Genomic DNA, 55,121 nt, shown 5'->3' with positions numbered 1-55,121 from the left:
ATCCCCGATGCCGGTACCGGCGTCGGCGTCGCGTTCGGTATCGGGGCACTGATCTCCTACGCGATTCACGTCGTCTGGAAGATGGCTCGATTCGACCCCGAGTGGATGACCCAGGAGGTGACCGAGAAGGTCGAGGAGACGCTCACGGAGGAGATGACCGAGGAAGTGACCGAGGAGGTGACCGAGAGCGTCGAACAGACCGTCGCCGAGGAGGTCACCGAGAAGGTGGAACGGACGGTCACCGAGGAAGTCACCGAGAACGTCGAACGGACCATCTCGGAGGAGGTGGACGACATCATCGAGCAACTGGAGCAGGTGAACGAGCGCGTCGACCGGCGGCCGCGGTCCGATCAGATCGACGCGATGACGAGGGACGACGCCGAGACGACGGAGGAGGAATGAACGCGCCCCGACCGAGACCCGCCGACCGGCCGACTGCCCCGCCCGACCGATGATCGGACCCCTCCTCCTCGTCGGGTTCGCGGTGGCGCTGTTCGTCGGCTTCAACATCGGCGGCTCGAACACCGGGCCGGCGTTCGGCCCGGCGGTCGGCGCGGGCGTCATCTCGAAACTGTTCGCGGGCGCGCTCATGGCCGTCTTCTTCTCGGTCGGCGCGTGGACCATCGGCCGCCGCGTGGTGAACACGCTCGGGCGAGAACTGGTGACCGACCCCGGCGTCTTCACCGTCGAGAGCAGCATCGTCGTCCTCTTTTTCATCGGCGGCGCGCTGTTCGTCGGCAACTACGTCGGCGTCCCGGCCTCCACGTCGATGACGGCCGTCGGCGCCATCGCCGGCCTGGGCGTCGCGGCGGGCGAACTCGACTGGGCCGTCATGGGCGAAATCGCCGTCTGGTGGATCGTCGCCCCCCTCGTCGGCTTCTGGGTCTCGGGCGTCGTCGGCCGCTACTTCTACCCGACGATCAACCGCTGGGTCGCGGTCGAGCAGAGCGACGGCCCGCTCTTGACCCTGGATCGCTCCGGATCGCTCCCGCTCCCGCAGTCGGGGCCGAACACAACCCGCCGGGAGGTGGCGGGAACGACCGTCGTCGTCAGCATCGGCTGTCTGATGGCCTTCTCCTCGGGCACCTCGAACATCGCCAACGCCATCGCGCCGCTGTACGGCGCCGGGATCGATCTGAACCTCCTGATCGTCCTCGGCTGTGCCGCCGTCACCGTCGGCGCCCTCACCATCGCCCGCCGGACGCTCGACACCCTCGGCAACGACATCACCGACCTCCCACTCACCGCGGCCATCGTCGTCGCCGTCATCTCCTCGGGCATCGTCATCGGGCTGTCGGCAATCGGCATCCCCGCCTCCTTCGTCATCATCGCCACCATGTCCATCGTCGGCCTGGGGTGGGGGCGGGCCACCCGCTCCATCACCGTCTCCGAGGGTGTGCGCGGCGAGAAGCGGCCGAACGTCTCCGTCGGCGCGCTCACCACGGAGGACCCGGGCGAGGAGGCGCCGGGCATCGGCGAGGAGGAACCCGAGGACACGCCCAGCGCCGCCGAACTGTTCAACCCCGAGACGACGGGCCGGGTCGTCCTCATGCAGAACGTGGTGCCCATCCTCTCGACGGTCGGCGCGTACGCGACGTTCCGCCTCCTGTTCGCGGTCTGGTGGTGACGAAGCGGCAGTCTTTACGCGATGGCGTCCCGAACGTCGGCCGATGAGCGCACAGGAGATCAGTCGCCGGCGGGCGTGGCTGATGGCCGCGCGACCGCAGACCCTCCCGGCGACCGCCGCACCGGTCGCCGTCGGCACCGGCCTCGCGGTCGGACGGGGCGTCGAACACCTCCTCGCCGCGGCCGCGGCGCTGCTCGGTGCCGCCCTCATTCAGATCGGCACCAACTTCGCCAACGACTACTACGACGCCGTCAGGGGCGCCGACACCGAGGACCGCGAGGGCTTCACCCGCGTCACGCAGTCGGGACTCATCCCCCCCGAGTCCGTCAAGCGCGCCACCTACCTCACCTTCGGGGCCGCCGTCCTCGTGGGCACGACGCTCGTCTACGTGGGCGGCCTCCCCATCCTGATCGTCGGCCTCCTGTCGGTCGCCGCCGGCTACGCCTACACCGGCGGCCCCTATCCGCTCGGCTACCACGGCCTCGGCGACCTCTTCGTGTTCGTCTTCTTCGGCGTCGTCGCCGTCACGGGAACGTACTACGTGCAGGCCGCCGCCGTCCTCGCCGGACCGTTCCCGCTCACTATCCCACCCGGGACGCTCCCGCCCGTCGCCGTCGTCGCCAGCCTCCCCGTCGCCGCGCTGTCGACGAACATCCTCGTCGTCAACAACGTCCGCGACATGGAGACCGACGCCCGGACGGGAAAGCGCACCCTCGCCGTCCGCCTGGGCTACCGCTGGAGTCGCGTCCAGTACGTCGCCCTCCTCGCGCTGGCGTATCTCGTCCCGCCAGCGCTGTGGCTCGCCGGCCCCGCCTCGCTCGCCGTCTGCCTCCCCCTCCTGACGCTGCCGCTCGCCGTCGCCGTCGCCCGCACCGTCTGCACCCGAACCGCGGGCGAGGCGCTGAACCCGGCGCTGGAGCGCACCGGCAAACTGCTCGCGGCCCACGCCCTCCTGTTCGGCGTCGGCCTCGCCGTCGGCCTATGAGGCGCCGCGAGTTCTCGCTCGACCTCGCGTCGCCGCTGTCGACCGCCCGGGGCCGTATCGAGCGACGCGAGGGCGTCCTCGTGGGGCTCGACGCCGACGGCGTCCGGGGGGTCGGCGAGGCCACGCCACTCCCGGGGTGGACCGAGTCGCTCGACGACTGCCGGGCGGCGCTCGACGCGGTTTCGGCGACGGAACACGGCGCCTTCGACGCCTTAGGCGACCCCGCGGACCCGCTGGCCGACGCCCCGCCGGCCGTCACCGACCCCCTCGGCGACGCCCCGGCGGCCCGCCACGCCGTCGAGGGGGCCCTCCTCGACGCGGCGGGTCGCCGGCGCGGGCGGTCGCTCGCCGCGCTCCTCGCCGACGACCCGGCGTCGACGGTGCCGGTGAACGCGACGCTCGGCGACGCGTCGGCCGAGGAGACGGTCGCGGCGGCCATCGACGCCGTCGACGCGGGCTTCTCGTGTCTCAAGGTGAAAGTCGGGGTCGGCGGCCTCGACCGGGACGTGACCCGCCTCCGGGCCGTTCGGGCGGCCGTCGGCCCCGAGGTGACGCTCCGGGCGGACGCCAACGGCGCGTGGGACCGCGAGACGGCGCGGGAGGCGGTCGCGGCGCTCGCGACGCTGGATCTGGCCTACCTCGAACAGCCGCTCCCGGCCGACGACCTGTCGGGGCACGCCGCCCTCCGGGGCCGCGGCGTCGACGTCGCGCTCGACGAGACGCTCGCCGCGACGTCGTTGGCGGCGGCCCTCGACGCCGGCGCCGCGGACGTCCTGATCCTGAAGCCGATGGCGCTCGGCGGCCCCGGTCGGACGTACCGGGGGGCGATGGCGGCGCGAGAGGCGAACGTCGACCCCGTGGTGACGACGACGATAGACGCCGCGCCGGCCCGGACGGCCGCGGTCCACGTCGCGGCCGCGATTCCCGACGTGCGGCCCTGCGGACTGGCGACGGGCGGGGCGCTCGAAGCCGACCTCGCGGCCGATCCGGCGCCGGTCGAGCGCGGGTCGGTCGACGTCCCGGACGGGCCGGGCGTCGCCGGTGCGGCCTTCGACGACCTGGTCTGAGCACCGCCGAAGCTATACGAATCGGCGCCGAACGGGAGATATGACGACGGGCCGCATGCTGTACGTGCTCGGACTGTTCGCCGTTCTCGTGTTCTCGCTCGGCATCGCCGTGGTCTGGGCACTGTCCTACGGGCCGCTGTGAGCGTCGCCGCCCGTGTCGTCGTCGGCGCCGTGTGAGACGCCCTCGCGGCGGTCGGCCCGCATCCGCCGGACGGCCGCCGCCGCGTTGCTCGCGTCGTAGCCGAAGTAGACGGCGTCGGCGTACGTCTCGGCCACCTCGGTGGCGTTCACGAGGGCGTCGACGTCCACGTCGACGGCGTAGAGTTCGACGGCGAGGTCGGGGTCGAGCTCCGAGAGCCGGCTCTCGAACCCCTTGACGATGGTCTCCAGCCAGTAGGTCGTCCCGTACGCGGTGTCGTAGACGGGGACGACGAACCGGTCGACCAGCGCCGCCAGCGCCTCGACGTCGACGCCGCTCCGGGCGCGCAGGTGGCCGGGGTAGGGATCGGGATACAGGGTGAGTAAGAGGTCGCCCGGCACCCGGTCGCGCACCGCGGCGACGAAGTCGGTGACGACGGACGCCCGCCAGTCCTCGCGGTCGTCGACGTCGCTCTCGGCGAAGCGGCGGTCGCACCGGTCACAGCGACAGTAGCCGTCGCGGGGGAAGCCGACGTCGTCGAGGCGGAGGTCCGGATTGGCGTCGACGCAGTCGTCGACGATTTCGAGCAACCCCTCGCGGTACTCCGCGTGAGTCGGACAGACGTACGACCAGTCGAAGTAGGGTCGCTCGCGGGTCGCGGGGCGCCCCTCGGCGTCGACGGCGGCCATCGAGGGGTCGTCGCCGACGGCGGCGTTGTCGCCGAAGGCCGAGACCATGTTGACTCCGGTCGAGAGCGGCGCGGCCGCCCGCCCGGTCACGTCCTTCACCTCGTAGCAGCCGACGTCGAACGCCGACCACTCCAGTTCCTCGGCGTTTCGCGTGACGACGCCGTACATACCCGTCGGTGGGGGGCACGGCGGGTAAGTCGTTCGCTCCCCGGCAGCGGGGAGCGAGAAGGGAGCTACTCCTCGACGTCGACTTCGACCGGTTCCTTGTCACCGGAGAGCAGGACGTAGCCGATTGCGATCAGTGCGAGCACCAGGATGAACTTCGTCTTCCCTGACATGGGCGTCCGTTGGGCCACCGGTCACAAAGCGGTTTCGCCCGACCCGCGGGCGTCGATGTGTTCGGCGACGTCCCCCTCGCGGACGATGGTGCCGCAGTACGCACAGCGGACGCCGTCCTCGAGGACGTCGAACTCGGTTTGGACGGGCTCGTCGCCGTTCGTGATGCAGTTGTGGTTCGGGCAGACGAGGATGCCGGTCACCGACTCGGTGCGCTCGACACGGTTCTTCTCGATCACCTCGTAGTCGCGGATGATGTTGATCGTCGCCTCCGGGGCGATCAGGGAGAGCACGTCCACCTCCGATTGGCTGAGTTCGCGGCCCTCGACTTTCACCACGTCCTTCAGCCCGAGCTTGTCGCTGGGGACGTTCATGCCGACGCTGACGCTCTCGCCGCCGCTGCCGTCGATGCCGAGGATGGCCAGGACGTTCAGCGCCTGGCCGGCGGTGACGTGGTCGATGACGGTACCGTTGCGGATCTTGCTGACGCGGAGTTCTTTCTCGCTCATCGGTCGCCTCCGAGCAGGGAGTCGAGCAGGGCCATCCGAACGGGGACGCCGTTGTGGGCCTGGTCGAAGTACTTCGCGCGCGCCGTCTCGTCTACCTCCGGGGCGATCTCGTCGACGCGCGGCAGCGGGTGCATCACCGTCAGGTCGTCGCGGGCGTCCGCGAGCACCTCGTTGTCGATGCGGTACTCGCCGGCGACCTCGCGGTACTCCCGTTCCTCGGGGAACCGCTCGCGCTGGATGCGGGTGACGTAGAGCACGTCGAGTTCGGGGAGCACCTCCGTCAGATCCGTGTGTTCGCGCACCTGCGCGCCCGCCTCGTGCAGGTCGTAGCGGACGTTCCGCGGCAGGCGCAGGCTCTCCGGGCTGACGAAGTGCTGGCGCACGTCGAAGTTGGTCAGCGCGTGGGCGAGCGAGTGGACCGTCCGCCCGTACTTCAGGTCGCCCATGATGCCGACGGTGATGTCGTCGAGCCCCGCGTTCTCGCGGATGGTGTAGAGGTCAAGGAGCGTCTGGCTGGGGTGCTGTCCGGCGCCGTCGCCCGCGTTGACGAGGGGCACCTCGACGAACTCCGAGGCGAGTTTCGCCGACCCCTCGCTCGGGTGTCTGAGGACGAGGGCGTCGGCGTACCCCTCGATGACCCGCACGGTGTCCGCGAGGCTCTCGCCTTTCTTGACCGACGACGACTCCACCGATCCCATGTCGATGGTCTCGCCACCGAGGCGCTTCATCGCCGTCTCGAAGCTCATCTTCGTCCGGGTGCTGGGCTCGAAAAAGCAGAGCGCGAGCACGCGCCCGTCGTGCCGGCCGCGGACGAACTCGGGGTCGGCGTCGATGGCCGCCGCGTGGTCGAGCACCGCCTCGATGTCGTCCCGTGAGAGGTGGGCCGCACTGATGAGGTGGTCCTGTAACATTACGTGTGTGAGCCACCCGCGGCGTCTTCAATCCCCCGGAGCTACGGCCAGTTGCCGCCGTCGTCGAACGCGTCCGCCACCCGGTCGATGGCGACGACGTACGCGGCCCGCCGGAAGTTCGGAGCGTCCGTCGATTCGTAGGTGTCGACCAGGCGGTCGAACGCCTCGGTGATGACCCGTTCGAGTTCGTCGTTCACACGCTCCTCGGTCCACGAGAACCGCTGTCGGTTCTGCACCCACTCGAAGTAGGAGACGGTGACGCCGCCCGCGTTCGCGAGGATGTCGGGGAAGACGTAGACGTCGCGGTCGGTGAGCACGTCGTCCGCGTCGGGGGTCAGCGGCCCGTTGGCCGCCTCGACGACCACGTCCGCCCGCACGTCGCGGGCGACGTCGGCGTCGACGGCGTTCTCCAGCGCCGCCGGAACGAGCAGATCCACGTCGGCCGTGAGCAGTTCCTCGTTCGTCAGTTCCTCGGCCGCGTCGGGGTAGCCGACGACCGATCCCGTCTCCCGCTTGTGGTCCTTGACCGCCTCGGTGTCGAGGCCGTCGGCGTCGTAGATGCCGCCCTGCGAGTCGCTGACGGCCACCACCGTCGCCCCCACCTCGTCGAGGAGGCGGGCGGCGACCGACCCGGCGTTGCCGTAGCCCTGGACCGCGACCGTCGCGCCCTCGATGCCGCCGCCGAGGTAGTCGAACGCCTCGCGGGCGGTGAGCATCGTCGACCGGCCGGTCGCCTCGATACGCCCCGCGCTCCCGCCGGAGGACGGCGCCTTCCCGGTCACGACGCCGGGCTCGGTGGTCCGCTCCAGCGTCTCGTAGGTGTCCTTGATCCAGTTCATCTCCCGCTGACCCGTGTTCACGTCGGGGGCGGGGATGTCGCGGTCCTCGCCGATGAAGGGGTGGAGTTCCACCGCGAAGGCGCGGGTGATCCGTTCGAGTTCGCTCTCGGAGTACTCCCGCGGGTCGAACGCGATGCCACCCTTCGCGCCGCCGTAGGGGATGTCGACCACGGCACACTTGTAGACCATCCACCCCGAGAGGGCCGTCACCTCGTCCTGCGTGACGTTCGGGTGGTATCTGATGCCGCCCTTGTAGGGGCCGCGGTCGCCGTTGAACTGGACCCGGTAGGCGTGGAACTGCTCGACCGAGCCGTCGTCCATGTCGACCGAGAGCGTCGTCTCCAGCACGCGCTCCGGACGCTTGAGCCGCTCGATCACGTCGTCGTCCGCGTCGAGATAGGCCGCGGCGTCGTCGATCTGCTCCTGGAGGCTCTCGAACGGATTGATTTCCGCCATCTGACCCGCCGGTTCGCCCTCCTGCAATACAGTCCTTTCGACCGACGGGCCGCGGTCACCCGTCCTCGTTCGCCCGGTCGAGGATGCGCTCGGCCCGCGCGAGCAACGGTGCGTCGATCATCTCGCCGTCCACCTCGAAGACGCCCCGGTCGTCGGCGTCGGCCGCCTCCCGTGCCGAGAGGACCCGCTTCGCCCACGCCACCGCCTCCTCGTCCGGCGCGAACGCCTCGGCGACGACCGGCACCTGATCGGGGTGGACGGCCAACTTCCCGTCGTAGCCGAGCGTCGCGGCGAACTCCGCGGCGGAGCGGAGGCCGTCCAGGTCGTCGAGGTCCGTGTAGACCGTGTCGATGGCGTCGACGCCCGCCGCGCGCGCCGCCACGACGACGTGTTCGCGGGCGTAGAGCACCTCGGTCCCCTCCTCGGTTCGGGTCGCCCCGAGGTCGGCCGCGAGGTCCTCCGCCCCGAAACAGAGCGCGTCGACGGGGTCGAGCGCCGCCACCTCGCGCGCGTCGAGGACGCCCGTCGCCGTCTCGACGATGGCGAGGACGGGGATCGACAGGCCCCGCGCTTCGAGGGCGTCGGCGAGGGCGCGCACGCTCTCGACGCCGGCCTTCGGGGCCATCACGGCGTCGGGACCGCCGGCCTCCCCCATCAGGGCGTCGAGATCCGTCGCCGCGGCGTCCGGGTCGGCGGCGACGCGAACCGCCACCTCGACGTCCGGGTGGTCGAACGCCGGGTCCGCGAGCAGGTCTGCCACGGCCGCTCGCGCCTCGTCCTTCCGGGCGGGCGCGACGGCGTCCTCGAGGTCGAACACGACCGTGTCGGCACCGGTTGCGGGCGCCTTCCGACACAGTTCCGGGCGGTCGCCCGGCGAGAACAGGAGGGTTCGGCGAGCCATACGGTGGCGTCGACGTCCGGAGGCATGAATCCTCGGCCCTGTCAGCCGAGGACGACGACCCCGACGGTGAACAGGTTGACGAGGGTCGCGAGGGTCCAGGGGAGCGCCAGTCCGGCGGGGACCAGCCCCCGGTAGTCGGCGGGCATCACGACCCACCCCGCGAGGCCGACGCCGACCGCGCCGCCCTTCAGGGCCGCGAGCGCCGGGAGCACGCCCACCTCGGCGATGAGGGACGCGGCGACGGGGTTGAGTTCGGTCAGCCCGAGGCGGATGCCGACGAGGGTGAGCGCGCCGTCGAGAAGCAGTGCGGCGACCGTGAGAGCCCAGAGCCACCCCGCGTAGGCCGTGGGCCGGGCGGCGAGGCGGGCGAGGGAGGACCCGCCGACCGACGGCCCGACCGTCTCGGAGGAGCGCGCGGCCTCCGTCCGGTTGGTTGACATACCTCATCCGTGGAGGACCACCCCCGTGAGTATACGCGGCATACGCGGCGTAAATGACCGATTACCGCGAGGGATCGCTCGCCGAGTCAGTCGAGCGTCGACTCCAGCCGGTCGATCAGGGGGGCGTTGCCGAGGTGGACCGGCGTCCGGTCGTGGAGGCCGTCGGGGGCGACGTCGAGCAGCGACCGCTCGCCGTCGGAACTCCGGCCGCCGGCCGATTCGATCACGTATCCCACGGGGTTGCCCTCGAACTGGAGTCGGAGTTTGCCGGCCGGCGCCGACTCCAGTGCGGGGTAGGCGAAGACGCCGCCGTAGGTGAGCACCTGGTTCACGTCGCCGATCATCGCCCCGCCGTAGCGGAGTTTGAGTTCGGATTCGATCCCCTCGACGTAGGCCGCGAAGTCGTCGGGCCAGTCGGGGACGCGCCCGCCGAAGCCGTACACGGTCGGGTCGTCGGGCAGCGTCACGTCCTCGCGCAGCGCCGTCGCTTCCCCGTCCTCGATCAGGTACTCCGTCGTCGAACCCTCGTGAGCGAAGGCCATGGTAGTGATCGGCCCGTAGAGGACGTAGCCCGCGGCGACCAAGTCCCGGCCTCGAGCGGGGAGCGGTGCGTCGTAGACGCCGACGATGGTCCCCATGACGTTGTTCGGCTTGAGGTTCGAGGAGCCGTCGAGGGGGTCGACCGCGACGGAGAGACCGCTCCCCGTATCGATCACGGCTTCCCGCTCCTCGCTCGCATACTCCCCGACGCCGTCGAGGCCGCCGAGGCGCTCTTCGAGCAGTTCGTCGGCGTACTCGTCGGCCGCCAGCCGGCGGTCGCCGGTGGGGTTCTCGGCGTCCGACTTCTCGCGGCGGCCGGGCAGCCCCGCCCGGATCTCGGGGGCCGCCGCGGCCACCGCCTCGCGGACCGCGGCGACGGTGTCGGAGCGGTCCATCAGTCGCTGGCTTCGATCCCGCCGGTGGCGGCGAGGGCCTCGTCGACGGACGCGTCGTCGAAGATGACGGCTTCGAGTCCATCGAGGATCGCCTCGGGGTTCTGCCGCTGGAAGACGTTGCGCCCGACGGCCAGCCCGTTCGCGCCGGCGTCCATCGCCTCGCGGACCGTCGAGAGGAACGCCTCGTCGCTGGTCTTCGACCCGCCGCTCATGACGACCTTCATGTCGCCCGCGCTCCGGACGGCCCAGTTCATCGCGTCGGCCGAGCCGGGATACTTCACCTTCGCGATGTCGGCGCCGAGTTCGAGGCCGAGTCGGGCGGCGTAGGCGATGGTGTCCGGGCTCGTGTCGTCCTTCAGTCCCTGCCCGCGGGGGTAGGACCACATCACGACGCCCATGTCGTGTTCGCGGGCCGCCTCCTGGGCGTCGCGGAACTCCTCGAACATCTCGACCTCGTGGTTCGAACCGCCGTAGACGGTGAAGCCGATGGCGTCCGCGCCGAGGTCGGCCGCGTAGTCGACCGACCAGTTGACCGACGAGTCGGGCTCCCCCATCCAGAGGTTGCTCGTACCGTTGAGCTTCGCCAGCAGCGTCACGTCGTCCTCGTAGGAGGGGTAGTACGCCTCGGCGACGCCCTTCTGGACGGCGACGGCCGTCACGGCGTCGTGGGTCGCCACGTCGAACACCGTCGCGGGGTCGGTCGTCTCCGGCACCGGCTCGAAGTCGACCGGGCCGTGTTCGAGTCCGTGGTCGTACGCGAGGATCAGTGCCTTGCCGTCGCGGGTGATCGCGGAGTCAGCACCGGGGATCATGTATAGGACATTCCGACGAATTCACACATAAAGCGTGTGGTCGGGCGCGAGGAGCGCGGGCAGTCGGCTCGCGGACGCCTCAGCGGACGGTTATCTGGCCGATCATCCCCGAGGCGGCGTGAGGCACACAGACGTAGGTGTAGTCGCCCGGCTCCTCGAACAGGTGTTTGTAGCTGTCCCCGGCCTCTCGGAGTGCGACGTGGTTCACGTCGTCGCCCGAGTGGTCGTAGCTCGCGAACGGCTCCGCCCCCGCCGGGATCGACACGTCCGGGTGGGCCTCGGGGTGGCCGGAGACGTTGTGACCGCCGCTGTCGAACACCCACTCGACCACGTCGTCCACCGAGATGGCCATGTTCGCCGGCTCGAACTGGAGACTGCCGCCGGGACCGACGGTGATCGTCGCGTCCGCTTCGACGAGTTCAACCATGGCCTCGTCGAGTTCCTCGCTCGAAATGCCCGGCGCCGTGGTCGTGGGCGTCGCCGTCGGCTCTGGCGTCGCCGTCGGCTCCGGCGTCGCCGTGTCGTCCGCCGGCACCCCCGCCGCGTTCGCCCGGTCGCCACCGAGTTCGGTCGTCGCCAGCCACCCGCCGGCGCCGACGACGCCCGCGCCGAGGACGCCCAGCGCCCGACGGCGAGTCACGAGTCCGTCGTCGCCGTCGTCGGCATCACGCTCCGTCGCCGTCGACCCGTCGGCCGACGATTCACGGCCGCCGGCCGCGGCCGACGCGGCGCTGGCGAAGGGGTCGTTGGACGGCGCGGCGGCCGCACCCGCAGCGCTCCCACCCGCGCCGGCGACGATCCGCTCGAACAGCCGGTCCAGCGCCTTCCGGAACGGGAGGACGCCCTCGTAGCGGTCGGCCTTCCGTTTCGCCAGCGCTGGCATGACCACCTCGTCGACCGCCGGCGGCAGACTCGAGGCGACAGCCGACGGCGGCTCCGGCGTGTCCTGCAGGACGCGCCGCATCACCGCCGCCGCGGAGCCCGTGAACGGCGGCTCGCCCGTCAGGAGCGCGTAGGTCACCGCCCCGAGTTGGTAGACGTCGGTCAGATCGTCGGCGCTCCCGAACGTCTCCGAATCGAACTGTTCGGGCGCGGCGTAGGTGGGGGACAGCCCCTCCACGCTGTTGGAGTGTCGGAGCAGGAGTTTGGCGAGTCCCCAGTCGCTCACCTTCGGGTAGTCCCAGGTTCCCGGTCCCGTCTCCCGGAGGAGGAGGTTGGTCGGTTTGAGGTCGAGGTGGGCGACGCCGTGACGGTGGCCGTGCCGGACCCCCTCGGCGACGCGGCCGGCGAGCCACAGCGCCTCGGGCAGGTCGATATCCCCCAGTCGCCCCGCGAGCGTCCCGCCGTCCATGAACTCGAGGGCCAGCCACGGGAGCGGCTCCGTCCCCCAGCCGTACACCGTCACGACGTTGTCGTGGTCGTCGAGACGGTCCCAGGTTTCGGCCTCGTTCGCGAACTTCTCGATGGCCCGCTCCTGAATCGTCCCCTCGAAGCGCGGTTGCTTGACGGCGACCGTTTCACCACCCTCGACGGTCGCCCGGTAGACGTCCGCGTCCCCACCGGTGCCGATGCGCTCCCCCAGTTCCAGCGCCGCGAAGTCGAACTCGGACACCGGAAGCGGCGGCACCGCCGCCGGAATCCGGTCGTGGTCGTCCGGTCCCATGGTTCGGTCCTACTGTCACGCGTGTATCACCACCTCATAAATGGTGGGATCGGGGCGTCGGCCGCCGGCACTGCCCCGTTCGCTAGCCTTACAACCTTGCCGTGCCCACGACCTCCCAATGCGAGAACTCAGCGACATCGACACCGTCGGGGTCGTCGGCGCCGGGACGATGGGCAGCGGCATCGCACAGGTCGCCGCCACCGCCGGGTACGACGTGGTGATGCGCGACATCGAGGACGACCTGGTCGCGGACGGCTTCGACCGCATCGACGACAGCCTCTCCCGGTTCGTCGAGAAGGACGAACTGACACGGGAGGAGGCCGACGCCGCCGTTTCCCGCATCTCCGGAACGACCGACCTCGACGACCTCGCGGCCTGCGACTACGTCGTCGAGGCCGCCGTCGAGAACATGGAGATCAAGCAGGACGTCTTCGCTGACCTCGATGCCGCCGTCGACGACGACGTGGTGCTCGCGACCAACACCTCCACGCTCTCCATCACGACCATCGCGTCGGCGACCGACCGGCCGGAACTCGTCGTCGGCCTCCACTTCATGAACCCGGCACCGATCATGGAGGGTCTGGAACTCGTCGTCGGCGAGAAGACCAGCGACGCGACCGTCGACCTCTCGCACGCCCTCGCCGAGGACTTCGGCAAGACGACCTGGGAGTCCGACGACAAGCCCGGCTTCGTCGTCAACCGCGTGCTGATGCCGTGGATCAACGAGGGCATCCGCGCCTACGACGAGGGCGTCGCCTCGAAGGCCGACATGGACTCGGGACTGAAACTCGGGACGAACGTCCCGATGGGGCCGCTCGAACTCGCGGATCACATCGGCCTCGACGTCTGTCTCGACGCCAGCCAGACGCTCCACGAGGAACTCGGCGACCGCTACAAGCCGCCCTACCTCCTCAAGCGGAAGGTCGACGCCGGCGACCTCGGCCGGAAGACGGGCCAGGGCTTCTACGAGTACGACTGATCGCCGCCACCGGTCGCCGGTCGTGACGACGGCCCCGCGACCCGGACAGTGGCCCTTTTCACCTCGGCCGCCCTGAGCGTCACCGATGGAAGTCGCCATCCTCACCGTGGGTGACGAGGTGCTCGCGGGCGACACCGAGAACACGAACGCGACGTGGCTCGCGGGTCGGCTGACCGACGCCGGCGCGACGGTCACCCGCATCCTGACCGTCCCGGACGACCGCGAACTGATCGACGAGACGGTCCGCGAGTGGTCGGCGGCGTTCGACGCCGTCGTCGTCACCGGCGGCCTCGGCGGAACCCACGACGACGTGACGGCCGACGCCATCGCGGACGCCTTCGACCGCGACCTGGTCGTCCACCCGGCCGTCCGCGAGGACGTGGTCGAGACCGTCGCCGCCTACCGCGACGAGAACCCCGACCTGGTCGAGGCCCACGACCTCGACATCGACGTCGACGCCTGGGCCGCGCTCCCGGAGGGGAGTCGCCCGCTCGTCAACCCCGAGGGGCTGTGTCCCGGCTGCGTCCTCGCGAACGTCTACGCGTTCCCGGGCGTCCCCGCGGAGGTGCGCGCGCTCTTCGACCTCGTGGCGGGGGAGTTCGGCGGCGACGCCGTCTCGGCCACGCTGTACACCCCACAGCCCGAGGGATCGATGGTCGAGGCGCTCGCCGGCGTCCGCGAGCGGTTCGACGTGACGGTCGGGAGCTACCCGAACACCGGCGGCCGGAACCGCCTGAAGATCACGGGCACCGACGGCGAGGCCGTCGCCGAGGCGGCCGCGTGGCTCCGCGAGCGGATCGACGTCGTCGAGCGGTGAGAATCACGACTGATTCTGCGGGCCGTGCGTTTAACCCCCGTCCGCTCCACCCTCCGCCAGATGATCGAGGCCGACTCCCTCCGGAAGACCTACGGCGACTTCCCCGCCGTGGTCGGCAGTACCTTCGACGTGGATCGGGGCGAAATCTTCGGCATCGTCGGCCCGAACGGCGCGGGCAAGACGACGACGCTGAAGATGCTCGCCGGCCTCGTCGAACCCTCGGCCGGATCGGCCACCGTCGCCGGATTCGACGCCGCCGATCCCGAGATGCGTCGCTCCCTCGGCTTCCTCCCCGAGGAGTCACCGCTCTACGAGGACATGACCGCCCGCTCGTATCTCGACTTCTTCGCCGACCTCTACGGGGTGCCGAGCGGGACGGCGACCGAGCGGATCGAGGGGACGCTCGACCGCCTCGAACTCGACCACCGCGACCGGCGACTCGGCGACGTGTCCAAGGGGATGAAACGCAAGGTGGCCATCGCCCGGTCGCTGGTGAACGACCCCGACGTGCTGATCTACGACGAACCCGCGAGCGGCCTCGACCCGCTGACGACCAACTACGTCCTGGAGTTCGTCCGGGAACTCCGCGACGCGGGCAAGACCGTCCTCTTCAGCGCCCACAACCTCTATCACGTCGAGAGCGTCTGTGACCGGGTCGCGATCATGAACCGCGGCGAAATCGTCGCCCGCGGGACCGTCCCGGAGATACGCGAGGAGTACGGCACCACCGAGTACCGCGTGTTCACCTCCGTCTCCCTCCCCGAGACGGATCCGGCCGGCGACCGCCACGCCGTCACCGTCGCGGACATGGACGCCGTCGAGGGCGTGCGCGAGGCGGCGGCCGCGGCCGGCGGCGAGGTGGTCGACATCCGCACCGACGAACCGAGCCTCGAGGAGATATTCCTGGATCTGGCGGCCGAGTCGGACGACGGCCCGCGGGAGGCGCAGTGACGGCGCCGTCGCCGTCGGCACGCCTCGGTCGTCTCGGCGAACGGCTCCGGGACTGGATCCGGGCGGTCGCCCGCATCGCCCGCTGGGAGGTGAGCCGGAGCGTCGGCGTGATCGACCGCCGAACCGCCGCGCTCGGCCTCGTGGCGCTCCTGTTCGCGGGCGCCGTCGGCGGCGCGGCCGTCGCCACGGGCGGCGTCGCCCTCGACCGGGACGTCTACCGGGTCGGCGTCGCCCCCGACAGCCCCTACCACGAGGTGGTGCGGGAGAGCCCGGCACTCGCGGCGCGGCCCCCCGACCTCGGCTCGCTCGGCCGCGGCGTCGAGGTGGTCGTCCGCGACGGCCGGTTCTACGTCGCCGACTCCCGCAAGGCCGAGGCCGCGCTGTCGACGTTCCGGAGCGCCGTCCGCCGGCACAACCTCGACAGCATGCGCGACGAGGCGAACGTCTCGGCGGCGTTCCCCGTCGTCGTCACGCTCCAGTACGCGGATCGGAGCGGCGTGGGCGGTGCCGCGGCCGTCGAGGGCGGCGGGAGCGCCGCCGCCGGTGGGAGTACCGACGCCGGTGGGAGTACCGACGCCGGTGACGGGGCCGGCGGCGGGACCGACGACGGTCGTGGCCGTGACGCGGGTGGCGACGCCGGCGGCACTCCCGCCGACGCCGGCGGGTCGGACACGGCAGCGGACACCGCGGCCGACGGCCTCACCGACGCCGACGGCTCGCTCGGCGTCCCGTTGCTCGGGGGGAGTAGCCTCCTCGGCGGCACCTCCGGGTCGCCGGCCGACATCTCGCCGCCCTTCCCCTTCGGTGCGCTCGTCCTCGCGTTCGTCTTCTTCGTCCCCATGAACTTCGTCATCCAGCCCTACGGGAGCAGCGTCCTCAACGAGCGGATCAACCGCCGGGGCGAACTCCTGCTCGTCGCGCCCGTCACGCCGTCGGCCATCGTCGCCGGCAAGACCCTGCCCTACCTGACCGTGCTCGTCGGCCTGACGGCGCTGGTCGCCCTCGTCATCGGCGGCGGGGTGACGAGCGTCGCCGCCGTCGCCCCCATCGCCGCGCTCTACCTCGCGGCGACGTTCGTCGGCGGCATGTTCGCCCGCTCGTTCAAGGAACTCACCTTCGTCACCGTCACCATCTCCGTCTTTCTCACCTCCTACGCGTTCGTCCCCGCAATCTTCACGAACGTGACCCCCATCGCGCTCATCTCGCCGCTGACGCTCGTCGTCCGTGACCTGCAGGGGACGGGCGTCACCCTCGCCCAGTACGCCTTCTCGACCGGCCCCTTCTACGTCGGGTCGGCCGTCCTCTTCCTCCTCGGCGTCGGCGTCTACCGCGAGGAGGACATGTTCACCCAGCGGTCCGTCCCGCTGAAGTTCCTCGACGCGCTCGACAGCCGGATCGCGGGGAGACGGTCGATGGCCGTCCTGAGCGCGCTCTCGATTCCCTTCGTCTTCATCGCGGAACTCCTCGCCATCGCCGTCCTCTTCGTCCTCCCCGTGGACGTGTCGATTCCCCTCCTCCTGCTCGTCGTCGCCGCCGTCGAGGAGGTGGCCAAGAGCGTCCACGTCTACGCGGGGTTCCGAAACGAGTTCGCCGACCGGCGGACCCTCCGTACCGCCCTCGTCCTCGGGTCGCTCTCGGGGCTCGGCTTCTTCCTCGGCGAGAAGCTGACCGCCGTCGTCCAGTTCGTCGGCCTGCCGGACCTCGCGCTCGGACGGGCGGCCTTCACCCCCGTCGGCGTCGAGTCGGGCGTCGCCCTCGGCCTTCTCCTTGCCCCCCTCGTCCTCCACGCGACGACGACGAGCATCGCGGCGCTGGGGGCGAGTCGCTCCCGCGAGTGGTATCTCGCGACGCTCGTGCCGGCGACGCTGCTACACGCGGCCTACAACCTCGCGGTGGTGAGCGCCCTTGGCTGATCCGCGAGTCACCATCGCGAAGCGGGAGCTCGCGACGCTCCGCTCCGAGAAGACCATCGTCCTCGCCTTGCTCATCCAACTGTTCATCGCCGCGTTCTCGTCCTTTCTCGTCGTCGGGCTGGTCTCGCTGTACGATCCGGGGAGCGTGGAGGGGTTCGACACCGAGGTGGCAGTCACCGGCGACGCGAGCGACGACCTGCTCCGGGTGGTCGACGAACAGCCGTCGATCACGGGGCGAGCCTACGCCTCACAGACGACGGCACGGGCCGCGTTCGAGCGCGGGGAGGTGGACGCCGTCCTCCTCGCGGACCGCCGGGCCGGCCGGGTGTTCGTCTCGGCGACGGTGCCCGACGGCAACGTGCGGACGACGATCATCGTCGTCCAGTTGCGGGACGCGCTGTCGCGGTTCGAGCGGGTCGAGCGGTCGGCCCGGTCGTCGTTCCTCTCGTCGACGCCGCTCGACCTCCCGCCACGGAGCGACGCCTCGCCGTACTACGGGTTCAGTTACACCGTGTTGCTGCCGCTGCTTTGCTTTCTCCCCGTCTTCATCAGCGGCTCGATGACCGTCGACTCGCTGACCGAGGAGGTGGAGCGCGGGACGCTCGAACTCCTCCGGGTCGCCCCCGTCTCGACCGTCGACATCGTCGACGGCAAGGTGTGGGCCGCCGCCGGCCTCGCTCCCGCGCAGGCGGCGCTCTGGATCGCGCTCCTCCACCTCAACGGGACGACCGTCCGCCACCCCGTGGCCGTCCTGGTCGTCGTCGCGGCGCTCTCCCTCCTGGTCGTGACGCTCGGCGCGACCATCGCCCTGCTCTCCCCGGATCGGCGGGCGGCGCAGTTCCTCTACTCCGTGGGCGTCCTCGTCGCCTTCGGCGGGTCGACGCTCCTGCCGGCCAACCCCGTCAACGCCGTGGCCCGCCTCGCCGTCGACAGCGTCGGCCCGGGCACCCCGGTTCTCGTCGCCGGATACGTCGCCATCGGCGTCGGCGCCTACCTCCTCCTCCGGCGCGCGGTGCCGCGGATCGGGGTCGTCGAGTGAGCGCGACCCCGAAACACACTCAAGGCCCGCGCGAAAGGCACAGGCATGGGTCTTGGAAGTACGGCGAAGAAGCTCCAGCAGATCGCCGACATGGCCGAGGACGTCTACGCGCGTCTGAATCAGCTCAAAGAACAGGTGCGGGAGACGCGGGAGACGGTCGACGAGACGAAAGATCGGGTCGACGACCTCGACCGGGAACTGGCCGAACAGCGGGCCATCCTCGACGCCCTCGCCGACCGGGAGGGGATCGACGTGGAGGCGATCACCGCCGAGGTCCACGTCGTCGACGCCGAGGACGTGGCCGGGGACGAGGAGGGCGACGACACCGCCTCCGACGCCTGACTACTCGCCCCCGCGTCGCCGTCGGTGTTCGACCTTCATACAGCGATCCTGAACGACGAGCAACCCCGCCTCGCGGGCCCGGGCGGCCGCCTCGTCGTCGCGAATCCCCCGCTGGAGCCAGATGCCCCGCACGTCGCCGCGGGTCCGCGAGCGCTCGATGGCGGCGTCGACGATGCCGCTCACCTCCTCGCTCGGTCGGAACACGTCGACCAGATCCACCGACTCGCTCACGTCCGCGAGACTGTCGGCGGCCGGCCGCCCCAGCACCTCGTCCCGGTTCGGATTGACCGGGACGACGTCGTACCCCCGCTCCCGAAGGTACGCCGGCACGTCGTGGGCCGCCTTGCCTGGCGTCCCCGAGCAGCCGACGACGGCGATGCGGTCGGCGTCGAGCAACGCGTCGATATCCGTGTCGGTCATTCGTCTCCCCTACGCGCCACCGACTCAAGAATCACCCGCTACCGGCCCGGCAGGTTCGCCGTCGGGTCGCCGTCCTCTCGGGTCTCGATCACGCCGTCGAACAGCTGTTTGAGCGTGTTCATCGTCTTGTCGTCGTGGGCCGAGGAGTCGATGGCGTAGAGGCCGAGCCCGTCGACGCTCTGGACGCGTCCCGTGAACACGTGGAGGAACCGAAACACCGTCTGGAGATCCGAGTACATCAGGAGCGTCGACAGCGAGTCGAGGAACACCCGGTTGCGCTCCACGCCCCGCTGCTCGTAGAACTCCTCCAAGAGTTCGGAGAACTTGATCCCGACACCGGTCATGTCGACGGGCGAGGAGGTATACCGCACCTGCGTGTCGTCGCGCACCTCGCCGCCCTGCTGTCGGGTCACGCAGTCGACGACGGCGACCGGACGGTCGGCGTAGTCGACGCGCTCACCGAGGTCCTCGAAGACGCGCTTGGCGCCGTCCGTGTTGCTGACGACGATGGCGGCGTCACCGTTGCCGATGCCGTGTGCGAGCACGTCGAACGCGAGCCCCTTCTTGCCGCTGAGTGCAGGACCGGAGAGCAGCAGGTTCGTCCCCTGCTCGACCTCGACGTCGAGCGGCGGACCGAGGTCATACATCGCGAACCCTCGCGGGGAGCCTCGAACGGGGATATCTCCCACCCTGCGGACGACACGACTCTCCGGAAATCATGAGGTAGTATGAACATATAGTGAGCCGGTAATATTCTTTTTGATTGCGCAGAATCGAGGGATGAGACGCCGATACGGAGAAACCCACCGTGCCGACGTGTCTCGCCCCCCGATAGACATTGTCGTTCTGATATGTACCGGCGCGAATCGCGCCATTTAACACCGGCCACCGAGTCTCAAGGGACGAGGGGCGCTTAGCTCAGCCTGGACAGAGTGTCTGGCTTCGGACCAGATTGTCGCGGGTTCAAATCCTGCAGCGCCCATCGTTCCGCGACGAACGAAGTGAGGAGCGGAAGATGTACCGCGACGGATCTGAATCAGGGAGCGAGCGCAGCGAGCGACCGTGGTTCAAAATCCTGCAGCGCCCATACAGTTGGAGTGAAATAATCGCCAGATTGCGTGGCAATTATCGGTCGAACAGTTCTGATTTTGCTTTCGTTCGATGGGCGAGTGGATGTTACCGGGATTCGCGTACGTCCAAATTGGGACCTACAGAGAAAATCGATCACACACTGAGTTAGCGCGTGTCGAACGAGGCGATCACATCACTCGTCGAGTACGTCTCAACCAGGTCCTGTTCGTCGAAGTCGGAGTCATCACTCCAGATGGCCGCATCTCGGGCGATGGCACAGGCCAGATACAGTACATCGTCGGGATCGGTGTCGCCAATTGCTTCGTCCGCGCTCCTGATAGCCGGATAGAACTCGCTGGCGGGGACAACGTCGATGTATTGGAACAGAAGGTCGATGAACTGTGTCACTCGGTCCGGTTTCATCCCGGATTTCTCGACGATTAGATCCTCGTAATTCTCTATTTCGTCGTGGACGAACGCGGGTGTCAAAAGGTCGGGTTCGAGCGTGACGATAAGCTCCCGAGTTTTTGAATCAGCGATGAGTGCAGAGATGACGACGTTAGCGTCGATGACCAACTTCATTCGTCGAATTTACGTCTATTCCTCGTCAACGCGAGTTCGTCCACTCTCGTTGATTTTATCCGCAATCTCCCGTACGTCACTCTCGGTGAGTTCGCTCTCGCTGGTGAGTTCGTCCATCACTTCGAGCGTCTCGATCTTCTCTTGGATGGCCTGTCGCGTGACCTCACTCCAGTTGATTTCGGGGTGCTTTTCCATACGCTCTTTCAGGTCGTCGTCCACGTTGACCGTGATAGTTGGCATACACAAAGCTATGTGAACACAGGATACTGTGTCTTTCGGTGTATTTCATACCCACTGAATTCGGACGCCTCACGCCTGGAAGGTCGATTCGTTCGACAGTGGAACCGGAGCCTGCAGCGCCCATGATTTTGCGACGGCCGTAGGGGAGGAGCTACATCGAAGCGTTCGGCCGCTCACCCCAGGATCGGGATCTCGACCTCCTGCTCGAAAAGCACGGCCCGGGAAAACTCGCGGCCGCACTCACGTACGCGATTCCCCACGCCGAGGGCGAGATGTCGGAGCGAGTGGCTGCCCGAGAGCTCGATCTCCAGTACGCCTTCGCTATCGCCGTCTTGCAGGCCCTCCGAGAGGTCGTCCTCGATACGAAATCGGTCGATCCGTACTTCGAGGATACTCGGAGTGCCTGCGAGCAACCGTCCCGGACAGAGGATTGGGAACCTGAGACTCGTGAGGATTCTATCCATTAGAGAGACGTAGAGGAAATACTAGTTTTTTGCAGGAAAGTATTTTTATCTCTGGTCGATTAGTCGTTAGCACCCATGACCACACCTGACGCCCCCGACGAACGCTGGGAGGGGGACGTGAACGAGGCCGTCATCGAGGAGTGGAAATCCGACACGACCACGTTTGACCGCGTCCGGAGCGTCATCGACGTCACCACTGAACCAGAGGCCGTCAGCACGCTCGCCGACCGCGCACGCGTGAGCGAGCCGACTGCGAGGAAGTACCTCGCTGCGCTGGCGGAGACGGGCCGCGTCAAAGCAGTGAACGCGGATTCCGGAACCCGGTACATGCGCGCGCCACAGATGCTGGCCATGCGGCGTATCTCGGCCATCCACCGCGAACACACCAAGAGCGAAATCCGGGACGCCATCCACGACCTCAAAGAAGAACTGAGCGAGTTCCGAGGGCAGTACGACGTGACTGACGTCGATGAACTCGCTCTCGAGTTGGACCCCGGCGACGACGGTTGGCAAGACGTCACCCGCTGGCAACAGGTCGAACAGAACCTCGAGATCGCACAGGCAGCACTCTCGCTGTACGACTTCGATCCCGACGACAGCCAGTCCGCTGCTGCTCGCGTCGCAGATTCCAGTACCGTCGTCCAGGGCTCGACGCGTGAACGGGGTGCGCTCAGTGACGACACCGAGCAATCGACGGCATAGATGGAGCCCGACGCAGATATCGAGGGCGAAGTCGGACCGCTCGACGATACGGCGTTGGAACAGATCCGGGAGGAGTTCACGGGGGTAGATGGCCTCGTTTCGGAAGCCGGATTCGACAGCCTGCTGGATCCGACGAAACTCGTCGTGCGTCTCGATGATGGGATCGGAGACGCAGACTGGTGCCGGTTCGACGTGCGGTGGTACCGAAGGGGGTACTACAATTTCCACCACACCGACGAGCAGGCCGTTGACTTTCGATTCGACTTCCATCCGAAACCGGACGCCCCGGACAAGCACGTTCACGAACCGCCGGACGCCCCGTCAGAGACCCCGCCGCGCTCCTGCATTACCGTTACCGAGCCGAAGCTAGTCACACGAGCCGTACATCACCTCTGGCGTCGCACGTACGAAACGGGCTCTCTCGAACTGCTGAACGAGGCGGACAATCCACCCTGAACGGCGTTAGTACCCTCTCTGGCGCGAGTTCAGCCGGCCACCGTTCTCTCCGTGACGATACAGTGCTGGCGCATCGCGTTCCGTCGGTGCTCTTCCCGATGGGCGAGACGTAACTAGCCGGGCAGCACTCGCCGATGGCGAGGTACTCGGTGTGTCGTTGTGTGGCAAGTCTCAGAGAAGTCCGTCGCCTGCGAGAGATGGAGAGCGCCAGGGGCTCGATTACAGGTCGTCCAGGTAGTCCCGGCCCGGTCCGCGATCCCCTGCACCGGCGTCGAGGCGGCAGTGGTAGAAGTCGGCGTGGTTTCGGACGAACAGCGGGGCGTCGGTTCCTTCGGGGTGCCCTCACTCGTTCGCGACGGGGTTGGGACTCGGCTCGTGCTGGATGTCCGGGTCGAGATCGATGCCATGCGGCCCGGTGCGTCATCGCACGGGGGTCGAAGCGAGCTCTCGGGCCTCTGCCGTCGGTTGGATCTTGTGGTCGGCGTTTCGCTCGTAGTAATCGTCGAGCTCCGAGCTGAGGTATCGCCAGGCGTCTTTCCCGCTGGCGAGACCCCATTCGTCGGCCAACTCCCCGTTGGAGGTCGGGGCCAACCGAACGATGTCCGCGACTCGGGAGCGGACTTGCGGATCGACGGGAGAGGTGTCCGTCGGACGGGCACGCGGCTCGGGTGCGGGGACGTCGGATGGATCGATCCCGTCGATCCAGCGTCCACCGTCCCAGTCGAAGACGCCGCCGTGTTCGCTGGCGTATCTGATGAACGCGCGGAGCGCGTTGTTCCACGGTGCGTCGTCTTCGATGGCGGCCTTGTTGCCGACCACGACGAACTGATCTTTCGGGCGGGTGCAGGCGACGTTGAATCGGTTCGCGTTCCCCGCGAATTGCAGCCCGGATTTCTCGGTGTTGACGGCGCTGAAGACGATCGTCTCACGCTCGCGGCCCTGGAAGCCGTCGACGGTCGAGACTTCGACACTCCCGTAGTCGGTGAGCTCGTCGCCGATCAGGGTGCGTTGTCCGCGATAGGGGGTGATGACGCCGAGTTCGGATTCGGGGACGCCGTGCTCGTCGACGAGGTGGGCGACGAGGGCAGCGACGACGTCGACCTCTGCGGTGTTGACGGAGCCGCTGAAGCGTTTGCGCCAGGATTGCTCGCCGGCGACGTCCACGAACGTCACTGGCGGGCCGTCGCAGATGGCTTCGACGTTCGAATCGGGCTCGTCGGCGGGGGTCCACTCGAACCCGCTGGGGCAGGAGTCGTCGACGGTGATGTTCCCGTCGTAGACGTGTTCCTGGGAGAAGCCGATGATGTCGGCGTGGCTCCGGTAGTGGTAATCGAGCCACTGGTCGATGTCGTATCGGTTGCGGAGAAACGAGAAGATGGAGGCGTCGTCGGGCGGGCTGCCGTCGCTCGTCGAGAGGGTTTTGAGGACCGGCTGGAGCTGGTGGTGGTCGCCGACGACGACCCACTTCTTCGCGTTGATCATCCCGAGGAGGCCGAGTGGAACGGGGATTTGGCTCGCTTCGTCGATGATGACCGTATCGAACTGGACCTGCGCGAGGCCGCCGAGTTGGGAGCGGACGATCGTCGCGCCGGTAATGTCCGCGTTCTCGATGGAGGCTCTCTCCGCTCTCGACTGGAGCGTCTGGATCTTCCGCCGCGTTTCGGAGAGCTTGGCCTGCTTCGCGTCGATCCCCTCCTCGGCCTCGCTCAGCTGCGTGCTGCTTACGGGTCCGGTTTCGGCCGCCCGTTGCAGCAACTCGTATCGGTCCTGATCGTGCTCCAGTTGTGCCCCCATGTTGCTGATCTCCGATTTGAGCGTCTCCACCTCGTCCAGCAACTCCGAGACGGAGTCGTCGTCACTCTCGTCGACGACCTTCGAGAGCATCACTTCGGACGTGCCCTTCGACATTTTCTCCGGCCGGCCGGCCCGGACGAGTTGGTGCGTGTCTCGATGGCCGAGTTTCTCGATGACGTTGTCGACCGCGATGTTGGTGTGTGACGTGACGAGGACGGACTCGCCGCGGTTGGCGAGTTCGTGAGCCGCTTTGGCGATGACCTCGGTCTTCCCGGAGCCAGGAGGGCCAACGACGAGTGAGAGGTCGCCGGGGCCGAGACCGAGGATCTCGGCCAGCACGGACCGCTGGGAGTCGTCCAGTTCGAATCCATCGAGACTTCGCGCCCCGTCTAGTTCGACGGGCGTCGCCGGCGTGATCGCGGGTCGATCCAGCGTGTTGGACAGGTGCGGGCCGTTGGCCGCGAGTTTCGCCACCGTCGGATCCGGGTCCTGCTCGGTCCGCCAGCCTGCGAAGTCGCGGCGCAGCTCCCGCAACAGCCCGAGTTGCTGGGTTGTCGCGATCATCGTTTCGGAGCTACAGACCGTAATGTCCCGTCCCGATTCGAGGCTCGCCGCGACGCCGCCCCAGTAATCGACCTGGATGTCGCGGTTATCGATATTCACGACGCGCCCCATGTCGTGGAGGCTGCCGTCGACGATCCGGCCGATCTGCCCCCCCTCCTCGATCCATCCGGGGAGCGAGGTCTTCGAGCGGAGGACGAGGAATCGCTGCTCGACGTTTTGGTTCAGGACGGTGACGTCGAGCTGTTCGCGCCACTTCGAGTCGCTCTGTTCTTCCCCTTCGGCGAAGACGAGCGCCGACCAGCCGGGGAACCGCGTGCCACACGAATCACAGCGGTAACGGAACGGGGGTTCGAGGCCGTCGCCGCAGTAATCGCAGTACTCGTGCGGAACCCCCTCGTCGGTGTGGGCGTCCTCGATGCGCTTGAGTTCCAGCGTGTTCGCGTCGAAATACGACCGGACTGTCTCGACCTCGGCAGCGATGTCGCGCCGGGAGACGTCCCGAAGGAAGTCGTCGACGTAGCGTCCGAGGATGGCGAAGCCAACCGACAGCTCGCCCTCCGTGCGGGCGGCGACCTCCGACCCGACGGCGTGGACGGTCGCGGCGACCGCCGCGTCCGTCCCGTAGCGCTCTTTACAGAACGCGATTCCGCGCGTCGGGTGCGTCTCGAGCCACGTGACTTGCGTGCCGAAGTCGGGAAGGTCGTAGTGCAGATACGGCGGCCGATTTTCGGTGAGGTAGCCGCCGTCTGCGAGCACGTTCACGAGGTGCATCGTCTCGGGAGAGACGTCGAGGTCGATCGCGATCTGCTGGTACACCCGCCAAGGAACCATGGTACTGTGAATCCGAGTCGAACGTTTATACATTTGCCAAGAGGACGATGAGCGGGGGTATCACCGGATCCCGTCGGGCGGTTATCGGGAGTGTCCGGACGAATCGTATCGAACGGGTGAAAAGACCGATCCGTGCCGACGTGACGGTCCGTGTGCTCGACGAGGAGGTCGGACTGGCGACGTCGGTGCGGACGCGCCCGACGAACTCGTGACGGCGCTCCGACCGCCCGCTCCTTCGATCCACCCGACAGGCTGGAGCCGTCGGAATACGCGTGCATTCGCTGCGGACGGCGCCTCGCGATGGACCGCTCGCGGGGAACGACGAGGAAGCGATGGTGACTGCCGTGAACCGCGGGGGAGACACCGAGACGAGCGGCGCGATTGCAGGTGCGGTCGCCGGTGTACGGGTCGGGGCGTCCGACCTCCCGGATCGACGGTCCGCCGCCGTGAAGTGACCCCCGCCCGTCGACCGACCGCGACGACGCCGTGGCGGATCGCTCCCCGACCCGTCCCCGTGCGCATCGTCACCGCGGCCACGGGGGACCGCGTGCGCTACATTTACGGTTCCCTCCCCACTACCGAGTATCGAATGACGTGCCGCCCGGTCGATGCCGATATCGACGTACTGTTCGTGGAACCGACCGGGGGAGACGGTCCCGACGTCCGGAAACAGTTGGCGGGCGGCGGGACGGAGTTCGCCGTCAGCGTGGCCCACGACGCCGAGGCGGCGCGGGCCGTGCTGCGCGACGCGTGTGTCGACTGTGCGGTCTGTGTCCACGACCCGCCGAGAGTCGACGGCGTCGAGGCCCTGGCGGCGATCCGTTCGAGCTGTCCGGACCTCCCGGTGTTGCTGGCGACGGAGGCCGAGGGAGCCGCGGCCGGGCTCGACGCCGGAGCGACCGACGTGGTGCGACTGATCGACGGGGAGATCGACCGGGAGGTGGTCAGAAACCGGATCGAGACGACCGTCGCCGGGAACCGCGACCGCAGCCGGTTCGAACGGATATTCCAGGCGGCCACCGACGGCATCGCCGTTCACGATCCGGAGACGGGCGCCGTGATCGACGCCAACCGACGGCTCTACGAACTGCTGGGGCGCGACCCCGACGGCGAGTCACTGGACCTGGGGGCGCTCGCCTCGGGCGAACCGCCGGACACCGAGGAGCGGGTCCGCGAGCGGATTCGCGCGGCCGCGACCGGCGGCCAGGCGTCGTTCGAGTGGCCCGTTCGGACGGCCGACGGCGAACGGACGTGGGTGGAGGCGACCCTCGAACCCGCGACCATCGCCGGACGGGATCGCGTCCTCTCGTTCGTGCGGCCTACCGGGAGCCCTACGGAGGGGGCGCACCGACGGCGCCAGTTCGAGGCGGTGTTCGATCACCCCTCGTCGTTCACGGCGGTCCTCGACGCGGAGGGGCGGATTCGGCGCGCGAACCGGCCGGCCCTCGATCTGGTCGACGCGGCGGCCGAGGAGATCGAGGGACGTCGGCTCTGGGAGGCGCCGTGGTGGGACCCCGACGGCGACGCCCCGAGACGACTCGAAGCGGCGGTCGAGGAGGCGACGCGGGACGCCACGCCGCGGATCGAGGTCACGGTCGACGGCGACGACGGGGAGCGGGTGATCGACCTCTCGTTGCAGCCCATCACCGCCGGCGACGGGGACGATGCGCGCGTCGCGAGCGTCGTCGCCGTCGGGTACGACATCACCGAGCGGAAACGCCGTGAGCGCGCCCTGCGCGAGAGTCGGCGCGTGCTGGAGCGCCTCCACGGGATCACCGCCGCCCCGGAGCGGTCCTTCGACGATCAGATCGACGACCTGCTGGCGTTCGGCTGTGCGTATCTGGACACGGACGTCGCCTTCCTCTCCCGGATCGACGAGGAGGCAGGGCGGTTCGAGGTCGTCCGAAGCCACGGCGATCACCCGCTGCTCGAACCGGGCGCCGAGCGATCCCTCGACGAGACGTACTGTCGGCACACGCTCGACGAGGAGGGGGAGTCGCTCGTGATCCGGAACGCCGCCGACGAGGGGATGGCCACGGACCCGGCCTACGAGACGTACGGGTTCGGCTGCTATCTCGGCGGGACGATCCGTGTCGGCGGCGACCTCTACGGCACCCTCTGTTTCGCCGACGAGGAGGGGCGCGAGGAGCCGTTCTCGCCGACCGAACGGACGGTCGTCGACACGATCAGGCGGTGGTTGCGCCACGAACTCGAACGCGACGAGTACCGCCGCGAGATAGCGGAGACCCGCGACAGACTCGAGCGGATCCTCGAACGGGTCGACGACGGCTTCTTCGCCCTCGACGACGAGTGGCGGGTCACGTACGCCAACGAGGAGGGCGCGGCGATACTGCGGGAGGCGATGGGCGTGAACTACGGGATCGGCGGGTTGCTCGGTCGACACCTCTGGGACGAGATTCCCGAGGCGGTCGACACGGCGTTTTACGAGCGGTACCACGAGGCCATGGAGACCCAGGAACCGGTGTCCTTCGAGGCGTACTTCGAGCCGATGGAGTGCTGGTTCGACGTGAACGCCTACCCCGACGAGGACGGCATCTCGGTTCACTTCCAGGACGTGACCGAGCGCAAGCGCCGCGAGCGGGTCCTCGACGACCTGCTGGAGACGACACAGGAGTTCATGCAGGCGAGGGACGCGGGGGAACTCGCCGGACTCGTCGTCGAGGCGACGTCGGAGATTCTGGGCTACGACTCGAACATCGTCCGCCTCCACGACGCGGAGACCAACACCCTGCCGCCGACGGTGCTGTCGCGGACGGGCGCCAAGCGACTCCCCCAGCCCCCGAACTACGACGACGACGAGGGGATCGCCGGCCGCGTGTTCCAGTCGGGCGAACCGCTCGTCGTCGACGACCTGACCGCGGAGACCAGTCACGACTACGGCCCGTTCAGGTCCGCCATCGTGTTGCCTCTCGGCGATCACGGGACGCTTGGCATCGGATCGGAGGAGCCCGACGACTTCGACGACGAGGACGTCGCGCTCGCGGAACTGCTGGCGACGACGGCGCGGGTGTCGCTCGACCGCATCGACCGGGAGACGGAGCTTCGGCGATTCCGGCGCGTCATCGAACAGGTCGAGGAGATGGTGTTCCTGCTCGACGACGACGGCGACTTCACGTTCGTCACGGAGCCGTTCGCCGACTTCGTCGGTTACGACCGGTCGGCGCTCGAGGACCGGCGTCTCGTCGAGTTCGTCGCGCCGTCGGCCCGGCGGGAGTACGCCGCCCGTCGCGACGAACTCGACGACGCGGGTGCGGACGGGTCGGTCACCTTCGAGACGTCCGTCCTGACCGGGGACGGAGCCAAGCGGCCGGTCGAACTCGCGCTGTCGACGTTCCCACCGGACGTGCCCGAGGCGGGGATCGTCGGGACGGTCACCGACATTCGCGAACTCACGGAGACCCGCGAACGACTCGAAGCGGAGCGCGACCGGTTCCGGCACCTGTTCGAGAACCTCCCCGATCCGGTCGCCGAAGTCGAGATGCGTGGCGACGAGCCGATTCTCAGACGCGCCAACCCCGCCTTCACCTCGGTGTTCGGGTTCGAGGACGGGGGACTCCAGGGACGATCCCTCGACGACCTGATCGTCCCGAACGACGGATCGCCGACGACGGCACTCGACGCCAGCCTCATCGACGGGGAGCGCGAGAGCGCCGAGGCGCGACGCGAGACGGCCGACGGCCACCGCGACTTCCTGATCCGGTGGATTCCGTACCGTCGGGACGGCCACGAGTACGGGTTCGCCATCTACACCGACATCACGGACCAGAAGAAACGGGAGCGGTATCTGCAGGTCCTCAACCGCGTGCTGCGTCACAACCTCCGGAACGACCTGAACGTCATCATGCTCTCGGCCGAGTGGCTCGCGTCGAACGTCGACCCGGAGTTCAGGGAGCAGGCCGAAACCCTGCGGGACAACGCGAGCGACCTCGCCGGACTCAGCGAGAAGGCCAAGGAGCTCGAACGGATCATCGGACGGCGGGACACGTCGACGAGCGTCGACGCCGTCTCCCATCTCGAACAGTCGGTCGAGCCGTTCCGTGACTCCCACCCCGATGCCGACATCACGCTCGACGTGCCGTCCGAACTCCCGGTGACCGCCGACGAGGACCTCTCCCGCGTGTTCGAGGAGCTGATCGAGAACGCCCTCGCGCACAACGACGATCCGTCTCCGTCCCTCCGGATCGAGGCGACGGCCGGCGCGGACTGGCACGAGATCCGGTTCCACGACGACGGCGACGGGATCCCGGACGACGAGTGGGCGGTCGTCACGGGCGAGAAGGAGATCACGCAGCTCACACACAGCAGCGGCCTCGGCCTGTGGCTCGTCCGCTGGGTGATCGACTCCTACGGGGGGGCGGTGCGCCGACTCCGGAGCCACGAGGACGGGGACGGAGGGACGACCGTACAGCTTCGACTCAGGCCCGCCTCGGCGGGAGCCGAACGGCTCATCGCCGAGGACACACCGGCCGAGTGAGTCGGCGGCGACCCCACCGTTTAACCTGTCACGCTCCACTTATTCACACCATGCCATCAGCGCAGCCGACGGTTCTTCTCGTCGACGACGAGAAAGACGTCGTCGACGTCTACGCCCTAGCGTTCTCCGAGGACTATCGCGTACTGAAAGCGTACAGCGGCGAGGAGGCACTCGGGAAGGCGAGCGACGCGGACGTGGTGCTTCTCGACCGGCGGATGCCCGGCCTCTCCGGTCGGGAGGTCCTCGCCGAGATCAGGGATCGGGATATCGACGTCAGGGTGGCGATGGTCACCGCCGTCGACCCGGACTTCGACATCGCGGAGATGGGCTTCGACGCCTACCTGACCAAGCCGGTGGGCGACGAGGAACTCCGCGAGACGGTGGACGAACTGCTCACGCTCTCCGAGTACGACGACCAAGTTCGCGAGCGCTTCGCCATCGCGGAGAAACTGGGGGCGCTGGAGGCGGAGAAGACCCGGAGCGAACTCGCCGAGAGCGAGGAGTACCGGGAGTTGACCGAGCGGGCGTCGGAACTCGACGCGCGGGCGTCCGAGACGGTCTCCGGGATGGATAGGGACACCTTCGAGCAGGCGATTTCGGGACTCTCGGAGCCGAACGAGGACGGGACGGACGGATAAACGGTCGCCGAGCGCGCGGGTAGCTCAGGCGTACTTCGCGACGACGTTCAGGATCTCGTCGAGTTCGTCGCCGTCGAGCGAGTAGCGGCCGTGGGCGAACACCGACCGGAGTTCGTCGCGGTCCATCGGGAGCAGATCGGCGATCTTGAACGCGGCCACCTCGTCGACCTGGTCGAGTTCGAGAAGTTCCTCGACGAGGTCACGCGACTCCTCGGCGTCGAGGACGGCGAAGGTGTTGGCGTGTTCGATGGCGCGCGCGAGTTCGTAGCGCATCTCGCGGTCCACGTCGGCGGCACGCTCCGCCTCGACTTCGGCGAGGAGTTCCTTGACCTCCGAGATGGTGACGTACTCCTCGTCGATTTTTTCTTTGAAGATGGTCATCGGGCGACTACTCTTGGGCCTTGAGGTGGGCCGGGCGTGCGATGACCGTCTTGTCCTTGCCGCCGTCGTTGATCTCGATCTTGAACGCGCGGCCCTGCGTCCCGACGACGGTTCCGGTGTGACCGTTGAATCGCGGGTGGAACCGACCCTCGGAGACGCTGGGGTCGAGTTTGAGGTGGACCTTCTGACCGACGTCGTACTCCTGAATCGCGCGCTGAGGTGGGGACGTACCGCGGTCCCGCGGATCGTTCGAGAGCTTTCCGCGCGTCCCGTTCAGCGGACCGTTTGAATTCGGCATCGTCGTGGACGTGAATACTGCGGTGGCGATTATAAATGGTGCGTTGTTAGATTCGGCCGACGTTCTCGACGGCGACGCTCTCCACGTCGTCGACGCCGGAGAAGGCCTCCTCGACGGCCTCGGTACCGCCCGCGTCGTCGGGGACGATCACGGTCGGCAGCAGCGCGACCAGCCCGAACGCGACTTCGTCGCGCTCGAACCCGTTGATCTTCGCCCCCTCCGGAAGCGACGCCTCGAGTCGCTCCTGCAGGTCGTCGAGGTCGATCTCGGGGCTCTCGGGCATGACCTTCATCTTGGCGGCGACCTTCCCCATCGTTACGGCCCCCTGAACCCGCAGTCCGGGCACTCGTAGAGGTTGCTCTGCTTGCGGCATTTCGCACAGCGATAGATCCCCTGTCCGCAGTCCGGGCACTTGAACGAGGCGGCACTCATCCCGGAGATGTTGATACCACAGGAGACACACTGGCGCTCCTGTTTCCCTTCGGTCTGACTCATACAGTCACGAACCCGCTCGCGGGTTTTAATCGTTGTCTTTCGGGTTGCGAGCGCCGAGCGGTCGGATCGGGGCGGTGCGGCGTCCCCACCCCGCTCATCCGGGCGCCCTGAAGGCCTTGATCCGGAACCGCAGGACCACCGCCTCCACGGCGTCGGGGTCGCCGGTCCAGGTGATCAGCGTCTCGGTCAGCCGGTAGGCGCCGACGGGAATCGTCCGCGTGTCGAGCGTGGCCCGCCAGCCCGGCCCCGCCACCGTCCGGTCGTCGACCCGCTCGCCGCCGAGCCCCTCCAGATAGCCGACGGCCTGCGAGGGCGTGAGGCCACGGAACCCCCGCACGATCCGGAGTCGGCCGTCGGTTTCCGTCCGCTCTAACGGCGGAATCGCGTCGAGGGCGGCCCGCCGCTTTCGATCCGCCGCCGTCAGTAACTGCGTGGACATGCGTCTTCACCCGGGATAGCATTGGATTTGTAACAGTAAGAACTAGCCGGCCGGTTCCCGGGAGGTGGGAGACGCCGTCACATGACCGCGGGCGCCAGCACCGCCATCAGGTGAACCCGTCGGACGCCGAGAACCGCCGGGAGGAGGCCCACGAGCGCCGCGAGCGCGAACACCGCGAGGCCGAGGATCCCGGCGAACAGGTAGGCGACGCCGGTCAGCAGGGCGCCCGTCGCGAGCGACACGCGGGTGTAGTCGAGGCGGCCGACCGTCCGAAGGTACGCGTCGCCGACGGAGACGACGAGCGCGAAGCCGATGGCCGCCGCGAGGCCCGCGGTCGCGACCAGGGCTCCCAGGGGCTCCGTGACCCCCGCCCGCTCCATCGCGACCATCACGCCGGTTCGGGGGGTTCCGAGGGCGACGAGGGCGAACAGCGCGAAGACCGTGTTGGGTATTCGTCTGTACCTACAGTGCAAACAACTAACTACAGGGAGATAATAGACAGTAGCATGGGTGAACGTCCTACAATCGCCTTTCGAGTAGATGAGACTCAGAAACAGAAATGGGAATCAGCAGTAGACGACTCAGATGAATACGACTCACTTTCCCATCTGATTCGACTTTCTGTCTCACGGGAGTTGGGTGATGCCTACGGAACTGGTTCGGCTGAAACTACGTCGGGGAATAGAGATTCACTAGGCGATATAGAGTCGTTACTAACACGTCTCGACGGCAAGATAGACGGTTTGACTGAGATAGTGGAATCAGTTGAGTCTACTGTTATGGCTAACACAGCCGTCTCAGACGCTACTGTCACGTCCGTCTACAGTGAGCTACCTACCTCACTTCATACGGCTGTAACACCCCAAGAGATTGCTGAACAGGTGAATGTGAGTAAGCAAGAGGCTTCCATAGCCTTGGCACAGATTAGTCAATCTAACGCGGTGAATATGATCCCCGACGAAGACGAACCGCGTTATTGGAGGGAAGGATAGTATGACTGAACAGGTTTCTGTAGTCGAACAGGCTATTGATGCTCATCATAGCTACAAGGCTGCTGGGAATACGGATACTGCAAGGGAGTATCGTAGGCATATCCGTCGTTTCGTTCAGTATCTTGAGGAAGAGACTGACGTAGGGATAGAAGACTGTCACAGTGGTCACGTGGAAGACTTCTACCAACATATGCTGAATGAACAGGGATATGCTCCATCGTCTATCCGTGTTGCTCATGCTGCTATCTCCGATCTCTACAGTACGATTGAGAAATTCGGTGAGAATGGACGTAGGGGTTTCCCTCAGATGGACGTAGGTGACGATCCTACTGAACACGCTACCCCCGAGCGAATTGACGGTATGTTCAGTGATTCTAAGAAAGAGGTAGAGGGAGGTGAGAAGCCCCTTGAGATTCATGAAGTTAGACGGCTGGTAAACCACGTCCCTGCGCCGACAGTTAGAAACGAACTGATTGTTCGGTTGCTCTATCAAACTGGTATCCGTCGCAGTGAATTAGTCCGTATCAAAATATCTCACATCGACAGAGATAGCCGCAAGATAGCTATCTACGGAAAGAAGACAGATGAATCCCGAACAGTTTGGTATCATGGAACACTGGATTCTCTGCTATCCATGTGGCTCGAAGCTGATAGAAATGAAGTGTTCTACGCCGAAGAGTCTGAATACTTGTTCCCTACTCGAAGGCAAGTGAGAATGGACGAACAGACTGTTACTGACGTGGTTACTACAGCCGCAGAGAACGCTGGTTTACAGGAAACCGTCTATGAGAATAGGGGTGGTCAGAAGGTCAAGAGAGTCGGCGCACATACCTTGAGAAAGTCGTTCGGTGTCCACTTCATTAACGACGGTGGTGACATTTCACTGCTTGCCGATCTACTTGGCCATGATGATATTGAGACGACGAAAGAGAATTATCTGAAATATTCCGATACGGATTTACAGAAATCGGTTCGGAGACATGGACCGCATATCTGAGTCTATCTAACGTTATTTTCCTACAACACAAGGTTAGTGTTACCATATTTGGTTACATTTCGGTGGAAATCGCGGAGGAATGTAATCACATCCATTTCCATGCTACTAACCACGGGGGGGTATGGTAGCAGTCCTTGTTACTCATTAGCATACTTCTAAATCGACAAAGAAGTGACCTATTAGACCGCCCCCACATTCCAATTTCCTTCTGCTTCTATGCGCCCGCTGCGCCTGTTAATTAATACTTCTATGCTGTCCTTGAGGGCTTTCGTTCAAACCTTTTCTTCATTTCAGAAGTCTTCATTATAACACTAATAATATTCCGAAAACTCTGAGACAGACAAGTCTCTCCAACACAGGTAATTGTCTCAGATACTTTTCTCTCTCAGTCACGGTTCTCAACTACCTACCCGTCGAAAACAACAGTCTTAGATACCTCACGTTGCTACTAACGAGGGTCAATATTTCTGTTCGTCTTACCCCAAGGGTCAAAGCGTTCAATCACACCCTACAGGCAGTTACTCGAATAGTGACCTGTAGATAACGACACAATCATACGTGATTCTGTTTTCTTTCACAGGTCACTGAACGCGAATCTATTCTAAGGCCCTCAGTGCGTTTCTAAGAGGCTTCAGTTCAATAGGATGCCTACCACTTCCAAATCACTCAAACGGCTTACAGAGCAATCTGATACGATACGGAGCAATCTGGCACATGGGCGTGAGTGAGATATACGTCTCTGAGATACGTCTGAGGCAGATACGTATAGAGAGACTTGTCTGTCTCAGGTGGTTCGGAATATTATTAGATATTAGTAGAAGGTTTGTAGACGAAGACCCTTTGAGAAATACGTTCATAGAATAGAACCTCTTGCGTAGTAGTTTGTTATTATTTATTTCGCTTGCTTCGTACTCTTGCTGTGTAGCAGATGATTGAAAGAGGGAGGGGGGTCTAACAGGCCACTTCTTTGTCGTTCTAAGAGCATGGTAACTATTGACATAGACTGTTACTATCCCGATCAGCAAATTTTCAAAGGCTACACGCACACCCCAAATGTGCCTTAGAGAGTCTTATTTTGCTGTTAGTAGCAAATACAGTCCAATCAGAAAACTGCCGACGATAATACTGGTTGTAACAGACGTAGTGACTTCACAAAGCGTCATAGTAACTCAGTAATTTGTTAAGGAGTCGGTTTACCGAGACTAAGGTATCTGAACAGATAGATTACTATACTCGCGGTTTACCAGCATATTTGCAGAATATATCTATTCCTTGCTAATCCCCTGTGTCAACGGTCGTTGACATTAACATTACCAATTAGATGCAGATGAGAGGAAAACAAATCCGACTTTCCGAAGATGAGATTGAACGACTGGACGAACTGAAAGAGACACTTTACGGAACAAGTTCTGTCCCCCGTGGTGAAGTCGTCTCGAAGCTCATGGAACTGTTCGAGGAGGGTGAACTCTAATGTCACGTCGCTATGACAAGCATCTTAGAGTTTCATCTGAGTGTAAAGAGGTGTTGGATGAAATGAAGTCTGAAATCTATCAGAACCCTGACGACAAGACGTATGGCGAACTAATTGCGTACCTCGCAGGCCACTACCATAGTTAGAATTGTAGTTTCTAAACCAATTTCCAAATAAAAGTTTACAATAAATAAAAATGTTAGATGTCCAATCAGTTTCTATCGAGGATATTGCTGAACAGTACCCTACTGCTTACCGTGATAGGGACGTGTTAATCGTCTGCTATTACATCCAGCGGAAATCCATGCGTGAAATAGCTGAGGGCTTCGGTGTTACCACACAGACTGTTCTGAAATACATGAAGAAGCACCGTCTTCCCCGCCGTGATGGAGGTGGTCACTTTGAGTGAGCTATGGTGTAATCGACAGGGCGGTAACATCGACCACCCTATAGATGGTGATTATCTAAACGTCGGTGAGGAAGACGATGAGCCTGTTAGCATCGCAGTAGAATATCGATCTCTACCCAAAGGGTTTCACCAAGTTGTTCGAGAGAGGTGGGAACGCGAGAAAGAGTCTGAACAATCTGAACCCCATGCTACTGAAATTTCTGTAAGCGAAGAGCATAATGAGACTACTGAGTGGCGAGACGGTGATGATACATTCGAGTTTGGTGGTACGGATGACGATTCGATGAGAACAACCCTCTATGCGAAGGAGGCTGACGACGAGTCTAAATACAATCGTCTGTGGAAGTACCAATTTGGGAAGGGAGTTAGCACTGAGATAGACAGTTACGAAGACCTTCGTGGGGTGGACTGGTCTGCGATTAACGTCTATCGTACTAAACCGTCATATGCTCAAATCCTTGAAGACGCTCCAGAACTTCACTCTACTGACTGGAAGGTTCCTGTCTACAAGTTCAAACTAACTGCGACTCGGAATAATAAGGAACTCAAGCGTGGGCAAAGAGCATACGTCGATAGTCTGATAGACGTGTTAGATGTATCTCAGAACGTCAGAAAAGAGATTAGAGACACCATTCTCAGTGAACCGTCTAACTACGTAAATGTCTGGAATCGGTGGCATAGCGGTTTCTATGGCCGTCTCGTAGGCTACTGTGGTGCGTTACTGAATGTCGATACGGACGACCTGTCACGGCTCAGTAGCCTGATTGACGAGTTGCGTCAGATGAACGATTTTGACGTTAGTGAGTTAGAGGTTCGAGAATCGGATGATCCTGAGATTGATGAGCCTGATATGGAGCAACTTGAATCAGACTTAGAAGTCACTGACAGTTTTGAAATGAGTAACGATGAAATTAGTTCAGCAGTCGAATACGGTTACAAGCGATTAGAAGAGCGGAACATGACTCCTATTTATTGAGAAAATCAGTCAGTTAAGACTGATTTCCACATAGGAGACCTATGTACTGATTCTACTGAAACCCCACTTGGTTAGAAGTGGGTGTACGGACTGTGCGACGGGCATGTCCAAACCACGCCGCATTAGAATGTAATAATATTCCGACTCGGCGTATGATTATACTATAGTAGAAGATGTTCTGTGTGAATAAACGGGTCTCGGCGGGAAGTACAATCGAAATGGGGGAGGAAATTGAAGCAAGCTCGATTGACGTTAATCGGGGAAATCGGATTCTGAAAGCAGTTACCAGTGGACCTGAAGCCGAGTTCGTCTACCTTGAGGGGCGTTTCACTCACGGGGATGAAATCGACGTTTCCGAGACGGCTGAAATTGTGGAGGTAGTTTCTGGTAATGGCATGAGCAATCCTGTAGTGCGTTATCTCGTCCCGACGAACGTCTACGAGGGGGATAGCTGATGAATCTCTCTGCCAAATCCATCGCTAAAGTCCGTAATCGTAACGGTGAGCCTGCTGAAGACCGACCTGAGTACGTGGAAGACGCCTTGTCCGAACCTAAGCGTCTCGGGTACAACAACGGTCTTCCCATAGTCGAACACCCATCTGAGCCGAATGACGTTAGTCTGAACGACGATGTTAGGCATCTATACTCTCACTATATTAGGAATGAAGACGTGTTGCTTCCCGATGCCAGTGACTTCCTAACAGAACTGTTCGATAGTGACCTAATCAACTCGATTGAAGACGCCTCGAATGAGTTGAATACAGACGAGAGTCTGATTCGCAAGGCCGTCGATTTGCATGGGGTTACAATCGAAGATACTTCGAGCGAACAGGAAACTACACAGTCGGAGTCGCTTGTCCTCCCGTCGGGCGAGTCTATCCCTTACAGTTTCCTATCCGACCCCCCGTGGAAAGACAGTCGTGTTCTCTGTCAACTCCTTGCGACGGACGGTCTTTCTATTGACGAAACAGCTACGTATCTTTCCGACCAGCTTGAGGAAGACGTTAGTTCGTCTGAGATTCGTAAGGCGTCTGTCGAATGTGGCTTACTCGAAGGGTCTGTTAACGACGACTCTGGTAGTAATAGTAACCTCTATACCTCACCGATGGACCGTAAAGGCCCTCACAATACCCACGTCGCTGGTTCTGGAAAGACGGCTTCCACGCCTTGGGATAACGGCGGTGGTGGTTCAGAGAATAATCCTTATAACTAACACCGTTATGTCTAAACTGAAACAACGCTCGGTGAAAGAGAAATTAGATGACGGTAGTTACGTGTTCGACCGTCAATCTCTCTGTGACAAAGAGGTGATTCAGTATATGGCTGGCTTAGTCGAAGAGGGGCTTGGTGTCGGCGTGACGCCCTTGAACGTTCAACAGGCTATTCAGCAGTATGAGACTCAGGGAGCTATCTGCCTCTATGAAGTTGCTACCAGTATGGACCATTTCGTATCAGAATACTCCTGTCCTAAAGATCGTTATTCAACTCGAATGGAGAACGAGATTCACCGATATGAATACGAACATTCGTAGGCCGTTCAGTGACCTACTACAGACGACACGAACCCGTTGTTCGTGTTGCTATTGTTAGGTCACTGAACGCGTTTCTATTCTAAGCCCCTCAGTGCGTTTCTAAGCGGCTTGAGTTAGATACGACCCTACCTACTTTCAATCAACTCAAACGGCTTAGAAACCAATCTGATACGTCTCAGAGCAATCTGGTACATAGACGAGACTGATTTCCCATCTCATTTTCTATAATAAATAAATCTCGAATCACCGATTAGACTCTTTCTCAGGCTCAGTATTTTGACGGTGAGGTATGAGTCTGTCATGCAGGTTCGTCTCTCTCGCACTCTGTTCCTCCACCCCCAAATATCTGACATGTTTCCCTATGAGGCTAATTTTGAGGGTGACAGGCCTTCTACCTACAGAATAGGATACTCGAACAGTAGACTAAATATGTAAGATAATTGATTAGTCTTTGTTCCCAAATAAGAACGGTTATCTTCGAGTCTGGTACTGATAACCCAGTTGTACCACAGACGAATACCGCGTAATCAGATACTTACAGAACTATCCGTCTGGAATAAACGTCAGTGACGTACCTATTCGAGCCGATCAGTCATTTTCCAAGCAACCAGTGACCTGAGGAAGTAGAGTGACCTACGATCTACCCAAGTCACTACCCCCGTCTCAGGTCACTATTCGGTGGTATCATCATAACCAGTAGAAATAATCATAACCAGTAGATATTAGATTATTCCTCGCGCATACGCCTGCGTCTAATAGATATTTTGGCGAATTTCACCGTCGTCTGTCGATTAGACTGTTAACGTTGTACCTACAGTGAAATACCGAAGACCGTGTTGGCCGTGTTGGCGCCGCTGGAGGCGACGAGGAAGCCGCGCGCGCCCGACTTTCCGGGCACCGCAGGGAGGACGAGCACCGTCCCGACGGCAGCGGAGACGCCGGGCAGGTAGCCCACGAGCGCCCCCGCGCCGGCGCCGGCGCCCGCCGTGCCGAGGACCGTCCGCCGGTCGAGCGTCACCGTCGGGTCCGACTGCGGCGGGACGCCCTCGCCGTCCAGCGCCTCGATCAACACCGGCGCCCCGAACAGGCCGGCAAAGAGGGGTGCGAGGACGCCGCCGACGGCCACGGGGCCGGTCGGATCGACGTCGAGGACGAACCACCCGAGGCCCGCGGCGACGGCGAGCGTCGCCAGGGCGGCGACCCGGCGCCGCCAGGTCGGTTCGGTGGCGACGAGGACGACGCCCACGACGGTCAGGAGGACCGGGAGGTGTCGGCGGAGCGTCGGGTAGGCGAGTTCGACGGCGCGGGTCAACGGGACGGCCACGGGGAGGGCGACGACGACGGCGAGACCGCTCCCGAGCGCCGAGAGCCGGAGCGCCTCCCGCCCGCGCCCGTCGAGGACGAGTCGGTGACCCGGCAGCGTCACCGCCGCCGTCGCGGGATCCGGGACGCCGAGGGCGAGCGCCGGCACCACGTCGAGGAAGGTGTGGACGACGCCGGCCGCGAGCATGGCGGCCCCGAGCGCGAGCGGCGGGCCCGGCAGGACGGGGACGACGGAGGCGAGCAGCAGCGCGAAGTTGTTGGCGTGCAGGCCGGGCGTCAGTCCGCTGCACGTCCCGAGGGCGACGCCGACCAGGGCGTACGCGAGCGTCGTGGCGCCGACGGGCGTTGCCATCCCGCGGGGGTGGCCGCGGCACCGGGTTTCAACCCTCGGCCGACGGCCGCGCGGCTACGCGGTCGGCGTCGCAAAAAACGGGGATCGAACGGGGTGGCCGACGTCAGCCGAAGAGTTCGCCGAGGCCCTCGCCGCTGGCCTCTTCGTCCTCGTCTTCCTCGGCGGCGTCCTCTTCCTCGGACTCGTCGGCGGCCTCGTCGGCGGCCTCGTCGCCCTCGTCGTCGTCCTCGTCGCCACCGGCGGCAGCGCCGGCGGCGCCCCCACCAGCGGCGGGCGCGGCGGCGGCCGTCTCGATGGCGTCCTCGATGTCGACGTCCTCGAGGGCGGCGACCAGCGCCTTGACGCGGGACTGCTCCACGTCGACGCCGGCGGCTTCGAGGACCGCGGTCACGTTGTCTTCGTTGATCTCTTCGCCGGTCTCGTTCAGGATGAGTGCTGCGTAAACGTATTCCATTGTTCTGAGTTATCCGAACATCGCGCCGAGGCCCTCGCCCGCGTCGCCGTCGTCGTCGTCCTCGTCGTCGGCGTCCGCGTCCGCGTCGGGGTCGGCGGCTTCGTCTTCTTGATCGTCGCTCGATTCCTCGTCCTCGTCGTCGGCACCCGTCGGTTCGGCCGGCGCTTCCACGCCGCGCAGTTCCTCCGGGAGCGCCTCGTCGTCGTCGATCCGTGCCGCGAGTGCGCGCACCTGGCCGTCCGCCTTGGCCACGAGGTCCGGCATCACGTCGGGGTCCTCGATGGCGGCGTAGAGGCCGACCGACTTGGCCTGGCCGGCCGCCGTGGCCAGCAGCGTGCCCGCCGTCCGGGCCGTCGGGTAGCTCGCGTTGACCGAGAGGTTGCGCGCGGCGGCCGCGGCCGACTCCACGTCGGCGCGGTACTCGTCGACGTCGATGGCGAGTTCGTCGGGTTCGAACAGGACGCCCTCCGAGTAGACCGCACGGAGGTCGAGCCCGACTTCCTTGGGCTCGATGCCCAGTTCGCTCAGGACGTTCGCGAGTTCGTCGCTGACCTCCTCGCCGGCCTCGAGGACCGTCGAGTCGGCGGTCACCTTGATCGAGCCGTCCATGATGCGGGCCTCCGCGCCCACCTGCTGGAGTTCGCCGACGAAGGGACCGGGATCGATCCCCGTGTCGCCCTCCGGGATCACGATGTCGTTGGGGGCGACCTCGCCCGCGTTGATCGGGGCGGGCGTCTTCGACGCTTCCAGTTGCTGGAACAGCCCGAACGGGTTGTCGTTGGTGCCGATGAGGGCGACCTGCCCCGAGACGTACTCGGAGAGGCCCTCGTAGCCCTGATCGACCTCGTCGAGCGCCCGCCGGAGGAGCGTGTTGCGGCTCATCCGGACGTCGGCGCTCCCGTGCAGGTCGCGGCGCATGTTCTGGAGCTGTCGGCTCGGAATGCCGGCGACGCCGACGACGCCCACGCTCGCGTAGGAGTCGATGAACTCGACGAGTTCGTCGACCTCCTCGCGTTTCCACTGCGGGATCGTCTCGGTTCGCCTGACGGCCTCGCTCTCGCTCATGCCTCTACCTCCACGGACGGACCCATGGTCGTCTTGACGTAGATGGAGTCGATGTTGAGCGGCCCCTTCTCCAGTGCCGCCTCGAGGCGGCGGACGATGACGTCGATGTTGTCCGCGATGTCCTCGGCGGACATGTCCTCCGCGCCGACGCGCGTGTGGAACGTGCGGCGGTCGCGGCTCCGGAGTTGAACCGTGTTCTTCATCCGGTTGACCGTCTCGACGACGTCGTCGTCGGGCTGGAGCGGCGTCGGCATCTTGCCGCGCGGCCCGAGGACGGTCCCGAGATAGCGACCGATATCCTGCATCATCGGCGCTTCCGCGACGAAGAAGTCGGTCTCGTCGGCGAGGTCCTTCGCGGCGTCGTCGTCGTCCCCGAGCTCTTCGAGTTCGTCGGGGCCGAGGACGTCGTCCGCCACCTCTTCGGCGCGGAGTGCGGTCTCACCGGTTGCGAAGACGACGATCTGGGTCTCCTGGCCGGTGCCGGCCGGCAGGACGACGCTCTCGTCGACGCGATTCGACGGGTCGTTGAGATCCAAGTCGCGCAGATTCACGGCGAGGTCGACCGTCTCGCGGAAGTTCCGCGGCGGCGCCTCGTCGAGTGCGCGAGAGACTGCTTGCTCTATTGTATCTGCCATCTTTCACCTCCGTAGTACGCTTGCGCTCCTACGGGTCAGTGAAACAGGCGGTGGCCTGTCTCATCGGAAGGTGGAGGAAGTCGGACTTAAACCCGTCGAAGCGTCGACAGGGCGGGTCCGAGGCGCCTACGCCGGCGACCGGGCCTCACAGACGTGGATTCGGTCGGCCGGGAACGTGAGCCCGCACTCCTCGCCGACGGCGACGGATCGGTCGGTGAAGACCTCGACCGTCCCGTCGTCGACCGAGACGGTGACGCGGCTGGTCGCGTCCTCCCGCACGACCCGGTCGACGGTCCCGCGCACGTCGCCGTCGTCGTCGATCCGCACCGCCTCGGGTCGGATCGCGACGACGCCGTTCGCGGCCACGTCGACGGCCGCCCGGATCGACGGGACGTCGTCGAGGTCGACGACGTTCGCTCCGGTGAACCGGGCGACCATCGGGGACGACGGCCGTTCGAACACCTCCTCGGGGGTCCCGACCTGGACGATCCCCCCGTCGTTCATCACGGCGATGCGATCCGCGAGCGCACGGGCGGTCGTCCGGTTGTGGGTGACGTAAACCGCCGTCACGTCCGCGAGCACGTCGGCGAGGTCGTCGCGGAGCGACTGCCGCGTGGGAACGTCGAGCGCCGCCAGCGGTTCGTCGAGCAGCATCACCTCGGGGCGGACCGCCAGCGCACGGGCCAGCGCGACCCGCTGTTTCTCGCCCCCGGAGAGCGTCGGCGGGTAGCGCTCGGTCAGCGACGCCACGCCGAGTTCCGCGAGCAGGGGGTCGGGGTCGCGCGTGTCGTCGTGATAGCGGCTCCCGAAGTCGACGTTCTCGCGGACGGTCATGTGGGGAAAGAGCGCGTAGTCCTGGAAGACGAAGCCGAAGTCCCGCTCCTCCGGCGGCGTCCCGCTCACCTGCTCGCCGTCGAGCGTGACGGGACCGTCGTGGGGGTGAAAGCCCGCGACGGTCTCCAGCAGCAGGGTCTTGCCGCTCCCGCTCGGCCCGAGGATCACGAGGCTCTCGCCGCGTTCGACCTCGAAGGCGGCGTCGACGTGGAACGACTCCGCGCCGTCGGCGGAGAACGTCGCCGACACGTCGGCCTGGAGCCCCATCAGACGACACCTCCGGTGGCCGAACTGTCGCTGGTGAGATACCGGATGACCAAGAAGATGACCGCCGACACGCCGAGCAGGATGAACGCGACGGCGCCGCTCTGTTCGAGCCCCCCGGTCAGGTAGGTGTTGTAGACGAAGACGGGCGCGTGCTGGGCGGTCACCTTCTCGCCTGCGGGTGGGTAGAAGAAGGAGACGGAGTAGGCGACGACGGCGACGGCGCCGAACTCCGAGACGGCCCGCGCCCACGCGAGGACGCCCCCGGTGACCATCCCGCGCACCGCGAGCGGGGCCGTCACCCGGCGGAACGTGTCCCAGCGGCTCGCGCCGTGAATGCGCGAGGCGTACTCCAGGCGGTCGTCGATGGACTCGAACGCCTCCCGCGTGGCGTTGACGGCGTAGGGCGCGCTCACGAACGTCATCGCCAGCACGATACCGATCATGCTTCCGAGGACCGAGACGTTGGGGAAGGCACCGCCCGACCCGAAGCCGAAGAGGATGAGGATGCCCGCGACGCTGTGGGGGACGACCAGCGGCAGGTCGACCAGGCTCTCGACCAGCTGTTGTCCGGTGAACCCCTCCGCGAACAGGTGTGCGAGCGGGACGCCGAACAGCAGGCTGACGATGGCGGCCAGCAGCGGCCCGTAGATGCCGAGATACAGCATCCGGTGGACGTCGGGATCGAGCGCCCGCTCCACGATCAGCGACGGCTGCTGGCGGGCGACGAACAGGAACAGCGGTAGGCCCAGGGCGATCATCAGGATGCTCCCCATCGTGGCCGCGGCCACGACGAACGAGTCGCCGTGGAGGAGATACGCCGTGACCGCAGTGCTCGCGATCATGAAGAACGCGTACCACGTCGGCCGGCCGGTCGTGTACGCACCCGTGAACGCGAGCGCCTGGACGGCGACGAACGCCACGGCCAGTGATCCCCACCCGACCCCGTCGAGGGAGAGTCGCGTCTCAGTACTCGTTGCCATTGGAATCGGGATTCCCGTTCAGAAACATATCTGTGTCGGAGCGGTCTGCCCCGTTACAGTTCCAGCGGGCCGAGGTTACTCTTCGCCGAGGCGACGTCCATCACGCGATCCGGGACGGCGTCCCGACCGCTCTGGGGAACGACGATGGGGTCGACCGGGACGAGACCCAACTCTTCGAGCACCGACTGGCCGGCGTCGCTGCCGAAGTACTCGATCCACGCCGCGCCCGCTTCGGGATTGGGGGCGACGTTCGGGACGGTCATTCCGTAGGCGATCGGCGCCCCGGTGAAGGTCCCACTTTCCGTCTCGACTTCCGCCTTCGCGTAGTGCTGGGCGTACTCGCTCGTCGCCCGCGAGAGGTCGACCTGGGGCTGGAGGTCGATGTAGGGCATGTCGTTGGTGCTGGAGATGGACTGGTAGTAGAAGGCGTAATCCAGCGCACCTGACTGAAGCTGACCTTGGAGCTTCGTCTCCGTCCCCGTCGGCACCGTCGAGTTCTCGCGGAGTGTCTCGTAGGTGGACTGGTCGTAGAGCTGGCTTCCCTGGAACGACTCGGCGCCGAGTTGCTGGGTCATGACCGCGCGGTACCCACCGGGGTCGACCGCCGGGTCCGAGTGACCGATGGTCACGTCGTCGCGCGAGAGGATCTCCCACCAGTTGTCCTTCGAGATCTCGTCGGCGCCCGGTGAATCCTCGCGGTACTGGATCGACATCGAGTTGGTCGTGAAGATCGTGTACCAATCACCGTAGTCCGGAACGATCCGGTCGCGGATGAGCCGGAAGTCGGAGGTGCCGAGGACGGACGCCCGCCGACCCTGCTGGGTGATCTTCTGGGTCGAGGCGACCGATCCCTTCGGCTCGCGGTTCACGTCGACGCCGTACTCCTCCTCGAACGCCGGTTCGGCCTCGCTGAACGCCGCTGCGAGGCTGCCGGCGTGGAAGATGGTCATCGACCCGTCGACTTCCGAACTGCTGCTGGTCTCCGTCGGCGTGTCCGTCGCGTCGCCGCCGGAGTCCATCGATCCCTCGGTCTCGGTGGCCGTCGCGGTGGCCGTCGCCTCGCCACCGCCGCCACCGCCACCGGAACAGCCAGCGAGCCCCGCCATGCCGGCCGCACCGAGCCCTTTCAGCACGTCACGCCGCGACCGACTCCGCACGACCTGCTTCCAGTGCTCGTACTGCTCTCGTTGTTTCATTGGTAGCACAACGGCGTTGTCTATTGTGGGACATAATGTCTTTGGATTTTTGCGGCCCCGTCGCGAGGGCGCTACCGATCGACCGACCCCTCCCTGCAGTGGGGGACGAGGGGGTCGACGGTACTGGACGCCGGCCGGTGCGGAGTGAGGGGTCCCGGTGCCGACGGAGAGCGATCAGTACACCAGTTCGCCGGAGACGAACTTGGCGGTCCGCTCGTCGGTCGGGTTCTCGAACACCTGCTCGGCCGGGCCGAACTCCGCGATGCCGCCGCCGAGGACGACGGCGACCCGGTCGGCGATCCGTTCGGCCTGGTGCATGTCGTGGGTCGCGATGCCGACGCCGATGCCGCGGTCCCGGGCCTCGAGGACCGCGTCCTCGATGAGGTCCGTGTTCCGCGGGTCGAGGTCGGAGGTCGGCTCGTCGAGCAGGAGGTAGTCGGGGTCGTACGCCAGCGCCCGCGCGAAGGAGACGCGTTGGGCCTCGCCGCCGGACAACGAACGTGCCTCCTGGTGAAGCTTCCCGTCCAGGCCCACGAGTTCGAGCGCCTCGGTGACCGCCTCGGGCGTCCCGTTCGACCCCACGACCGACCACAGTTCGTCGCGGAGCCGGTCGCTCCAGGGCTGGCGTACCCGCAGGCCGTACTCGACGTTCCGTTCGACGCTGGCGTCGAACAGGCTCGCCTCCTGGAACACCATGCCGATCCGTCGCCGGAGCGTCAGTCGCTCGTCCTCGGAGAGCGACCAGACGTCCTCCCCGTCGAGCGTGACGGTCCCGTCGGTCGGTTCGAGGAACAGGGCGAGGATGCGGAGGATCGTCGTCTTGCCGACCCCCGAGGGGCCGATGATCCCGACGACCTCGCCGGGGTCGATGGAGAGCGAGAGGTCCTCGAACACCGTCTCGTCGCCGAAGGCGTGGGTGACGTTCGAGAGCCGGACCATCACTGCATCGCCCCCTCGTCACCGAGTCGGACGACGATGGCGTTGACCGTCAGCACGATGGCGAGCAGGATCGCACCGATCACCATCGCGGTGTCGTACCGGCCCTGGCGTGCTTCCAACTGGATCGCCGTCGTCAGCGTCCGCGTGCTCGACACCCCGTCGGAACTGACGATGTTGCCGCCGACGATGAAGACGGACCCGACCTCGCTGATGGCGCGACCGAAGCCGGCGAGCACCGCCGTCGCGATGCCGTAGCGGGCCTCCTTGAGGACGACCAGCGCCACGTCGAGACGCGTCCCGCCGAGGACGTGAGCCGCGTCGCGGACGTTCTCGTTCACGCCCGTGATGGCCGCGAGGGCGATTGCCGTTATCGGCGGCGTCGCCAGCACGAACTGCGACATGATCATCGCCTCCTTGGTGAAGATGAGGTTCAGCGCCCCCAGCGGCCCCTGGTTCGACACGATGAAGAGGACGGCCAGCCCGACGACGACGCTCGGAAAGCCCATCCCCGTGTTGATCACCGACTTCACGAACTGCTTGCCGGGGAAGTCGGTGAATCCCATCACGATGGCCACCGGGAGGCTGAACAGCGTGCTGAGCGCCACCGCGGTGACGCTCACGTACAGCGAGACGTAGATGATGCTCCAGACGTACTGTTCCCTGAACGGGAAGTCGACGACGGCCGGAAGCTGTGCGACCGGTTCGACTGGCACGGTCACTACTCGGAGGAGTCGCTACTCCAGCCTTCCGGAACGTACTGCTGGAAGTCGGGATTCTCCGAGACGGCCTCCGGGAAGAACAGCTGCTCGCCGTTCATCGTGTAGTTCGAGATGGCGTCCTGCGCACCGGGGCTGGTGATCCAGCCGATGTACGCCATCGCCAGGTCGTAGTTGGCGTTCTCGTGAACGCCCGGGTTCACGGCCATGACCCCGTACGGGTTGGCGAGGATCTCCGGCCCGTCCTCGATCGGTCCCTGGACGAGGATGACCAGGTCGATCTCCGAGCGCTGTGAGATGAAGGTCCCGCGGTCCGAGAGGGTGTACGCACCCTGCTGGTTGGCGATGTTGAGCGCCTCGCCCATCCCGCCACCGATCTCCTGGTACCAGTCGCCGCCGGGGTCCGTGCCCGCCGCCTCCCAGAGGTTGAGTTCCTTGGTGTGGGTGCCGGAGTTGTCGCCGCGGGAGATGAACGTCGACTCCGACTCCGCGATGGCGTTGAGCGCCTCCGTCGCGGAACTCATGCCCTGAATGCCGGCCGGATCGCTCTCCGGGCCGACGATCACGAAGTCGTTGAACATGAGGTCCCGTCGGTTGATCCCGTAGCCGTTGCGCATGAACTCGTCCTCGAGTCCGCGGGCGTGGACCATCACGACGTCCGAGTCGCCGTTGCGGGCTGACTCCAGTGCCGCACCGGTTCCCTGCGCGACCGCGTCGACGGTCACACCGTACATCTCCTCGAAGTCGCCGTGAATCTCGCCGAGCAGTCCCGTGTCGTAGGTGCTCGTCGTCGTGGTCAGCGTGAGCGTCTCGCCGGCGACGCCAGCGCCGTCCTCGCTCTGGCCGCCGCCGTCGGTTCCGGAACAGCCGGCGATGCCTGCGAGCGCTCCGCCGCCGATCGCCGCGATGAACTGCCGCCGTTGTATCGACATAGACACAACCTTGGGAAGTATTTATAAAATAATTAACGGTCTGCGGGCCGCGACGGGGGACGATGCCTCCCGCCGGCGTCGTTCGGCGGGGGGAAAGCCCGGCGGCAAGGTCTTTGACGCCGGCCGCTGTACGTCGGGTATGGAGTTCTCGACCGAGTTCGACGCCCGCATCGGGCAGGGCGACGTGACGCTGACGGAGCGTGACGTCGTCCTCCTGCGGGCCATCGACGACCACGGGTCGATCAACGCCGCGGCGTCGGCGCTCGGCCGGTCCTACTCGCGGGCCCAGCAGCGGATCGTCGAACTGGAGACGGCCTTCGGCGACCTCGTGGAGCGCAAGCGCGGCGGCTCGGGGGGCGGCGGCAGTCGGCTCACCGACCGCGCGCGCGACCTCCTGTCGCGCTACGACCGGTTGCGAGCCGAGTTCAGCGGCGTCGCCGAGACGGCCGAGACCGTCCTCCGGGGACGGATCGTCGAGCGCGACGGGGAACTGGCGACCGTGGAGACGCCGGCGGGGGCCGTCCGGGCGCTCGTACCGGAGGCGGACGGCGAGGACGTCCGCCTCACGCTCCGGGCCGACGCGGTGACGCTGCAGGACCCCTCGCGCTCGCCCGATCCGGACCGCACCAGCGCCCGCAACCGACTGGAGGGGACGGTCCGCACCGTCGACGCCGGCGAGGCCGTCGCGCTCGTCACCGTCGACGTGGGCGACGAGGTGTCGGTCTCGGCGCTGGTGACGGTCGCAAGCGTCGAGAAACTGAACCTCCACCGTGGGACGACCGTCGTCGCCTCGTTCAAGGCGACCGCCACGCGGGGCGTGCCGTCGGCCTGATGCGGGTGATTGTAACTGTCTACCGGTGGTTCACCGGACCGTCTCGGCGAACCGCCGGTACTGACTGACAGTGACCCGTATTGGCTCCCGAAGCCTCCGCCGGTTCCGACAGGCGTATCGCCCGCCGGGCCGAACGCCCGCCCGTGACAGCCGACCTCTTTACGTCCCTCGAGCTTCGCGGCACCGAGATCCCGAACCGCGTGACCGTCTCGCCCATGTGCCAGTACTCCTGTGAGGGTCGGGACGGCCTGCCGACGGACTGGCACCACACCCACCTCGTCAGCCGCGCCGTCGGCGGCGCGGGCCTCGTCATGACGGAGGCGACGGCCGTCGAACCCCGTGGACGGATCACACCCCACGACCTCGGGATCTGGAGCGACGCCCACGCCGACGCCCTCGCCGACGTCACGGCGTCCATCCGGGCGAACGGGAGCGTGCCCGGCATCCAACTCGCCCACGCCGGCCGCAAGGCCTCGAAGACCCGGCCGTGGGAGGGGAGCCGACCGCTCGCGGGCGAGGACGGGTGGGAGACGGTCGCCCCCTCGGACGATCCGTGGCCCTACGAGGAGGGGGAGACGGCGACGCGGGCGATGACCGCCGCGGACGTCGACGGGGTGATCGACTCGTTCGTCGCGGCCGCGGAACGCGCCCGCGACGCCGGCTTCGAGGTGGCCGAGATTCACGCCGCCCACGGCTACCTCCTCCACGAGTTCCTCTCGCCGGTGACCAACGGCCGGACCGACGACTACGGCGGCGACTTCGAGGGGCGGACCCGCCTGCTCCGGGAGGTCGCGAGCGAGGTTCGCGAGGTGTGGCCCGACGACGCTCCGCTGTTCGTCCGCATCTCGGCGACCGACTGGCTCGACGACCGCCCCTCGTGGACCGTCGAGGACTCCATCCGGCTGGCCGACGACCTGGCCCCCCTCGGCGTCGACCTGATCGACGTGAGCGCCGGCGGGATCCACCCCGATCAGCGGATCCCGTCGACCGGGCCGGGGTACCAGGAGCGCTACGCCCGGCGGATCCGACAGGAGTCCGAGGCCGACGTCGCCGTCGGCGCCGTGGGCGGCATCACCACCGCCCAGCAGGCCGACGCCCTCGTCCGCAACGGCCGCGGCGACCTGGCCATCGTCGGCCGGGAACACCTCCGCGATCCGTACTTCGCGCTCCGCGCGGCCCGGGAACTCGACCGACTGGACGACATCGAGGTGCCGGTGCAGTACGACCGGGCGTTCGATAGTAGCGATTGAAAGTCATTGCACAGCAGATCGCAGTACTGCGTACGATCTGCTGTGCAAACAGTTTCAGTCGCTACTATAGCCGTCGGCCGCCACCTCCCGCGAGACGGCGCCGTCGGACCGCACGACCGCGTCCGGCGGACGGACCGCGACTTACAGGTCGGGCGACGGCGCGGCGAACTCGCCGTCGTCGTCGAAGGCGAGTTCCTCGGGGTCGGAGACGACGCGCAGGTCGTCGCGCTCCCGGGCGGCCTCGATCAGGGGCTCCGAGGCGTAACACCGCTCCAGACGCATCGTGTCGGTGACCCGCAGGACGCGCGCCTCGTCGCCGGCGACCGGGCCGATGGTGCCGAGGGCGCCCTGCAACCCGGCGCGGTCGTTCTCGACGACCGGCGGCAGGCGAACGCCGCGGACCGTGCTGGCCGTGATGGCGTTGATGAGTGCCTTCGGCCAGTCGAGGTTCTCCTTCACGTCGCGGTGGGCGAAGTCGGCCTGCCCCATCCCCATCGCGTTCCCCTTCGTCTTCTCGGTGAACCCGCGGAGGTAGATCCGCTTTACGTCGGGCGACTCCGGTTCGGGTTCGTTGATCGTGAAGTGCCGGCGGCCGGTGACGTTCGTGTCCATCCCCTGGCCGCTCACGTCCTTGCCGATCCGGTCGACGACCAGCACGTCCAGGTCGTCGAAGGGGAGTTTCGGCATCCGGTCGTAGGCCATCTCCAGGAGTTCCCGCTCGCGCTCCAGGAAGCCCGACGCGGGGACCCCCTCGATCAGCGTCGTGTCGTCGTGTTCGTCCTCGACGATGGCGACGCCGCCGGCGACGGGGAGTTCCTCGAGCAACTGGCTCGCGATCTCGGGGAGCATGTTCCGGAGGCTCCAGTCGACCGCCCAGTCGTGGGCCATCTTCGCCCCCTTCTGTTTCCCCATGCCGATGACGAGCATCTTCGAGAGGCCGCTCTCCACCTCGCCGCCGAAGTCGGTGTGGGGTTTGATCCGGTTGGCCATCACGATGCCGTCGGCGGCGACGGCGTTGGCGTCTGCGTACACCGACACGCCGCGTTCGGGCGTCTCGCCCACCGTCTCCACCTCCATCGTCGCGCGGATCTCACAGCCGACGGACTCCTCGCTCACCCCGAGCGTGTTCAGTTTCTCGCGCTGGCCCTCGGCGGTCGCCCCGCCGTGGCTCCCCATTGCCGGGAAGACGAAGGGTTCGTACCCCCGCTCGCGGACGCCGGCGACGACGCCGCGGACGATGGCCTCGAGGTTCGCGATGCCGCGGCTACCGGCGCCGATGGCCACCTCGCCGCCGTCGGGGACCGACGAGAAGTCGAGGTCGTAGACGGCCGTGGTGGCCCGGCTCTCGATTTCGGCGGTCGGAATGGGGTCGGTCTCCCAGACCTGTTCGATCACGCCCATTCGCGGGACGGCGACGTCGCCGACGGCCTGCCGGACGGTGTCCTCGGGGACGACGAGGGAGTCTGTCATACCGCGTCACTAGCACGGAGGGTGAAAAGAAACCCGCGGATCGTCGCGCCGAGTTACGCCGCCGCTTCGTCGGCGAACCGGTCGTCGTACTCGCCCTCGTCGATCCGGTCCTTGAACTGACGGGGGTCGTTGCCCTCGATGGTGACGCCGAGGGAGACGCAGGTGCCGACGACCTCCTTCGCGGCGTTCTTCAGGTCGTAGGCGAGCAGGTCGGACTGCTTCTGTTCGGCGATCTTCTGCACCTGTTCGACGGTGAGGTCGGCGACGAAGGTCTCCTGGGGTTCGCCGCTGCCCGTCTCGAAGCCGGCCTCGTCCTTGATGAGTTCGGCCGTCGGCGGGACGCCCACCTCGATGGTGAAGGAGCCGTCGTCGTCGTACTCGACGGTGACGGGGACTTCCATGCCGTCGAACGCGGCCGTCTCGTCGTTGATCTGCTGTACGACGGCCTGCACGTCGACCGGCGTCGGGCCGAGTTCCGGCCCGAGCGGCGGGCCGGGAGAGGCCTCGCCGCCGGGAACGAGCACTTCGATGGTTCCAGCCATACCTCATCACACCCGGGGGCGACCTTTAACGGTTTTCTTTCGGTTCACGGTGTCACAGCCCCTCACACGTCGACCGCGAAGTCCTCGACCGTCCCCGCGCGTTCGGCCATCGCCCCGAGGACGGCCGCCAGATCACGGAGGTCGGTCTCGTCGATCACCTCGACCGGCGTGTGCATGTAGCGGTTCGGGAGCCCCAGGTTCAGCGCCGGCGTCCCCCCGTGGGCCGTGTAGAAGGCGTCGGCGTCGGTGCCGGTTCGCGACCCCGTCGCCTGTAACTGCACGCCCACGTCGACGTCGGCCGCGGCGTCCCGCGCCAGGTCGACGAGGACGGGGTGGTTGGCGCTCCCCCGCGAGACGACCGGCCCGCCGCCGAGTTCGACGGGACCGCGCTGCTTCTCGGGGACACCGGGCGAGTCCGTCGCGTGGGTCACGTCCACCGCGACGACGGCGTCCGGCGACAGGTCGAACCCGACCATCCGCGCGCCCTGCAGGCCCACCTCCTCCTGAATCGTGCTGACGGCGTACACCGTCGCGTCCACGTCGGCCTCGACGGCCCGACGGAGGGCCTCGGCGGCCGCCCAGACGCCGACGCGGTTGTCGAGGCCGCGGGCCGAGAGCCGGGACCCGTGGAGTTCCTCGACGGTCGTCGAGAACGTGACGGGGTCGCCGACCGAAACGAGGGCGCCGGCCTCCTCGCCGTCCTCGGCGCCCACGTCGACGTACTGTTCGCCGATGTCGTCGTAGGTCTCCTCGCCTTTCTCGCGCAGGTGGATCGCCGTCTGCCCGACCACGCCGGCCACCGGGTCGTCGCCGTGGATCGTCACGTGCTGTCCCTTCGAGACGGTGCGGTCGGCGCCGCCGATGGAGCCGATGCGGACGTAGCCGTCGTCGTCGATCCGGCGGACGATGAACCCCACCTCGTCGGCGTGGCCCGCGACGGCGAACTCCGTCTCGCCGCCGCGGTGAACCGCCACCGCGTTGCCGTAGTCGTCGGTGCGGACCTCGTCGGCGAACTCGCGCACGTACTCCAGCCAGACGCGCTGGCCGCGGGTCTCGAACCCCGACGGACTCGGCGTCTCCAGCAGTCGGTCCAGAAAGTCCCGGCGCTCCGGTTCCAGGGTCATGCGTTCGTGTACGGGAGCGTGGAAATGAAGGTAGCGGTCCGCCGCGACGCGTCGCCGTCGGCCGGCGGAGCCGCTCCGCCCCCGACGACGAAGCGGGTTCTCCCACCGAAACGACAGGTCTACCCGTCTCCCCCGCCGAGCGTCCCCGTGGCAGAACCTGACTTCGGCAGCGCGGTCATCGTGTACGAGGACCCAGCCGACGGAACCGTCGAGCGGACGGTCGACAACGAGAGCATCGCGTACTTCCAGGACCACTGGATCATCAAACTCGACGAGGACGAGGCGGGCAACGACATCGTTCGCCGCATCCCCCTCCAGCGGGTTCACTACGTCGAACGGTCCGTCGAACAGTTCGAGGAGGAGGTCGACACGCTCCGAAACCGGGTCGAATCGTTCGCCCAGGACGTTCAGTCGGCCCTGCTGAGCGGGAACGACGACGACACGCGAGAGGAACCCCGGCACGTCGACGTCGGGAGCGAGTCCGACGACCGCTGACTCGGAGTCGATCGGCTCTCCTCCGGTGTGCGCAACCGGTACGAGGCGGGCGCCCGTCGTTCGCCCCGTGAGAGCCTCGACGCTCGCACTCCCGTTCGGTGCGGTACCGTTCGCCCTCCCGGTTCTCGGACCGTTCGTCACCGGCGTGGTCGTCCTGCTCGTGGGGGCGGTGTCCCGGTGGCTGGGTGGATGACGCTCGGAAGTCGGTCGCCGGTCGGCTCACCGACCGTCGGCTGCGCGGGGCGGCCAGCCGGCGGCTCCGACCCAGTTCGACCGAGCGGGCGGGAGACGCCCGCCGTCACTCCCCGTGTCGCGTCACGCAGGTCGACAGGCCCGTCAGTTCGACCGGTTCGGAGTTGTCCGGCGAGTAGACGACCATCTGCCCTTTCTCCATGTAGGGCACCTTGTCCTCCAGCGTCGGCGGGATGTTGACGCTGTTGATGGCGTCCTCGTCGCCCAGGTTGAGGACGAGTTTCGTGTTCACCTGCTTGAACACCGACTCCGCGATGTCCTGCGGGTCCTGCGTGATGAGAAAGAGGCCGAGACGCTCCTTCCGGCCCTGCTTTGCCGCCTCGGTGAACTTCCCGATGACCTTCCGGGCCTGCACGCTCTCGGCGTCGGTCAGGAAGTTGTGCGCCTCGTCCATCCCGAGGATCAGCGGCGTCTCCTTGATCCGCTCGTAGTCGGGGTCGTTCGACAGCTTCTCGTCGACCAGCAGGCTCGCGACGGCGAGGACGACCAGTTCCGTCGCCCGCGAGTCGTTGACGTGGTACGTGGGAACGACGGTCAGCCCGCCGGGACGAACGAGTTCGTGAACGAGGTCCGTCACCGGCCTGGCGTCCCGGTCGAACACCCGGGAGAAGGCACTCCCGAGCGCTCGCCGCCGCACGGCGTCGAACGTCGCCTCGTGGACCCGGCCCGACTCGTCGAGTTCCTCCCGGAGCGCCGGGTCGTCGAGGTAGGACTTGAACTCGGCGTAGGTGCCCTCGGTGCCGTAGTCGCGGAAGAACCGGTCGAGCAGGTAGTCGAGCGCCTGGTACTGGTTGTCGTTCAGGCGCGCGCCGGCGACCAGCCACGGCCGCGACCGGACCATCCGGAAGGGGACGGTGAAGGGAACC

General features: G+C 66.0%; 58 protein-coding genes, 1 tRNA gene and 2 pseudogenes (2 of these 61 running past the window's edge). 27 read left to right on the top strand and 34 right to left on the bottom strand.

Annotated elements, in window-relative coordinates; all coding sequences use genetic code 11:
• The 4 genes in view from NBT67_RS03590 to NBT67_RS03575 are tightly spaced (at most 49 nt apart) and all read left to right on the top strand, a layout consistent with a single transcriptional unit that may run on beyond the window.
• Positions 1-402, top strand: partial view of a hypothetical protein gene (locus NBT67_RS03590; protein ID WP_251343442.1) — the 3' portion only. It extends 78 nt beyond the left edge of the window; 402 of the gene's 480 nt are visible here — the last part of the coding sequence; the start codon falls outside the window, past its left edge; its stop codon occupies positions 400-402.
• 49 nt (positions 403-451) lie between these two features.
• Complete coding sequence (locus NBT67_RS03585; RefSeq protein WP_251343441.1) at positions 452-1,627, top strand: inorganic phosphate transporter; 1,176 nt, start codon at positions 452-454, stop codon at positions 1,625-1,627.
• Positions 1,628-1,670: 43 nt separating this feature from the next.
• Positions 1,671-2,612 (top strand): 1,4-dihydroxy-2-naphthoate polyprenyltransferase, encoded by a 942-nt coding sequence (locus tag NBT67_RS03580; protein ID WP_251343440.1) that lies wholly within the window; start codon positions 1,671-1,673, stop codon positions 2,610-2,612.
• Positions 2,609-3,679, top strand: a complete 1,071-nt coding sequence (locus NBT67_RS03575) for a mandelate racemase/muconate lactonizing enzyme family protein (protein WP_251343439.1) — start codon at positions 2,609-2,611, stop codon at positions 3,677-3,679. The genes NBT67_RS03580 and NBT67_RS03575 overlap by 4 nt, the downstream gene beginning before the upstream one ends.
• A 126-nt stretch (positions 3,680-3,805) precedes the next feature.
• On the opposite strand, the gene NBT67_RS03570 is transcribed toward NBT67_RS03575, so the two are convergent.
• From NBT67_RS03570 to NBT67_RS03530, 9 genes are all read right to left on the bottom strand, one after another.
• The gene (locus tag NBT67_RS03570; RefSeq protein ID WP_251343438.1) at positions 3,806-4,675 is read right to left on the bottom strand and encodes a hypothetical protein; all 870 of its coding nucleotides are present in this window, start codon (positions 4,673-4,675) and stop codon (positions 3,806-3,808) included.
• Positions 4,676-4,866: 191 nt separating this feature from the next.
• Positions 4,867-5,352 (bottom strand): aspartate carbamoyltransferase regulatory subunit, encoded by a 486-nt coding sequence (gene pyrI / locus NBT67_RS03565; RefSeq protein ID WP_251343437.1) that lies wholly within the window; start codon positions 5,350-5,352, stop codon positions 4,867-4,869.
• Positions 5,349-6,263 (bottom strand): aspartate carbamoyltransferase, encoded by a 915-nt coding sequence (pyrB, locus tag NBT67_RS03560; protein WP_251343436.1) that lies wholly within the window; start codon positions 6,261-6,263, stop codon positions 5,349-5,351. Before pyrB ends, pyrI begins: the two co-directional genes overlap by 4 nt.
• A 41-nt stretch (positions 6,264-6,304) precedes the next feature.
• The gene (locus tag NBT67_RS03555; protein WP_251343435.1) at positions 6,305-7,558 is read right to left on the bottom strand and encodes a Glu/Leu/Phe/Val family dehydrogenase; all 1,254 of its coding nucleotides are present in this window, start codon (positions 7,556-7,558) and stop codon (positions 6,305-6,307) included.
• Between the two features lie 55 nt (positions 7,559-7,613).
• Positions 7,614-8,459, bottom strand: a complete 846-nt coding sequence (locus tag NBT67_RS03550; protein WP_251343434.1) for an HpcH/HpaI aldolase/citrate lyase family protein — start codon at positions 8,457-8,459, stop codon at positions 7,614-7,616.
• A gap of 41 nt (positions 8,460-8,500) precedes the next feature.
• Positions 8,501-8,899, bottom strand: coding sequence for a DUF5658 family protein (locus NBT67_RS03545; RefSeq protein ID WP_251343433.1), 399 nt, complete (start codon positions 8,897-8,899; stop codon positions 8,501-8,503).
• A gap of 86 nt (positions 8,900-8,985) precedes the next feature.
• The gene (locus NBT67_RS03540; RefSeq protein ID WP_251343432.1) at positions 8,986-9,834 is read right to left on the bottom strand and encodes a class 1 fructose-bisphosphatase; all 849 of its coding nucleotides are present in this window, start codon (positions 9,832-9,834) and stop codon (positions 8,986-8,988) included.
• Positions 9,834-10,646: a class I fructose-bisphosphate aldolase gene (locus NBT67_RS03535; RefSeq protein ID WP_251343431.1), complete on the bottom strand. Its 813-nt coding sequence runs from the start codon at positions 10,644-10,646 to the stop codon at positions 9,834-9,836. Before NBT67_RS03535 ends, NBT67_RS03540 begins: the two co-directional genes overlap by 1 nt.
• 79 nt (positions 10,647-10,725) lie before the next feature.
• On the bottom strand, positions 10,726-12,309 hold the full coding sequence (locus NBT67_RS03530) for a serine/threonine protein kinase (protein ID WP_251343430.1): 1,584 nt from the start codon (positions 12,307-12,309) through the stop codon (positions 10,726-10,728).
• Positions 12,310-12,427: 118 nt separating this feature from the next.
• Between NBT67_RS03530 and NBT67_RS03525 the strand changes: the two genes are divergently transcribed.
• The 6 genes from NBT67_RS03525 (at position 12,428) to NBT67_RS03500 (ending at position 18,350) form a co-directional block, all read left to right on the top strand.
• Positions 12,428-13,288 carry a 3-hydroxyacyl-CoA dehydrogenase family protein gene (locus NBT67_RS03525; RefSeq protein ID WP_251343429.1) on the top strand — a complete coding sequence of 287 codons (861 nt, stop codon included), beginning with the start codon at positions 12,428-12,430 and terminating at the stop codon, positions 13,286-13,288.
• 85 nt (positions 13,289-13,373) lie between these two features.
• A complete protein-coding gene (locus NBT67_RS03520; protein ID WP_251343428.1) occupies positions 13,374-14,105 on the top strand; it encodes a competence/damage-inducible protein A in 732 nt (243 codons plus the stop codon).
• A gap of 60 nt (positions 14,106-14,165) precedes the next feature.
• Positions 14,166-15,056 (top strand): ABC transporter ATP-binding protein, encoded by an 891-nt coding sequence (locus NBT67_RS03515; RefSeq protein ID WP_251343427.1) that lies wholly within the window; start codon positions 14,166-14,168, stop codon positions 15,054-15,056.
• Positions 15,053-16,969, top strand: coding sequence for a PrsW family glutamic-type intramembrane protease (locus tag NBT67_RS03510; protein WP_425498892.1), 1,917 nt, complete (start codon positions 15,053-15,055; stop codon positions 16,967-16,969). The genes NBT67_RS03515 and NBT67_RS03510 overlap by 4 nt, the downstream gene beginning before the upstream one ends.
• Positions 16,962-18,008: an ABC transporter permease gene (locus NBT67_RS03505; RefSeq protein WP_251343426.1), complete on the top strand. Its 1,047-nt coding sequence runs from the start codon at positions 16,962-16,964 to the stop codon at positions 18,006-18,008. The genes NBT67_RS03510 and NBT67_RS03505 overlap by 8 nt, the downstream gene beginning before the upstream one ends.
• A gap of 45 nt (positions 18,009-18,053) precedes the next feature.
• Positions 18,054-18,350 carry a DUF5798 family protein gene (locus tag NBT67_RS03500; protein WP_251343425.1) on the top strand — a complete coding sequence of 99 codons (297 nt, stop codon included), beginning with the start codon at positions 18,054-18,056 and terminating at the stop codon, positions 18,348-18,350.
• On the opposite strand, the gene NBT67_RS03495 is transcribed toward NBT67_RS03500, so the two are convergent.
• Together NBT67_RS03495 and NBT67_RS03490 are read right to left on the bottom strand one after the other, a co-directional pair.
• A complete protein-coding gene (locus tag NBT67_RS03495) occupies positions 18,351-18,770 on the bottom strand; it encodes a CoA-binding protein (protein WP_251343424.1) in 420 nt (139 codons plus the stop codon). It abuts the gene before it with no gap.
• A 38-nt stretch (positions 18,771-18,808) separates the two neighbouring features.
• Positions 18,809-19,417, bottom strand: a complete 609-nt coding sequence (locus NBT67_RS03490; RefSeq protein WP_251343423.1) for an RAD55 family ATPase — start codon at positions 19,415-19,417, stop codon at positions 18,809-18,811.
• Between the two features lie 260 nt (positions 19,418-19,677).
• Here NBT67_RS03490 and NBT67_RS03485 point away from each other — a divergent pair.
• A tRNA-Arg gene (locus NBT67_RS03485) sits at positions 19,678-19,752 on the top strand.
• A gap of 254 nt (positions 19,753-20,006) precedes the next feature.
• Here NBT67_RS03485 and NBT67_RS03480 read toward each other — a convergent pair.
• Together NBT67_RS03480 and NBT67_RS03475 are read right to left on the bottom strand one after the other, a co-directional pair.
• The gene (locus NBT67_RS03480; protein WP_251343422.1) at positions 20,007-20,423 is read right to left on the bottom strand and encodes a PIN domain-containing protein; all 417 of its coding nucleotides are present in this window, start codon (positions 20,421-20,423) and stop codon (positions 20,007-20,009) included.
• Between the two features lie 15 nt (positions 20,424-20,438).
• Entirely contained in the window at positions 20,439-20,663 is a 225-nt protein-coding gene (locus tag NBT67_RS03475) for a hypothetical protein (protein ID WP_251343421.1), read from the bottom strand.
• Positions 20,664-20,818: 155 nt separating this feature from the next.
• On the opposite strand from NBT67_RS03475, the pseudogene NBT67_RS18155 reads away from it, so the two are divergent.
• The 3 genes and pseudogenes from NBT67_RS18155 to NBT67_RS03460 form a co-directional block, all read left to right on the top strand.
• A pseudogene (locus NBT67_RS18155) lies at positions 20,819-21,130 on the top strand (DUF7437 domain-containing protein); the annotation flags it as partial.
• Positions 21,131-21,202: 72 nt separating this feature from the next.
• On the top strand, positions 21,203-21,829 hold the full coding sequence (locus tag NBT67_RS03465) for a DUF7342 family protein (protein WP_251343419.1): 627 nt from the start codon (positions 21,203-21,205) through the stop codon (positions 21,827-21,829).
• Complete coding sequence (locus NBT67_RS03460) at positions 21,830-22,285, top strand: toxin-antitoxin system TumE family protein (RefSeq protein WP_251343418.1); 456 nt, start codon at positions 21,830-21,832, stop codon at positions 22,283-22,285.
• Between the two features lie 420 nt (positions 22,286-22,705).
• On the opposite strand, the gene NBT67_RS03455 is transcribed toward NBT67_RS03460, so the two are convergent.
• The gene (locus NBT67_RS03455; RefSeq protein ID WP_251343417.1) at positions 22,706-25,474 is read right to left on the bottom strand and encodes a DUF5797 family protein; all 2,769 of its coding nucleotides are present in this window, start codon (positions 25,472-25,474) and stop codon (positions 22,706-22,708) included.
• 272 nt (positions 25,475-25,746) lie between these two features.
• On the opposite strand from NBT67_RS03455, the gene NBT67_RS03450 reads away from it, so the two are divergent.
• From NBT67_RS03450 to NBT67_RS03440, 3 genes are all read left to right on the top strand, one after another.
• On the top strand, positions 25,747-25,929 hold the full coding sequence (locus tag NBT67_RS03450; RefSeq protein WP_251343416.1) for an ADP-ribosylglycohydrolase family protein: 183 nt from the start codon (positions 25,747-25,749) through the stop codon (positions 25,927-25,929).
• Between the two features lie 134 nt (positions 25,930-26,063).
• Positions 26,064-29,969: a PAS domain S-box protein gene (locus NBT67_RS03445; protein ID WP_251343415.1), complete on the top strand. Its 3,906-nt coding sequence runs from the start codon at positions 26,064-26,066 to the stop codon at positions 29,967-29,969.
• A gap of 50 nt (positions 29,970-30,019) precedes the next feature.
• Positions 30,020-30,607 carry a HalX domain-containing protein gene (locus NBT67_RS03440; protein WP_251343414.1) on the top strand — a complete coding sequence of 196 codons (588 nt, stop codon included), beginning with the start codon at positions 30,020-30,022 and terminating at the stop codon, positions 30,605-30,607.
• 24 nt (positions 30,608-30,631) lie between these two features.
• On the opposite strand, the gene NBT67_RS03435 is transcribed toward NBT67_RS03440, so the two are convergent.
• The 6 genes from NBT67_RS03435 to NBT67_RS03410 all read right to left on the bottom strand — a co-directional run bounded on the left by NBT67_RS03435 (position 30,632) and on the right by NBT67_RS03410 (position 32,693).
• On the bottom strand, positions 30,632-30,988 hold the full coding sequence (locus NBT67_RS03435; RefSeq protein WP_251343413.1) for an RNA polymerase Rpb4 family protein: 357 nt from the start codon (positions 30,986-30,988) through the stop codon (positions 30,632-30,634).
• Positions 30,989-30,995: 7 nt separating this feature from the next.
• Positions 30,996-31,286 (bottom strand): 50S ribosomal protein L21e, encoded by a 291-nt coding sequence (locus NBT67_RS03430; RefSeq protein WP_251343412.1) that lies wholly within the window; start codon positions 31,284-31,286, stop codon positions 30,996-30,998.
• Between the two features lie 46 nt (positions 31,287-31,332).
• Positions 31,333-31,599 (bottom strand): elongation factor 1-beta, encoded by a 267-nt coding sequence (locus tag NBT67_RS03425; RefSeq protein WP_251343411.1) that lies wholly within the window; start codon positions 31,597-31,599, stop codon positions 31,333-31,335.
• Between the two features lie 2 nt (positions 31,600-31,601).
• The gene (locus tag NBT67_RS03420; RefSeq protein WP_251343410.1) at positions 31,602-31,781 is read right to left on the bottom strand and encodes an HVO_2753 family zinc finger protein; all 180 of its coding nucleotides are present in this window, start codon (positions 31,779-31,781) and stop codon (positions 31,602-31,604) included.
• 94 nt (positions 31,782-31,875) lie between these two features.
• The gene (locus tag NBT67_RS03415) at positions 31,876-32,220 is read right to left on the bottom strand and encodes a MoaD-like domain-containing protein (RefSeq protein WP_251343409.1); all 345 of its coding nucleotides are present in this window, start codon (positions 32,218-32,220) and stop codon (positions 31,876-31,878) included.
• Between the two features lie 77 nt (positions 32,221-32,297).
• Positions 32,298-32,693: a tripartite tricarboxylate transporter permease gene (locus NBT67_RS03410; protein ID WP_251343408.1), complete on the bottom strand. Its 396-nt coding sequence runs from the start codon at positions 32,691-32,693 to the stop codon at positions 32,298-32,300.
• Positions 32,694-32,726: 33 nt separating this feature from the next.
• Between NBT67_RS03410 and NBT67_RS03405 the strand changes: the two genes are divergently transcribed.
• The 6 genes from NBT67_RS03405 to NBT67_RS03380 all read left to right on the top strand — a co-directional run bounded on the left by NBT67_RS03405 (position 32,727) and on the right by NBT67_RS03380 (position 38,597).
• Positions 32,727-33,212, top strand: coding sequence for a hypothetical protein (locus tag NBT67_RS03405; RefSeq protein ID WP_251343407.1), 486 nt, complete (start codon positions 32,727-32,729; stop codon positions 33,210-33,212).
• Between the two features lies 1 nt (position 33,213).
• Positions 33,214-34,209: a tyrosine-type recombinase/integrase gene (locus NBT67_RS03400; RefSeq protein WP_251343406.1), complete on the top strand. Its 996-nt coding sequence runs from the start codon at positions 33,214-33,216 to the stop codon at positions 34,207-34,209.
• Positions 34,210-36,066: 1,857 nt separating this feature from the next.
• Positions 36,067-37,065: a hypothetical protein gene (locus NBT67_RS03395; RefSeq protein WP_251343405.1), complete on the top strand. Its 999-nt coding sequence runs from the start codon at positions 36,067-36,069 to the stop codon at positions 37,063-37,065.
• A gap of 218 nt (positions 37,066-37,283) precedes the next feature.
• Positions 37,284-37,520: a hypothetical protein gene (locus NBT67_RS03390; protein WP_251343404.1), complete on the top strand. Its 237-nt coding sequence runs from the start codon at positions 37,284-37,286 to the stop codon at positions 37,518-37,520.
• Positions 37,520-38,278 carry a hypothetical protein gene (locus NBT67_RS03385; protein ID WP_251343403.1) on the top strand — a complete coding sequence of 253 codons (759 nt, stop codon included), beginning with the start codon at positions 37,520-37,522 and terminating at the stop codon, positions 38,276-38,278. Before NBT67_RS03390 ends, NBT67_RS03385 begins: the two co-directional genes overlap by 1 nt.
• A gap of 31 nt (positions 38,279-38,309) precedes the next feature.
• The gene (locus NBT67_RS03380; RefSeq protein ID WP_251343402.1) at positions 38,310-38,597 is read left to right on the top strand and encodes a hypothetical protein; all 288 of its coding nucleotides are present in this window, start codon (positions 38,310-38,312) and stop codon (positions 38,595-38,597) included.
• Between the two features lie 820 nt (positions 38,598-39,417).
• On the opposite strand, the pseudogene NBT67_RS03375 reads toward NBT67_RS03380, so the two are convergent.
• The 10 genes and pseudogenes from NBT67_RS03375 to NBT67_RS03330 all read right to left on the bottom strand — a co-directional run.
• Positions 39,418-40,272, bottom strand: a pseudogene (locus tag NBT67_RS03375) (tripartite tricarboxylate transporter permease); the annotation flags it as partial.
• Positions 40,273-40,375: 103 nt separating this feature from the next.
• Positions 40,376-40,726 (bottom strand): 50S ribosomal protein P1, encoded by a 351-nt coding sequence (gene rpl12p, locus NBT67_RS03370; protein WP_251343401.1) that lies wholly within the window; start codon positions 40,724-40,726, stop codon positions 40,376-40,378.
• Between the two features lie 9 nt (positions 40,727-40,735).
• Positions 40,736-41,791, bottom strand: coding sequence for a 50S ribosomal protein L10 (locus NBT67_RS03365; RefSeq protein WP_251343400.1), 1,056 nt, complete (start codon positions 41,789-41,791; stop codon positions 40,736-40,738).
• The gene (locus tag NBT67_RS03360; protein ID WP_251343399.1) at positions 41,788-42,426 is read right to left on the bottom strand and encodes a 50S ribosomal protein L1; all 639 of its coding nucleotides are present in this window, start codon (positions 42,424-42,426) and stop codon (positions 41,788-41,790) included. Before NBT67_RS03360 ends, NBT67_RS03365 begins: the two co-directional genes overlap by 4 nt.
• Before the next feature lie 126 nt (positions 42,427-42,552).
• The gene (locus NBT67_RS03355; RefSeq protein WP_251343398.1) at positions 42,553-43,527 is read right to left on the bottom strand and encodes an ABC transporter ATP-binding protein; all 975 of its coding nucleotides are present in this window, start codon (positions 43,525-43,527) and stop codon (positions 42,553-42,555) included.
• Complete coding sequence (locus NBT67_RS03350; RefSeq protein WP_251343397.1) at positions 43,527-44,507, bottom strand: ABC transporter permease; 981 nt, start codon at positions 44,505-44,507, stop codon at positions 43,527-43,529. The genes NBT67_RS03355 and NBT67_RS03350 overlap by 1 nt, the downstream gene beginning before the upstream one ends.
• Positions 44,508-44,560: 53 nt before the next feature.
• Positions 44,561-45,703 (bottom strand): substrate-binding domain-containing protein, encoded by a 1,143-nt coding sequence (locus NBT67_RS03345; RefSeq protein ID WP_251343396.1) that lies wholly within the window; start codon positions 45,701-45,703, stop codon positions 44,561-44,563.
• Between the two features lie 174 nt (positions 45,704-45,877).
• Positions 45,878-46,642 (bottom strand): amino acid ABC transporter ATP-binding protein, encoded by a 765-nt coding sequence (locus NBT67_RS03340; RefSeq protein ID WP_251343395.1) that lies wholly within the window; start codon positions 46,640-46,642, stop codon positions 45,878-45,880.
• The gene (locus NBT67_RS03335; RefSeq protein ID WP_425498891.1) at positions 46,642-47,361 is read right to left on the bottom strand and encodes an ABC transporter permease; all 720 of its coding nucleotides are present in this window, start codon (positions 47,359-47,361) and stop codon (positions 46,642-46,644) included. Before NBT67_RS03335 ends, NBT67_RS03340 begins: the two co-directional genes overlap by 1 nt.
• Positions 47,361-48,290: an ABC transporter substrate-binding protein gene (locus NBT67_RS03330; RefSeq protein ID WP_251343393.1), complete on the bottom strand. Its 930-nt coding sequence runs from the start codon at positions 48,288-48,290 to the stop codon at positions 47,361-47,363. Before NBT67_RS03330 ends, NBT67_RS03335 begins: the two co-directional genes overlap by 1 nt.
• Positions 48,291-48,429: 139 nt before the next feature.
• On the opposite strand from NBT67_RS03330, the gene NBT67_RS03325 reads away from it, so the two are divergent.
• A complete protein-coding gene (locus tag NBT67_RS03325) occupies positions 48,430-49,122 on the top strand; it encodes a TOBE domain-containing protein (RefSeq protein ID WP_251343392.1) in 693 nt (230 codons plus the stop codon).
• Positions 49,123-49,265: 143 nt separating this feature from the next.
• On the top strand, positions 49,266-50,372 hold the full coding sequence (locus NBT67_RS03320; protein WP_251343391.1) for an NADH:flavin oxidoreductase/NADH oxidase: 1,107 nt from the start codon (positions 49,266-49,268) through the stop codon (positions 50,370-50,372).
• 141 nt (positions 50,373-50,513) lie between these two features.
• On the opposite strand, the gene NBT67_RS03315 is transcribed toward NBT67_RS03320, so the two are convergent.
• The 3 genes from NBT67_RS03315 to NBT67_RS03305 form a co-directional block, all read right to left on the bottom strand.
• Positions 50,514-51,842 (bottom strand): nickel pincer cofactor-dependent isomerase, group 22, encoded by a 1,329-nt coding sequence (locus tag NBT67_RS03315; protein ID WP_251343390.1) that lies wholly within the window; start codon positions 51,840-51,842, stop codon positions 50,514-50,516.
• 53 nt (positions 51,843-51,895) lie between these two features.
• Positions 51,896-52,384, bottom strand: a complete 489-nt coding sequence (locus NBT67_RS03310; RefSeq protein WP_251343389.1) for a 50S ribosomal protein L11 — start codon at positions 52,382-52,384, stop codon at positions 51,896-51,898.
• A gap of 62 nt (positions 52,385-52,446) precedes the next feature.
• A complete protein-coding gene (locus tag NBT67_RS03305; RefSeq protein WP_251344331.1) occupies positions 52,447-53,502 on the bottom strand; it encodes a M20/M25/M40 family metallo-hydrolase in 1,056 nt (351 codons plus the stop codon).
• 153 nt (positions 53,503-53,655) lie between these two features.
• Between NBT67_RS03305 and NBT67_RS03300 the strand changes: the two genes are divergently transcribed.
• Both NBT67_RS03300 and NBT67_RS17980 read left to right on the top strand, forming a co-directional pair.
• Entirely contained in the window at positions 53,656-54,003 is a 348-nt protein-coding gene (locus NBT67_RS03300; protein ID WP_251343388.1) for a hypothetical protein, read from the top strand.
• Positions 54,004-54,070: 67 nt separating this feature from the next.
• Positions 54,071-54,196, top strand: a complete 126-nt coding sequence (locus NBT67_RS17980) for a hypothetical protein (RefSeq protein WP_256474687.1) — start codon at positions 54,071-54,073, stop codon at positions 54,194-54,196.
• A gap of 105 nt (positions 54,197-54,301) precedes the next feature.
• On the opposite strand, the gene NBT67_RS03295 is transcribed toward NBT67_RS17980, so the two are convergent.
• Positions 54,302-55,121, bottom strand: the 3' end of a protein-coding gene (locus tag NBT67_RS03295; protein WP_251343387.1) for an ATP-binding protein. It continues 1,004 nt past the right edge of the window; only the last 820 of its 1,824 coding nucleotides appear in the window; its start codon lies beyond the right edge, outside the window; its stop codon occupies positions 54,302-54,304.

Source organism: Haloplanus sp. GDY1, assembly GCF_023703775.1.
Taxonomy (GTDB): Archaea; Halobacteriota; Halobacteria; order Halobacteriales; family Haloferacaceae; genus Haloplanus; species Haloplanus halophilus.
Note: the sequence above shows the minus strand (reverse complement) of the source record. Positions and strands in the feature narration are given on the sequence as shown.

What these genes read in the sequence shown, in the direction of transcription:
- NBT67_RS03585 (WP_251343441.1), top strand. Translation starts at nt 452, where the DNA reads ATGATCGGACCCCTCCTCCTCGTCGGGTTCGCGGTGGCGCTGTTCGTC.
- NBT67_RS03580 (WP_251343440.1), top strand. Translation starts at nt 1,671, where the DNA reads ATGAGCGCACAGGAGATCAGTCGCCGGCGGGCGTGGCTGATGGCCGCG.
- NBT67_RS03575 (WP_251343439.1), top strand. Translation starts at nt 2,609, where the DNA reads ATGAGGCGCCGCGAGTTCTCGCTCGACCTCGCGTCGCCGCTGTCGACC.
- NBT67_RS03570 (WP_251343438.1), bottom strand. Translation starts at nt 4,675, where the DNA reads ATGTACGGCGTCGTCACGCGAAACGCCGAGGAACTGGAGTGGTCGGCG.
- pyrI (WP_251343437.1), bottom strand. Translation starts at nt 5,352, where the DNA reads ATGAGCGAGAAAGAACTCCGCGTCAGCAAGATCCGCAACGGTACCGTC.
- pyrB (WP_251343436.1), bottom strand. Translation starts at nt 6,263, where the DNA reads ATGTTACAGGACCACCTCATCAGTGCGGCCCACCTCTCACGGGACGAC.
- NBT67_RS03555 (WP_251343435.1), bottom strand. Translation starts at nt 7,558, where the DNA reads ATGGCGGAAATCAATCCGTTCGAGAGCCTCCAGGAGCAGATCGACGAC.
- NBT67_RS03550 (WP_251343434.1), bottom strand. Translation starts at nt 8,459, where the DNA reads ATGGCTCGCCGAACCCTCCTGTTCTCGCCGGGCGACCGCCCGGAACTG.
- NBT67_RS03545 (WP_251343433.1), bottom strand. Translation starts at nt 8,899, where the DNA reads ATGTCAACCAACCGGACGGAGGCCGCGCGCTCCTCCGAGACGGTCGGG.
- NBT67_RS03540 (WP_251343432.1), bottom strand. Translation starts at nt 9,834, where the DNA reads ATGGACCGCTCCGACACCGTCGCCGCGGTCCGCGAGGCGGTGGCCGCG.
- NBT67_RS03535 (WP_251343431.1), bottom strand. Translation starts at nt 10,646, where the DNA reads ATGATCCCCGGTGCTGACTCCGCGATCACCCGCGACGGCAAGGCACTG.
- NBT67_RS03530 (WP_251343430.1), bottom strand. Translation starts at nt 12,309, where the DNA reads ATGGGACCGGACGACCACGACCGGATTCCGGCGGCGGTGCCGCCGCTT.
- NBT67_RS03525 (WP_251343429.1), top strand. Translation starts at nt 12,428, where the DNA reads ATGCGAGAACTCAGCGACATCGACACCGTCGGGGTCGTCGGCGCCGGG.
- NBT67_RS03520 (WP_251343428.1), top strand. Translation starts at nt 13,374, where the DNA reads ATGGAAGTCGCCATCCTCACCGTGGGTGACGAGGTGCTCGCGGGCGAC.
- NBT67_RS03515 (WP_251343427.1), top strand. Translation starts at nt 14,166, where the DNA reads ATGATCGAGGCCGACTCCCTCCGGAAGACCTACGGCGACTTCCCCGCC.
- NBT67_RS03500 (WP_251343425.1), top strand. Translation starts at nt 18,054, where the DNA reads ATGGGTCTTGGAAGTACGGCGAAGAAGCTCCAGCAGATCGCCGACATG.
- NBT67_RS03495 (WP_251343424.1), bottom strand. Translation starts at nt 18,770, where the DNA reads ATGACCGACACGGATATCGACGCGTTGCTCGACGCCGACCGCATCGCC.
- NBT67_RS03490 (WP_251343423.1), bottom strand. Translation starts at nt 19,417, where the DNA reads ATGTATGACCTCGGTCCGCCGCTCGACGTCGAGGTCGAGCAGGGGACG.
- NBT67_RS03480 (WP_251343422.1), bottom strand. Translation starts at nt 20,423, where the DNA reads ATGAAGTTGGTCATCGACGCTAACGTCGTCATCTCTGCACTCATCGCT.
- NBT67_RS03475 (WP_251343421.1), bottom strand. Translation starts at nt 20,663, where the DNA reads ATGCCAACTATCACGGTCAACGTGGACGACGACCTGAAAGAGCGTATG.
- NBT67_RS03465 (WP_251343419.1), top strand. Translation starts at nt 21,203, where the DNA reads ATGACCACACCTGACGCCCCCGACGAACGCTGGGAGGGGGACGTGAAC.
- NBT67_RS03460 (WP_251343418.1), top strand. Translation starts at nt 21,830, where the DNA reads ATGGAGCCCGACGCAGATATCGAGGGCGAAGTCGGACCGCTCGACGAT.
- NBT67_RS03455 (WP_251343417.1), bottom strand. Translation starts at nt 25,474, where the DNA reads ATGGTTCCTTGGCGGGTGTACCAGCAGATCGCGATCGACCTCGACGTC.
- NBT67_RS03445 (WP_251343415.1), top strand. Translation starts at nt 26,064, where the DNA reads ATGACGTGCCGCCCGGTCGATGCCGATATCGACGTACTGTTCGTGGAA.
- NBT67_RS03440 (WP_251343414.1), top strand. Translation starts at nt 30,020, where the DNA reads ATGCCATCAGCGCAGCCGACGGTTCTTCTCGTCGACGACGAGAAAGAC.
- NBT67_RS03435 (WP_251343413.1), bottom strand. Translation starts at nt 30,988, where the DNA reads ATGACCATCTTCAAAGAAAAAATCGACGAGGAGTACGTCACCATCTCG.
- NBT67_RS03430 (WP_251343412.1), bottom strand. Translation starts at nt 31,286, where the DNA reads ATGCCGAATTCAAACGGTCCGCTGAACGGGACGCGCGGAAAGCTCTCG.
- NBT67_RS03425 (WP_251343411.1), bottom strand. Translation starts at nt 31,599, where the DNA reads ATGGGGAAGGTCGCCGCCAAGATGAAGGTCATGCCCGAGAGCCCCGAG.
- NBT67_RS03420 (WP_251343410.1), bottom strand. Translation starts at nt 31,781, where the DNA reads ATGAGTCAGACCGAAGGGAAACAGGAGCGCCAGTGTGTCTCCTGTGGT.
- NBT67_RS03415 (WP_251343409.1), bottom strand. Translation starts at nt 32,220, where the DNA reads ATGTCCACGCAGTTACTGACGGCGGCGGATCGAAAGCGGCGGGCCGCC.
- NBT67_RS03405 (WP_251343407.1), top strand. Translation starts at nt 32,727, where the DNA reads ATGGGTGAACGTCCTACAATCGCCTTTCGAGTAGATGAGACTCAGAAA.
- NBT67_RS03400 (WP_251343406.1), top strand. Translation starts at nt 33,214, where the DNA reads ATGACTGAACAGGTTTCTGTAGTCGAACAGGCTATTGATGCTCATCAT.
- NBT67_RS03395 (WP_251343405.1), top strand. Translation starts at nt 36,067, where the DNA reads ATGGAGGTGGTCACTTTGAGTGAGCTATGGTGTAATCGACAGGGCGGT.
- NBT67_RS03390 (WP_251343404.1), top strand. Translation starts at nt 37,284, where the DNA reads ATGGGGGAGGAAATTGAAGCAAGCTCGATTGACGTTAATCGGGGAAAT.
- NBT67_RS03385 (WP_251343403.1), top strand. Translation starts at nt 37,520, where the DNA reads ATGAATCTCTCTGCCAAATCCATCGCTAAAGTCCGTAATCGTAACGGT.
- rpl12p (WP_251343401.1), bottom strand. Translation starts at nt 40,726, where the DNA reads ATGGAATACGTTTACGCAGCACTCATCCTGAACGAGACCGGCGAAGAG.
- NBT67_RS03365 (WP_251343400.1), bottom strand. Translation starts at nt 41,791, where the DNA reads ATGAGCGAGAGCGAGGCCGTCAGGCGAACCGAGACGATCCCGCAGTGG.
- NBT67_RS03360 (WP_251343399.1), bottom strand. Translation starts at nt 42,426, where the DNA reads ATGGCAGATACAATAGAGCAAGCAGTCTCTCGCGCACTCGACGAGGCG.
- NBT67_RS03355 (WP_251343398.1), bottom strand. Translation starts at nt 43,527, where the DNA reads ATGGGGCTCCAGGCCGACGTGTCGGCGACGTTCTCCGCCGACGGCGCG.
- NBT67_RS03350 (WP_251343397.1), bottom strand. Translation starts at nt 44,507, where the DNA reads ATGGCAACGAGTACTGAGACGCGACTCTCCCTCGACGGGGTCGGGTGG.
- NBT67_RS03345 (WP_251343396.1), bottom strand. Translation starts at nt 45,703, where the DNA reads ATGAAACAACGAGAGCAGTACGAGCACTGGAAGCAGGTCGTGCGGAGT.
- NBT67_RS03340 (WP_251343395.1), bottom strand. Translation starts at nt 46,642, where the DNA reads ATGGTCCGGCTCTCGAACGTCACCCACGCCTTCGGCGACGAGACGGTG.
- NBT67_RS03330 (WP_251343393.1), bottom strand. Translation starts at nt 48,290, where the DNA reads ATGTCGATACAACGGCGGCAGTTCATCGCGGCGATCGGCGGCGGAGCG.
- NBT67_RS03325 (WP_251343392.1), top strand. Translation starts at nt 48,430, where the DNA reads ATGGAGTTCTCGACCGAGTTCGACGCCCGCATCGGGCAGGGCGACGTG.
- NBT67_RS03315 (WP_251343390.1), bottom strand. Translation starts at nt 51,842, where the DNA reads ATGACAGACTCCCTCGTCGTCCCCGAGGACACCGTCCGGCAGGCCGTC.
- NBT67_RS03310 (WP_251343389.1), bottom strand. Translation starts at nt 52,384, where the DNA reads ATGGCTGGAACCATCGAAGTGCTCGTTCCCGGCGGCGAGGCCTCTCCC.